The organism is Adhaeretor mobilis (assembly GCF_007741515.1).
Lineage (GTDB): Bacteria > Planctomycetota > Planctomycetia > Pirellulales > Lacipirellulaceae > Adhaeretor > Adhaeretor mobilis.
On sequence record NZ_CP036263.1, the window covers coordinates 4,931,071 to 4,988,741 of the forward strand.

The 57,671-nt window shown below is 56.0% G+C and carries 48 protein-coding genes and 1 tRNA gene (2 of these 49 only partly in view); 30 read left to right on the forward strand and 19 right to left on the reverse strand.

Annotated features, from left to right (window positions below; genetic code table 11):
* A protein-coding gene (locus HG15A2_RS19480; protein ID WP_145062469.1) for a hypothetical protein crosses the window boundary here: on the reverse strand, positions 1-2,279 show its 5' portion. The gene continues 22 nt to the left of window position 1, outside the view; 2,279 of the gene's 2,301 nt are visible here — the first part of the coding sequence; it begins with the start codon at positions 2,277-2,279; its stop codon lies off the left edge, out of view.
* Positions 2,276-2,611, reverse strand: coding sequence for a MazG nucleotide pyrophosphohydrolase domain-containing protein (locus tag HG15A2_RS19485; RefSeq protein ID WP_145062471.1), 336 nt, complete (start codon positions 2,609-2,611; stop codon positions 2,276-2,278). The genes HG15A2_RS19480 and HG15A2_RS19485 overlap by 4 nt, the downstream gene beginning before the upstream one ends.
* 122 nt (positions 2,612-2,733) lie before the next feature.
* Here HG15A2_RS19485 and HG15A2_RS19490 point away from each other — a divergent pair, with 122 nt between their 5' ends.
* From HG15A2_RS19490 to HG15A2_RS19505, 4 genes are all read left to right on the forward strand, one after another.
* On the forward strand, positions 2,734-3,096 hold the full coding sequence (locus HG15A2_RS19490; protein WP_145062473.1) for a Rieske (2Fe-2S) protein: 363 nt from the start codon (positions 2,734-2,736) through the stop codon (positions 3,094-3,096).
* A 171-nt stretch (positions 3,097-3,267) separates the two neighbouring features.
* Positions 3,268-4,359, forward strand: a complete 1,092-nt coding sequence (locus tag HG15A2_RS19495) for an acyl-CoA dehydrogenase family protein (protein ID WP_145062475.1) — start codon at positions 3,268-3,270, stop codon at positions 4,357-4,359.
* Positions 4,360-4,537: 178 nt separating this feature from the next.
* Positions 4,538-5,212, forward strand: coding sequence for an adenylyl-sulfate kinase (gene cysC / locus HG15A2_RS19500; RefSeq protein ID WP_218932109.1), 675 nt, complete (start codon positions 4,538-4,540; stop codon positions 5,210-5,212).
* Between the two features lie 170 nt (positions 5,213-5,382).
* The gene (locus tag HG15A2_RS19505; protein WP_145062478.1) at positions 5,383-5,817 is read left to right on the forward strand and encodes a hypothetical protein; all 435 of its coding nucleotides are present in this window, start codon (positions 5,383-5,385) and stop codon (positions 5,815-5,817) included.
* Positions 5,818-5,869: 52 nt separating this feature from the next.
* On the opposite strand, the gene lpxK is transcribed toward HG15A2_RS19505, so the two are convergent.
* Positions 5,870-6,940 (reverse strand): tetraacyldisaccharide 4'-kinase, encoded by a 1,071-nt coding sequence (gene lpxK / locus HG15A2_RS19510; RefSeq protein WP_218932110.1) that lies wholly within the window; start codon positions 6,938-6,940, stop codon positions 5,870-5,872.
* 246 nt (positions 6,941-7,186) lie between these two features.
* Here lpxK and HG15A2_RS19515 point away from each other — a divergent pair, with 246 nt between their 5' ends.
* From HG15A2_RS19515 to HG15A2_RS19535, 5 genes are all read left to right on the forward strand, one after another.
* A complete protein-coding gene (locus tag HG15A2_RS19515; RefSeq protein ID WP_145062479.1) occupies positions 7,187-10,756 on the forward strand; it encodes a phage holin family protein in 3,570 nt (1,189 codons plus the stop codon).
* A gap of 150 nt (positions 10,757-10,906) precedes the next feature.
* A complete protein-coding gene (gene nadB, locus HG15A2_RS19520; RefSeq protein ID WP_145062481.1) occupies positions 10,907-12,511 on the forward strand; it encodes an L-aspartate oxidase in 1,605 nt (534 codons plus the stop codon).
* A 365-nt stretch (positions 12,512-12,876) separates the two neighbouring features.
* The gene (locus tag HG15A2_RS19525; RefSeq protein WP_391483903.1) at positions 12,877-13,674 is read left to right on the forward strand and encodes an ABC transporter ATP-binding protein; all 798 of its coding nucleotides are present in this window, start codon (positions 12,877-12,879) and stop codon (positions 13,672-13,674) included.
* Positions 13,675-13,733: 59 nt separating this feature from the next.
* Positions 13,734-16,481, forward strand: coding sequence for a Gldg family protein (locus tag HG15A2_RS19530; protein ID WP_145062483.1), 2,748 nt, complete (start codon positions 13,734-13,736; stop codon positions 16,479-16,481).
* 194 nt (positions 16,482-16,675) lie between these two features.
* Complete coding sequence (locus tag HG15A2_RS19535) at positions 16,676-18,469, forward strand: DUF4340 domain-containing protein (RefSeq protein WP_145062485.1); 1,794 nt, start codon at positions 16,676-16,678, stop codon at positions 18,467-18,469.
* 85 nt (positions 18,470-18,554) lie between these two features.
* Here HG15A2_RS19535 and HG15A2_RS19540 read toward each other — a convergent pair whose 3' ends face one another.
* The 4 genes from HG15A2_RS19540 to HG15A2_RS19555 form a co-directional block, all read right to left on the reverse strand.
* Positions 18,555-18,875, reverse strand: a complete 321-nt coding sequence (locus HG15A2_RS19540) for a DUF971 domain-containing protein (protein WP_145062487.1) — start codon at positions 18,873-18,875, stop codon at positions 18,555-18,557.
* Between the two features lie 102 nt (positions 18,876-18,977).
* Positions 18,978-20,309 carry a phenylacetate--CoA ligase family protein gene (locus tag HG15A2_RS19545; RefSeq protein WP_145062489.1) on the reverse strand — a complete coding sequence of 444 codons (1,332 nt, stop codon included), beginning with the start codon at positions 20,307-20,309 and terminating at the stop codon, positions 18,978-18,980.
* A gap of 158 nt (positions 20,310-20,467) precedes the next feature.
* Entirely contained in the window at positions 20,468-21,703 is a 1,236-nt protein-coding gene (locus tag HG15A2_RS19550; RefSeq protein WP_145062491.1) for an outer membrane protein assembly factor BamB family protein, read from the reverse strand.
* A 151-nt stretch (positions 21,704-21,854) separates the two neighbouring features.
* Positions 21,855-23,699, reverse strand: a complete 1,845-nt coding sequence (locus HG15A2_RS19555) for a sigma 54-interacting transcriptional regulator (protein ID WP_145062493.1) — start codon at positions 23,697-23,699, stop codon at positions 21,855-21,857.
* Positions 23,700-23,966: 267 nt separating this feature from the next.
* Here HG15A2_RS19555 and HG15A2_RS19560 point away from each other — a divergent pair.
* Both HG15A2_RS19560 and HG15A2_RS19565 read left to right on the forward strand, forming a co-directional pair.
* Positions 23,967-24,041: transfer RNA gene (locus tag HG15A2_RS19560), tRNA-Pro, on the forward strand.
* Between the two features lie 415 nt (positions 24,042-24,456).
* Positions 24,457-25,428, forward strand: coding sequence for a protein-tyrosine phosphatase family protein (locus HG15A2_RS19565; protein WP_218932111.1), 972 nt, complete (start codon positions 24,457-24,459; stop codon positions 25,426-25,428).
* 1 nt (position 25,429) lies between these two features.
* Here HG15A2_RS19565 and HG15A2_RS19570 read toward each other — a convergent pair whose 3' ends face one another.
* A complete protein-coding gene (locus HG15A2_RS19570) occupies positions 25,430-26,920 on the reverse strand; it encodes an OprO/OprP family phosphate-selective porin (RefSeq protein ID WP_246117795.1) in 1,491 nt (496 codons plus the stop codon).
* A 215-nt stretch (positions 26,921-27,135) separates the two neighbouring features.
* Positions 27,136-27,417 (reverse strand): hypothetical protein, encoded by a 282-nt coding sequence (locus HG15A2_RS19575; RefSeq protein ID WP_145062496.1) that lies wholly within the window; start codon positions 27,415-27,417, stop codon positions 27,136-27,138.
* A 338-nt stretch (positions 27,418-27,755) separates the two neighbouring features.
* On the opposite strand from HG15A2_RS19575, the gene HG15A2_RS19580 reads away from it, so the two are divergent.
* The 8 genes from HG15A2_RS19580 to HG15A2_RS24875 all read left to right on the forward strand — a co-directional run bounded on the left by HG15A2_RS19580 (position 27,756) and on the right by HG15A2_RS24875 (position 32,747).
* On the forward strand, positions 27,756-27,971 hold the full coding sequence (locus HG15A2_RS19580) for a hypothetical protein (protein ID WP_145062498.1): 216 nt from the start codon (positions 27,756-27,758) through the stop codon (positions 27,969-27,971).
* A 102-nt stretch (positions 27,972-28,073) separates the two neighbouring features.
* Complete coding sequence (locus HG15A2_RS19585; protein ID WP_246117796.1) at positions 28,074-29,336, forward strand: RNA polymerase sigma factor; 1,263 nt, start codon at positions 28,074-28,076, stop codon at positions 29,334-29,336.
* A gap of 111 nt (positions 29,337-29,447) precedes the next feature.
* Positions 29,448-29,846, forward strand: coding sequence for a YciI family protein (locus HG15A2_RS19590; protein WP_145062500.1), 399 nt, complete (start codon positions 29,448-29,450; stop codon positions 29,844-29,846).
* Between the two features lie 25 nt (positions 29,847-29,871).
* Positions 29,872-30,345: a DUF1579 domain-containing protein gene (locus HG15A2_RS19595; RefSeq protein WP_145062502.1), complete on the forward strand. Its 474-nt coding sequence runs from the start codon at positions 29,872-29,874 to the stop codon at positions 30,343-30,345.
* A gap of 28 nt (positions 30,346-30,373) precedes the next feature.
* Entirely contained in the window at positions 30,374-31,219 is an 846-nt protein-coding gene (locus tag HG15A2_RS19600; protein WP_145062504.1) for a YciI family protein, read from the forward strand.
* A 70-nt stretch (positions 31,220-31,289) separates the two neighbouring features.
* Complete coding sequence (locus HG15A2_RS19605) at positions 31,290-31,667, forward strand: YciI family protein (protein WP_145062506.1); 378 nt, start codon at positions 31,290-31,292, stop codon at positions 31,665-31,667.
* Entirely contained in the window at positions 31,660-32,292 is a 633-nt protein-coding gene (locus tag HG15A2_RS19610) for a YdeI/OmpD-associated family protein (RefSeq protein WP_145062508.1), read from the forward strand. The genes HG15A2_RS19605 and HG15A2_RS19610 overlap by 8 nt, the downstream gene beginning before the upstream one ends.
* A 323-nt stretch (positions 32,293-32,615) precedes the next feature.
* On the forward strand, positions 32,616-32,747 hold the full coding sequence (locus HG15A2_RS24875) for a hypothetical protein (protein ID WP_261342137.1): 132 nt from the start codon (positions 32,616-32,618) through the stop codon (positions 32,745-32,747).
* A gap of 71 nt (positions 32,748-32,818) precedes the next feature.
* Here the strand turns inward: HG15A2_RS24875 and HG15A2_RS19615 are convergent, their stop codons facing one another.
* From HG15A2_RS19615 to HG15A2_RS19655, 9 genes are all read right to left on the reverse strand, one after another.
* Positions 32,819-33,742 carry a DUF1559 domain-containing protein gene (locus tag HG15A2_RS19615; RefSeq protein ID WP_145062510.1) on the reverse strand — a complete coding sequence of 308 codons (924 nt, stop codon included), beginning with the start codon at positions 33,740-33,742 and terminating at the stop codon, positions 32,819-32,821.
* A 146-nt stretch (positions 33,743-33,888) separates the two neighbouring features.
* The gene (locus tag HG15A2_RS19620; protein WP_145062512.1) at positions 33,889-34,314 is read right to left on the reverse strand and encodes a hypothetical protein; all 426 of its coding nucleotides are present in this window, start codon (positions 34,312-34,314) and stop codon (positions 33,889-33,891) included.
* Positions 34,311-34,880, reverse strand: coding sequence for a PulJ/GspJ family protein (locus tag HG15A2_RS19625; RefSeq protein ID WP_145062514.1), 570 nt, complete (start codon positions 34,878-34,880; stop codon positions 34,311-34,313). Before HG15A2_RS19625 ends, HG15A2_RS19620 begins: the two co-directional genes overlap by 4 nt.
* Positions 34,877-35,362 (reverse strand): type IV pilus modification PilV family protein, encoded by a 486-nt coding sequence (locus HG15A2_RS19630; protein ID WP_145062516.1) that lies wholly within the window; start codon positions 35,360-35,362, stop codon positions 34,877-34,879. The genes HG15A2_RS19625 and HG15A2_RS19630 overlap by 4 nt, the downstream gene beginning before the upstream one ends.
* A gap of 4 nt (positions 35,363-35,366) precedes the next feature.
* Complete coding sequence (locus HG15A2_RS19635; protein ID WP_145062518.1) at positions 35,367-36,482, reverse strand: type II secretion system F family protein; 1,116 nt, start codon at positions 36,480-36,482, stop codon at positions 35,367-35,369.
* 40 nt (positions 36,483-36,522) lie between these two features.
* A complete protein-coding gene (locus HG15A2_RS19640) occupies positions 36,523-37,788 on the reverse strand; it encodes a type II secretion system F family protein (protein ID WP_145062520.1) in 1,266 nt (421 codons plus the stop codon).
* Between the two features lie 20 nt (positions 37,789-37,808).
* On the reverse strand, positions 37,809-38,843 hold the full coding sequence (locus HG15A2_RS19645; RefSeq protein WP_145062521.1) for a type II secretion system F family protein: 1,035 nt from the start codon (positions 38,841-38,843) through the stop codon (positions 37,809-37,811).
* A 376-nt stretch (positions 38,844-39,219) separates the two neighbouring features.
* The gene (locus tag HG15A2_RS19650; RefSeq protein WP_145062523.1) at positions 39,220-39,666 is read right to left on the reverse strand and encodes a hypothetical protein; all 447 of its coding nucleotides are present in this window, start codon (positions 39,664-39,666) and stop codon (positions 39,220-39,222) included.
* The gene (locus HG15A2_RS19655) at positions 39,659-40,252 is read right to left on the reverse strand and encodes an RNA polymerase sigma factor (protein WP_145062525.1); all 594 of its coding nucleotides are present in this window, start codon (positions 40,250-40,252) and stop codon (positions 39,659-39,661) included. Before HG15A2_RS19655 ends, HG15A2_RS19650 begins: the two co-directional genes overlap by 8 nt.
* Before the next feature lie 483 nt (positions 40,253-40,735).
* Between HG15A2_RS19655 and HG15A2_RS19660 the strand changes: the two genes are divergently transcribed.
* The 11 genes from HG15A2_RS19660 (at position 40,736) to HG15A2_RS19710 (ending at position 57,339) form a co-directional block, all read left to right on the forward strand.
* Positions 40,736-41,356, forward strand: a complete 621-nt coding sequence (locus tag HG15A2_RS19660; protein ID WP_145062527.1) for a sigma-70 family RNA polymerase sigma factor — start codon at positions 40,736-40,738, stop codon at positions 41,354-41,356.
* Entirely contained in the window at positions 41,353-43,140 is a 1,788-nt protein-coding gene (locus HG15A2_RS19665) for a FecR domain-containing protein (protein ID WP_218932112.1), read from the forward strand. Before HG15A2_RS19660 ends, HG15A2_RS19665 begins: the two co-directional genes overlap by 4 nt.
* A gap of 115 nt (positions 43,141-43,255) precedes the next feature.
* Positions 43,256-44,233, forward strand: coding sequence for a PEP-CTERM sorting domain-containing protein (locus tag HG15A2_RS19670; protein WP_145062531.1), 978 nt, complete (start codon positions 43,256-43,258; stop codon positions 44,231-44,233).
* 135 nt (positions 44,234-44,368) lie between these two features.
* On the forward strand, positions 44,369-45,457 hold the full coding sequence (locus HG15A2_RS24685; RefSeq protein WP_246117797.1) for a DUF1559 family PulG-like putative transporter: 1,089 nt from the start codon (positions 44,369-44,371) through the stop codon (positions 45,455-45,457).
* Positions 45,458-45,527: 70 nt separating this feature from the next.
* Positions 45,528-45,992: a carboxypeptidase-like regulatory domain-containing protein gene (locus HG15A2_RS19680; protein ID WP_145062533.1), complete on the forward strand. Its 465-nt coding sequence runs from the start codon at positions 45,528-45,530 to the stop codon at positions 45,990-45,992.
* A gap of 120 nt (positions 45,993-46,112) precedes the next feature.
* Entirely contained in the window at positions 46,113-49,385 is a 3,273-nt protein-coding gene (locus HG15A2_RS19685; protein ID WP_218932113.1) for a PEP-CTERM sorting domain-containing protein, read from the forward strand.
* Between the two features lie 55 nt (positions 49,386-49,440).
* Positions 49,441-50,937, forward strand: a complete 1,497-nt coding sequence (locus HG15A2_RS19690) for a PEP-CTERM sorting domain-containing protein (RefSeq protein ID WP_145062537.1) — start codon at positions 49,441-49,443, stop codon at positions 50,935-50,937.
* Positions 50,938-51,034: 97 nt separating this feature from the next.
* Positions 51,035-53,035 (forward strand): glycoside hydrolase family 13 protein, encoded by a 2,001-nt coding sequence (locus HG15A2_RS19695; RefSeq protein WP_218932114.1) that lies wholly within the window; start codon positions 51,035-51,037, stop codon positions 53,033-53,035.
* A 19-nt stretch (positions 53,036-53,054) separates the two neighbouring features.
* Positions 53,055-55,358, forward strand: a complete 2,304-nt coding sequence (locus HG15A2_RS19700) for an extracellular solute-binding protein (protein WP_145062539.1) — start codon at positions 53,055-53,057, stop codon at positions 55,356-55,358.
* A complete protein-coding gene (locus HG15A2_RS19705) occupies positions 55,351-56,184 on the forward strand; it encodes a sugar ABC transporter permease (protein ID WP_145062540.1) in 834 nt (277 codons plus the stop codon). Before HG15A2_RS19700 ends, HG15A2_RS19705 begins: the two co-directional genes overlap by 8 nt.
* Positions 56,185-56,241: 57 nt before the next feature.
* Positions 56,242-57,339 carry an ABC transporter ATP-binding protein gene (locus tag HG15A2_RS19710; protein WP_145062542.1) on the forward strand — a complete coding sequence of 366 codons (1,098 nt, stop codon included), beginning with the start codon at positions 56,242-56,244 and terminating at the stop codon, positions 57,337-57,339.
* Between the two features lie 147 nt (positions 57,340-57,486).
* Here HG15A2_RS19710 and HG15A2_RS19715 read toward each other — a convergent pair whose 3' ends face one another.
* Positions 57,487-57,671: the end of a hypothetical protein gene (locus HG15A2_RS19715; RefSeq protein WP_145062544.1), read on the reverse strand. It continues 262 nt past the right edge of the window; 185 of the gene's 447 nt are visible here — the last part of the coding sequence; its start codon lies beyond the right edge, outside the window; it ends in the stop codon at positions 57,487-57,489.

Below are 57,671 nucleotides of genomic sequence, written 5' to 3' on the forward strand. Positions count from 1 at the left end.
TTTTTTAATGGAATCACAAATCGGTAGTAAATCCAACGGCGGTCTTGGTCGCTGGCGAGGGGTTGGGCGGTTTCAGCATTGTCGCCATCCATCCACTGGCTGCCTTCGTCGTCCTTGGCTCGCGCGAGCAGAATGGCTTGCTGGCCGTCTAGCAGGTGGCTTAGCTCGATAAAATGTTGGTAACGGTTCACTGTGGGTGCGTAGGCACTGCCGCCGGCCGCTTCGTAGAACATCATCACTTTGAGCGTGCGCACGACGTCCTCATTCCACTGCACGTATGGCACTGAGCCATCAGCCGTGACGTTATACACGGTGTCCTCGCCAGCGGCAGCGTTGGTTAGCATGGTTTTGATCGAGCGGGGTTGAATCGCGGAGTCGATCTTCGCACTCGCGCCATTGCCGATTGGTTTTAGGCGATAGGCCCAATTACTATGTAGAAGTAGGCAGTCGGTAAAATTGATGCCGGAGGTATTTTCGATGCGGCCACTCACGATGCCGTCGTCATCGACGTTGAGCCGCGCGTCGATTGCGTCGTCAAGCTGCCCAGTCCAGCGCGCAGTGATAGTTTTGGTCGACCACTCCTGCACGGGTAAGCCGTTCATCATGTTGAGTTGCGGAGAGATCGCGTAGCCGCGGTCGAACATCGTAGTCTGCCCTACTCCGCCCTGCATGCCGCCGAGTCCAGTGCCGGGCATGCCAAGCCAAGCGGTCAGCGGCACTGAGTTCGAAGACTTTGGATTTGAAGACCCTGCGGTGGTGGCGACGTCCTGGCCGCCGAAGCGTGGCTGCAGCGAGAGCTGGTAACTCTTCGCGCGCGGGCTGAAGAAGTTAGTCCATACGGTGCCACGGGCGTTGCCGGTGGACATATCGACGTCAACGATTTCCACCTGGTTCACGCGCAGCTGATCGCCCTTAAGATAGTAGGCCAGCCAGTACGCACCGAGGGAAACCAATACCACGATTAGTGGGAAGGTGATCCAGGTGAGCTCCATGCGTTTGAGCACACGCTTTACGAAGAAGTAGTCGCCCGGGCCAATCAGACCGATGTAAATGAGTACGAGTAGCGCCACGATCCCAAAGGGAACCGGCGTAACGCCTTCAAACTTTGCCCCCAGTGCATTGCTCAACTGATTGATAAGATCAGGCGTGCCGCTGTAATTGTAGGCGTTGGCGTCCTGTTGTTTGTCTGTTTCGACGACGGGCCAGTCGAGCGCGGTGCGCAGGAGCTCGGTGCGGCCCGACCAATCGGCCAGAGGAGCCTGATCGGGATCGAGTCCGATGAAAGTGATTTCGCCCAGCCCTACACGCGTGCGAACCGCCAGTGGCAGGTCTGTCGAGGAGTTGCCCGCAGAAGCAAGGATCTCGCCTGTGACGATATCAAACTGCGGGATTCGCAAATCGATACGTCCTCGATTGATGGAATCCTCAACGCTGGCCAATCGTTGGATCTTTGCTGAGTCGCGCAACGGTACCATGCCGACAAACTCGCCGGGGGCAAACGCTTCGAGCGGTCCGTCCGGGCCGAGTAGCTCTTCAGCCTCGGAGCCGCAGAACAGGACAAGGCTGCCGCCCAGTTCGACCCAGCGCTTCAGTGCCATCACCCTTGGTGAGTTGGCTCGCAGGGCTCGGTAGACGCTCGGATCGGCAGAAGAAAGGACAACGGCGCTGACCCCCTCGTAGCCTTGCCAGTCGAGCGGCAAACTCGCGAGCCCATCGACTCGTACCAATCGCGTTGCCGTATTTTCGAATTCGTTGTTCTGGGTACGTACCAACGCGCCTAAGCCAACCGGCTTGCCGAGCGCAACGACCAGTCGGTTGGTAGACGCCAATCCATGGCGAATGACTCCGGGGCTGCTTTCGTAGCCGCTCTCAAATTTACGTGTCGCCAGTGACCTGCCTTCAACGGAAATGAGTGAGACCTTCACCCCGGCGCTACTTTGACCTGGGCGAACCATCAGGCGTGCCTTGGTAGCAGTGCCGGGGAGAATGGCGACCATTCGCTCCGGCGGCGACACGTAGGTAACCGGCACGCCGTCTGAGTCGGGCATCGTGACACTTACCAGGCCGGTTGCTTTTTCAGAGCCGCCCTGAAGGGTCACTTCCAGCTGGGTCCAACAACCGACTTTGTAGGTGCCGTCGAAGCCAAGGCGGATGTTGGTAATTCTTGTCTTGTTGGAGTCTTGGGCTGTGGATTGCGGAATCGCCAAGCCGGTAAGTACAACGGCACACGTAAATGCGAAGCGAAGGCGAGTAGCGGAATGTCTGTTCGGTGCGATCACGGTTTCTCCGCGTCGTCGCAGGAGCAGGCGAGTCGGCCGCAGCCGGGGCAGCCTTTACCATACTTGTCAGTAACTGCAGCGGAGAGATCCACCTCGGCTACATTGGCGATCGTAGTAAGCCAAGCCAGCACATCGGCGAACTCGGCGGCCAAGTTCTCGGATGGCCCCGCTTCGGGCGTGCCTTCGCGGAGCGCGGAGGCCAGCTCGCCGATTTCTTCCATCAACCACATAAACGTGCCATCGATGCCGCGGGCTACGTCTTTCTCGTGGTACATGCCACGGATAAGTTGCTGAAAATCGCGTAGAGAGATTTCGGTGGTTGTGTCGGTCATGGCGAGGAGTCGTTTGTAGGGTCCGCTATGCGGACCGGCTGTGCGGACCGTTAGGGGGATGGTCCGCTACCTCTAGAATAGTCGCGTTCAGGGCGTGCGACCAGTGTGCTAAACTGGCTTGCATGAGCGACGATTTTGTAACGGTGACGAAGACGGACGCCTTACCACCGGGCGAGGGGGGCACCTTTCATGTGGGCGAACGCCTAGTGGCGGTGTTTAATTTGAAGGGTGAGTTCTTCGCAATCGACGACCTATGCCCCCACATGGGAGCCTCGCTGGGGGCAGGCCAATTGGATGAGGAGGGTTGCGTCATGTGCCCCTGGCACGCCTGGTCGTTCAACGTGTGCGATGGACGCTGGCTCGATAATCCGCGACTGAAAATCGATCGGTTCGAAGTGCGCGTGTCAGGTGACGAAGTGCAAGTGCGGGTTGTGCCGATTGCGAAAGATGCGAGTGAGGACGATCTCCTTGAGGGCGAGGCGTAGCTTATTGCGCCTCGGTTCTCCTCATTGAAGGAGGGCATCCGTTGGGGCGGGACCGGTCGGTTTTCATCGTTGCTTCATGAAGTCGGTGGTTCATTTCATAGCTGCCGCTGCCCCTGCTGGCTATTTGTGGTTAGAATGTGATGCACATCAAGTTGACCTTCCCAATCACCTATGCCCACCAAAATCACCACTCCCGACGACCCGGCTCTTGCCGAACTCTGCGAGCGTCTTGCTGCGCTGTCCAGCGAGCTCGACCTCTCAGGCCGGTGGCCGGCCGAGCAGCTTCGGCTTTGTGGCGAGTACGGCGTGTTCGAGTGGTTTGTCGGCGAGGAGTACGGCGGACAGGCCTGGGATCCGTTGATGAGCACTCGCGGGTACTTGGCCCTCAGTGCGGCGTGCCTGACCACTACGTTTATTCTCACGCAACGCACAGGGGCTTGTCGGCGTATTGATACCTCAGCGAACGAATCGCTAAAGCCAGAACTTTTGCCGGCGCTCGCGCGCGGGGATTCCTTCGCAACCGTGGGTGTCTCGCATCTTACAACCAGTGGGCGTCATTTGAAGACGCCGTTGTTGCGGGCCGAACGCACCGAGGACGGTTTCGTGCTCAATGGCATGAGCCCCTGGGTCACTGGCGGGCCGCATGCGGAGCATATCGTTATCGGCGCGCAAGTGGTTGAGAGAGAAGCGACATGCGATGAGCAAATACTGATCGTGCTGCCGACGGACTTGCCGGGCGTGACCTGCCCACCGCATACGCAACTCGTGGGGCTCACTGCCAGCCATACGGGACAAGTGAAGCTCGACAACGTGATCGTCGACGATCGCTATCTGCTAGCCGGGCCAGTGGCGAAAGTCATGACTCAAGGCACGGGCGGTACTACGGGCGGTTTGCAAACTTCGACGCTTGCACTCGGGTTATCGCGGGCAGCCTTGGATTTCATTCGTGGTGAATCCGATAAGCGAGAAGAACTGTTCACTCCCTCGGATGCGCTCGAGCGGGACTGGGAGCAAACTCGCGCCGCTCTACTCTCCGCTATCGAGGGGGCACCTACCTGCTCCAGCGAGCAGCTCCGCACCAACGTCAACAGCCTCGTCTTGCGTAGTACCCAAGCAGCACTGGCCGCCGCCAAGGGCGCAGGCTACGTGGCCGGCCATCCGGTGGGGCGCTGGTGCCGCGAGGCGCTTTTCTTCCTGGTCTGGAGCTGCCCGCAGCCAGTGGTTTCTGCAAACCTGTGCGAACTGGCGGGCATCAGCGAGTAGTTTCCCCTGCCTCGTTCCCACGCTCCTGCGTGGGAATGCAATTTCAGCCGCTCTGTGGCAAAGACGCTCAAGCTTGAATCGAGTAAACTGTCCCTCACCTATCCAACCATGCTACAAGCTTCAACGACGCTAGAGCATGAGGACGAGATTAACTACTGCCCACTGCATACAGCCCACTATGAGTAAAGAAGATCCTATTGTTGTCTGGCACGAGTCGTCCGTTTCGCGTGAGCAGCGCGAGAAGCTCAACGCACATCGGGGCTGCGTGGTGTGGTTCACCGGGCTCTCCGGTAGCGGGAAGAGCACGGTGGCCAACGCAGTCGATCGGCTACTGTTCGAGCGAGGCGTTCGCACCTACGTTCTCGATGGCGACAACGTGCGTCACGGGCTGAACGCCACTCCGGCGATGCTGACTGAGCAGTTTGACGAAGCCTTCGGCCAGCGATTCGGCCTGGGGTTCGGCCAGCAGGACCGCGAAGAGAACATTCGCCGCGTGGGTGCCGTCGCCCGGCTCATGGCAGACGCGGGGCTAGTTACTCTTACTGCGTTTGTGAGTCCCTATCGCAAGGATCGCGATTCCGTACGCGCGACAGTGAACGCAGCGACTGCGGCCGGCAATGACTTTGTCGAGGTGTTTGTTGATACGCCGCTGGAGGTTTGCGAATCTCGCGATCCGAAGGGACTTTACAAGAAGGCGCGGGCTGGTGAGATCAAGAATTTCACCGGCATTGACGCTCCTTACGAAGCGCCCAACGAAGCAGAAATTACCCTCGATGGTGGAACTGGTACCCCAGAAGAGTTAGCCAAACAGGTAGTGGAGCACCTTGTAGCACTCGGTAAGATCACGGCATAGCTAGCAGTGCAAGCGGGAGTTTTTGCGTCTGGTGAAATCGGGGTTTGAACAAGTTCCAGTTGACGCAGTTGAGCAAATGAGAATAACTTAACTTATCGGCGGCAAGGCTAAGTTTCATCTCGCCAAACTGCCGCGAGGTGTCCCTGGGGAGGGATTCAAGGAGGTCCACCATGGCCAGCAGTTTGTTACGCAAGGAAGGCAAACAAGCCGATTTGGAAGCTTCAGAGTTTCCCAGCGGTGCCCTGCAAAAATCGGAGTCGCTCGACGACGAGACCCGCGCAGCTTACCTGCTGGACAGGGGATCTGAAACGTACCCGATTAGGCATCTTTATGCCCCCGCAGTACGGCTGAAAACTCTAATGCGAGTCGCCACAAAAGAGTCTGCGCTCCGCAAAAGCATGGCTGAGGAAATCGCCATGAAAATTGCCTCCCGCATCCCGGGTTCCATTCATGACTTCATGATCCGCTTCGACGAGAAAAACCACTACGTCCTCGAAGGGTGGTGCATGAGCTATCATGCGAAGCAAGTCGCCCAACACGAGGCGATGCTACTGGCAGGGCATAGCCAAGTGGTGAACGACATTGTCGTACGGCGGCCACGGTAGGTCTGACAGGAAGGTTGGCGCGGCGAAACCGCAAGCGATTCTTACGCTCGCTCTATGCCTCTTCGCGTTTGATGTTCTTTGCGATCCTTGCGAGCAAGTCCACCAATTCGTTTTCTCCGGCGAGAAACTTGAGCTCGACGCCCAGCGCTCGCAACGGCGTTTGCCCAATTTCATCTACACGCAACTTCACCAAGTCTTTGCGAGTGCATAGCAACAAGTCCGCAGAGTGCTCACTTGTTAGCCTCTCAAGATGCTCGACATCCTCGCGTGTGTAGTCGTGATGATCGGGCAGCTCGTGCCAACCGACTGGCTCGCAACCCAATTCTGCAAGCGTGTGGCGAAAGCCGGCCGGGTTGCCAATGCCGCAAAACGCAACAACGCGGCGCTGGCTCAAATCGCCCACGGGCTCAACCCCTTGGGTAGCGCTGAGCAAAGCGGCCGGTTGGTGAACGACTTCGCACCATAAGGAATCGGGCGAAAGATTAGCGGCGCGCTCGCGTATCGCAGCTCTTTGATGCTCGTCCAACATGTCGGCCCGGCTGAGCACTACCACTTGCGCCCGCTGCAAGCCATTCACTGATTCACGCAGCGTGCCGCGGGGAAGTTGATGGTCGTAACCAAACGGTTCGCTAGCGTCGAGCAATACAATGTCCAGATCGCGCGCTAGGCGCCGGTGTTGGAACCCATCGTCGAGCAGCAACAATTGACTGGTCAGTTCTTCAACCGCTATAGCAGCCGAAGCAACACGATCAGGATTTTGTAAGTGCGGTACATCGGGCAACGCCAGTTCGAGTTCGAGGGCTTCGTCATTCTTACTGCCCTGCTCTGCCCCGTAGCCGCGACTGAGAATCGCTACACGCACATCGCGCTTTCGCAACTGTCGCGCCGTCCACTCCACCAGCGGCGTCTTCCCAGTGCCGCCTACGGTGAGATTCCCTACGCATATCACCGGGACTTCGGCACGGTGTATTTCTTTCTTTCCCGTATCGAATCGATGATTCCGCCAGCGTGTTGCCGCACTATAGCCGAACTCTCCAACGCGCAATCCGACTCGCAGAAGCGCCGCCACCAGCCCGCGCCGACGGCCACTCACAAGATCGCGAAAATCACTCGGGGAGATCAAGTTGGGCTCGCAATGAGAAGATTTAGAGAGCGGGAGGGTGTGCAAAATGCGAATTGTCGGGGAAATAGCCCTGTCGGAACAGTCCTGTCTGTAGGAAAAGGGAACTCCGAGGGGCTGACGAGCGTCCAACACGCGTATAATAGCATGGAGCTCGAAACAAGCTGCCTGCTATCCGACGGCTTCCGCTTGCCTGCCTCGGTAGTATTGTAGATTCCCTTTCCACTTTCGCATTTTGCTTTTCAAAATATGCCTACCGTTGCTTCACCACCGAGTGCAGATGAGCAGTCCCGCGTGAGCCTTCCGGCTCAGCATCAGGAGTTTATTGATAAGCAGGTCCAGAAAACCCGTCGCGGGCTGAAAATCGTGGACCTGACTGCGGGCCTTATCACTTTGGTGATCGGCGTGCTGCTGTTTCTGCTCACCGCAGCGATCATCGACCACTGGATCGTGCCGGGCGGGCTGGGGACGATTGGGCGTTCGCTGCTATTTGGCGGTTTTTTGGCGGGCATCGCTTGGCACGTTTGGCGTTCGTTTTTGCCGCTGTTGCGACCGATCAATCCAATTTATGCCGCACAGACCATTGAAACAAACAGCCCCTCGCTCAAAAACAACCTGCTGAATCTGTTGTTGTTTCGTGGCCGCAAACAACCGATGGCCGCGCAAGTGTACCAGGCGATCCAAAAGCAAACAGCAGATCGCCTTAGCGAATCGCCCATGGCGAGCGTGATCGATCGCTCGGCGGTCATCAAACTTGGGTACGCACTAGTCGCCGTCGTCGCGCTGTGCGCTCTGTATCGCGTGTTCTCGCCAAAAGACCCAACCGCCACGATGGGTCGCGTGCTCGCCCCTTGGGCAGACATTGCGGCGCCAAGTCGTGTAAAGATCAACGACATCAGCCCCGGCGACGCAAGCGTCGCCCGTGGCGAACGGCTCGACATCTCGGCCGCGATTCTTGGCATGGCCGACAACGAACCGGTTGAACTGCATTACTCATCACTCGACCAGCAAATTGTGGATTCGCGATTGCTGATGAACCGGCAGGGAGAAACCGATTACTACGCGGTCACACTGCCACCCAAACGCGGCGGTGTTTCCGGACGCGTTACCGCCAACGGCATCGGTCAGGACCTCAAGTACTGGATCACTGCCGGCGACGCTCGCAGCCTCGAACATCGCATCACGGTCTATTCGCGGCCTACCATTGTTGTCACTGGCGTACGATACGAGTACCCATCCTACACGGGCTACCCCACGCAAACGTCAACCGACACGGGCGACGTGCGCGCGGTCGAGGGCACACGCGTCACTCTTTCTGCGGTGTCAAACCTCCCACTCAAGTCCGCGCACATCGATTTTGCCGCCGATGGTCGCCGCGATCTTTCGATGAAGGTAGACGGCGATCGGGCGACTGCCACATTTACGCTCAAGCTACAGCAGGATCGCCGCACACCGCAGCATAAGAGCTACGCACTACGCATGGTCACTACGAGTGATCGGCAGAATGTAGACCCGGCAAAGTACACAATCGAAGTCACACCCGACTATGCCCCTGAAATACGTATCCTTTCACCCGAGGAACCTGAAATCGAAGTTCGCTCCGACGAGACGGTGCGCATTGAAGTGGAAGCTCGGGATCCGGACTTTGCCGTGCAGCAGGTCGAGTTGGTCGGATTGGAAGGCGAACGAGAAATCGCACTCGGTCGATTGCTGGAGGAGGACTTCCCCGGCAAGTTCAACGGCGGTTTGCCCTTTACCCCAGAAGAAGCAGGCTTGCAGCCGGGTGACGTACTAGAGTACTGGGCCACCGCGCACGACAATCGCCGACCGGAAGCCAACCTGGGCGTCAGCGCGCATCGTCGCATGAAAATTGTCGGCCCGGCGGAACGTCCGAATATTCCCGACCAAGAGCAGCAACCCAACGTGAACCAAGAAGGCGGCCAGGGTGAGCAAGGCGAGGGAGGTGGCGAAGCGGGTGAAGCCGGGCAACAAGGTGGTGGTGGCGAAGGTGGTGAGGCGGGGGAAAACGACCCCAACGCCGAAGGCGAAGGGCAACCGGGCGAAGGTGGCGAGGGAGACAATCAGGACGCCCAAGCCGGTGAAGGGGGACAAGGCGGTGAAGGTGGTGGGCAGAATCCCGATCAGCAAAACGCCATGAACGACCAGGGCACGAATCAAGAAAACGGCCAAGGAGGCGGACAACAGAATCAGCAAGGGGACTCTCAAGACCCACAACAGCAGAACCAGCCCAACGACGCCGGCGATAACGGCCAGCAAGACCAGCAGCCCGGCGACCAACAGAATCAACCGCAAGGTGGCCAGCCCGATGGCAAAGGCCAACAAGGCGGCGAGCAACAGGACCCCGTTGCTTCGGACGGTTCTGACGATGGCGAAGCCTTTGATCGAATTGCTGAGCACCTCGAAGAACAAAACGGCGAAGCGAGTCCTCAGCAGGAGAATGGAAATAGTGCTGAGCAGAACGATGACCCCAAGGCGCAGCAGACCCCTGGCGAGCAGTCACAAACGGGCGATTCGCAGAATAACCAGCCACAGGAAGAGGGCGAAGCTGGCGAAGGGGCTCAACCAGAAGAGGGTGGCGAGAACCAACCGGCGCAACCGCAGGGGAACCAAACAGGCGAAGCGCAGGAAGCGCCCGGCGAAGGGGGCAACCAGCCCGATGCGGCGCAGCCTAAGCCAGAAGGAGAAGGCGAGCAGCAGCAAGGCGAAGGTTCTGAAGGGCCGGATAGCAATCCCAATCGCAACCAGGGTGAATCCGGCGGCGGCGAAAATCCAGGCGAAGAACAAGGCACACCTCAGGCGAATCCCAAGAAACCTGAAGAAAAGGACGGCGAGTCCCAAGGCCACGAAGCCGACAGCGAAGAACCGGCCGAGTCGAAAGATAAGAAGGAATCAGACACTGAAGGTGGTCAGAGCGGCGACCGCAGCGGCGAGGGTCAAGAAGGTGCCGGACAACAGGCCGACGATGAAGGCAAAGGAGGTGCCGGCCAAAACACGGCAGCCGAAGAAGGCGCAAACGCTGCCAACGAACCGGGCGAAGGTGAAACCGGCCAGAAGCCGGGCGACGGCGCACCGGCCGATGGTGAGACCGGCGAGTCTTCAGAGGATCAGTCCGGCGACGGCAGCGAACAAGAAGATGGCCAAGGCGACCAGCCTGGCGGCGAAGCCGGCGAGGGCGAACAACCCGAGGCCGGTGAAGTACAGGACCCTCAGGCGAGCCAAGGCGAGTCTGGCAAAGCAGATCCAAGCCAGCAGCCGGGCGACAAGGATTCTCAACAGGAGCAGGGCGAAAGCACGGAGCCCAGCAAGGGCGACTCTGGCCAAACCGGGCAACCCAATGGTCAACCCAGCGGAGCTTCAGCAGGCGAAGGTTCTGACCACGGTGACACACCTCCTGATGGCGAGATTGAAGCGGGCGACAAAGCGAATCTCGATTACGCTAATAAGCAGACCGATTTGGTTCTCGAAAAGCTTGAAGACCAGCTCGCCAAGAAAGATGTCGATAAGGACTTGCTCGACAAACTCGGTTGGGACCAGCAGGAACTACGCAAGTTTGTAGATCGCTGGAAGAACTTGAAAGACCGCGCCGAGGGCAACGGCGAAGACGCAGGCGAGGCGGAAACCCAGTTGAACCAAGCCCTACGCAGCCTTGGGCTGAAGGGCAACGGGCCGCGTCGTTTCAAGTCGAGCGTCGATAAAGACAAACTCCGCGACTTAAACGAAGCCTATCGTAATCAAGCGCCGCTCAAGTACCGTGATCGCGTACGTGCCTATGTGAAGGGCGCTGCGAGCGAGAAGTAGGGTCCGCTGTGCGGACCAAGATTGAGATGGTAGGGTAATGCCGAGTGGAGCGAGGTATACCACGAAGAGACATCCGTATGCCTCGTTCCACTCGGCAGGACCCTTGCATCTTACCAGAGCAAAGCTGGTCCGCTCAGCGGACCCTACTTTATGACCATTCTCCCCCAGTATCTTGTCCCGTTTCATCCGAAACACATTCCTCATCATTTTGTCGATGTGCTCGTCGTAGGGGGCGGCATCGCTGGAATGCGGGCGACAATGGCGATTGATCCTTCCTTGTCGGCGCTAGTGGTCACGAAAGATCAACTTCGCGAATCGAACTCCAGCTACGCGCAAGGCGGCATCGCCGGAGTGCTAGCCCCGGAAGATAGATTTGAAGATCACATTGAGGATACGCTGGTCGCGGGAGCGAACCTTTGCAATCGCGATATCGTGGAAATGGTTGTGCGGGAGGCGCCGGGACACATTCGCCAGCTCATCGAGTGGGGCACCTCCTTCGATACCGAAGACGACGGCGAGCTGGTACTTGGCCGCGAAGGGGGCCACGGCGTGCGCCGCATTGCCCACGCCCTGGGAGATGCCACGGGCAAGGAGATCATGCGTGCCATGATTCGTCGCGCGCGGGAAGAGCTGGGGGCCCAAATCTGGCAGAATACATTCACGATTGATCTGCTGACGCATGAGAAACGCTGTGTGGGCGCGCTGGTTTGGAACCCGCATCACGGCAAAACCTTCGTCTGGGCGAAGCAGACCATTCTTTGCACTGGCGGCGTAGGCCAAGTGTATCGCGAAACGACCAATCCCACAGTTGCCACCGGTGACGGCCATGCAGCTGCTTTCCGCGCGGGTGCGATACTTCGCGACATGGAGTTCATGCAGTTCCACCCTACCGTGCTTTACATCGCGGGTAGTAGTCGCAGCTTAATCACCGAGGCCATCCGCGGCGAAGGGGCTTACCTTGTTGATCACAATGGCGAGCGATTCATGCCCGCTATCGATGAGCGGGCCGAGCTCGCACCGCGCGACATCGTCAGCCAAGCCATCGTGAATCACATGGAGAAGACACGCCAGCCGTGCGTCTATCTTGATCTGAGCCATCTCGATGCGAAGCAAGTGCTCAAACGCTTCCCTGGCATTGCCGCGAAGTGCATGGAATTTGGTATCGACATCACGACCGATCGCATCCCCGTACGGCCCGGTGCGCATTACATGATCGGTGGTGTGGAGGTCGACGACAACGGCGCCAGCAGCTTGCCCGGCTTATGGGCCGCCGGCGAGGTGACTAGCAGTGGGCTGCATGGAGCGAACCGGCTGGCCTCGAACAGCTTGCTCGAAGGTTTGGTCTATGGCGCGCGTGCAGGTGCTCATGCGTCAGAGGCAGCAATTGGCCAGCCTGATACCTTCCAAGCCATTCCGCTAGAGAACCCCACGGTCGACAAATTCTCACAGGCATTGGACTTCGAGGACGTCCGCAATTCACTCAAAAGCCTCATGTGGCGCTCCGTGGGTGTACGGAGGGACGGCAAGGATCTTGCCAAAGCGGCCGAGACCATCGCCGGCTGGCAACGCTATGTATTGCGCCAACAACTGCCCGATCCGCGCGGCTGGGAACTGCAAAACATGCTTACCGTGGCGGGCATCATGATCGAGGCGGCCCTGCGACGCACGGAATCCCGCGGCGTTCATTACCGCAGCGACTTTCCCGAACGTGACGACGAGACCTGGCGTCGTCACACGACTGATGTGCGCGTCTGAGTCCCAATATCTTGGATTTCTCTGCTGAGCTTGCTTCGCGCTAGTACGGATCGCAGGTCGATCCCGGCGACGAAATATTTTCTCGATTCTGGCGAACTCCCGCCCTCTGAACCGCGTAACTTGCGGGTATAGACAGCCTAATAGGGTCAGGTTAGGCTGCTAGGCTAACTTTTACACCCTTTAGCAGGCAACCAACGGCGGCACGCGTCTCGAACGCAACCTTCTGACAGATCAAGAGTTACGCTCTCCCTGACTGCAGTTGGCGCTGACTGTGACAGGCAGCGCTCTCTCGCGACGTTCTGATCGAAGGCTGGAAAGAGAAGTTGCCTGCCACTCTCGAAATGCGATCCCCCGAGAATAGCGAGATGACCACCCTTTCTGATTCAGCCAATTCCCAAGCTTCCCAAGACGGTTCGCCAGCGGACCAATCCGGCTCGCAGGCGATGATTGAGGCCCACGATCTTTCCAAGTTCTACGGCAATTTCGCGGCTACTCGGAACGTCTCCTTCTCCATCAAGCAGGGCGAAGTCGCCGCGTTTCTGGGGCCCAACGGTGCTGGCAAAAGTACCACGATGAAGTTGCTGACTGGCTATCTGGCGCCTTCAACGGGCTATGCGTCGATCGCCGGTCACAACATGGCCAGCGATCGAATTGCCGGGGCGAAGCACCTGGGCTACCTGCCAGAAAATGGCCCACTTTATCCCGACATGTCCGCCCACAGCCTGCTTACGTTTTTTGGCAACGCACGGGGAATCTCCGGGCGTCGCCTAGAAGAACGCATGGAGTCGGTCATCGGCACCTGCAATCTGGCCAGCGTTATCCGCAAACCGATTGGCAAGCTCTCTAAGGGTTTCCGTCAACGAGTTGGCATGGCGCAGGCACTGCTACACGATCCGGACGTGTTGATTCTCGACGAACCGACTGCCGGGCTCGATCCCAACCAAATTCGTGAAGTGCGGAAGATGATCCGAGAGTTGGGCGAGAAGAAAACGATCCTGTTGTCGACACATATTCTGCAAGAGGTACAGGCGATGTGCAATCGCGTGGTGTTCATCAACGAAGGCCGCATGGTTTTCGATGGAACGCCGGCAGAACTCACCCGACAACAGCCCGATCTCGACCACCGCTTCCACGAGCTTACCGGGGCGGAAGCGATTCTATAGCAAGATTTTTTGAAACAAACGACACCCTACCTGACAACATCTGAAACTGAAAATTTGCGATGAACTGGACCGTTCTTAAAGCCGTTTTTAAGCGTGACTTCGTTAGTTACTTTTCCAGCCCTACTGGCTACGTATTTATCTGCGTATTTGCCGTACTGAGCGGGTTGGCGACGTTTTGGTCACCCGAGTTCTTCACACGAAATCTGGCTAACCTTGACCAACTGAGTCATTGGCTGCCGTTCATCATGCTGGTATTTATTCCTGCGATTACGATGAGCATTTGGGCGGAAGAACGCCGACAAGGTACCGACGAGCTTTTGCTCACCGTACCCGCCCACGACATCGATATCGTCCTCGGCAAATACTTGGCCGGTGTGGCAATTTTTACCGTCTCGCTAGTGTTTTCAGCCGCCTCGATCCTGATTGTCTTCAAGTACGGCCTCGGCAACCCTGACGGGGGGCTCTATGTGAGCACATTCATTGGTTACTGGTTCATTGGCATCGCCATGATTGCCGTCGGCATGGTTGCTTCGTTTCTAACGGACAACCTGACGGTCGGATTTATTTTGGGAACGCTTTTCAATCTGCCGCTCGCAATTTTTGGCGTTGCAGATTGGGTGTTTAAGGACTTTCCCAGCTTGGCCCAAGGCCTGAGGAATTGGAGTGCCATCGAGCAGTTCAAAGATTTCGAGCGAGGCGTGCTGAGCATTGGTGGCGTGGTTTACTTCCTAAGCATTGCCGTGGTGATGATCTACCTGAGCATGGTACTCATTGGCCGCCGGCACTGGCGGGCGAGTGAAGAGAGCGCCGGCATGGCGGGGCACTTTTTCGTCCGCACCTTGGCGCTGGCCGCGGCAGCGATTGGCATCACGATGTTCGTGCAGGACCACAACTTCGCCCGTATCGACGCGACTAGCGAAAACCTCAACTCGCTCTCGCCGGATACGCGACGGCTTATTACCGAACTGCGCACCAACGACGACGTGCGCAACATTAAGATCGACGCCTATATAAGCAATGAGGTGCCCGATGAATATGCCACTACCAAGCGCACCTTGCTCACGACTCTCGAAGAACTTCGCGCACTGGGCGGCGGAAAGATTCGCGTCGTCGAGCACGCGATTCCTAACTTCGGCCCTGAGGCAGAGAAGGCCGAGAAAAACTTCGGCATTACCCCTCAAGAATACATGCCGCCTGAAGGTGGCGAGACAACCGACTTTTTCCTCGGTCTCGCGTTTACTTCCGGGCTGGACAAAGTAGTCGTGCCGTTTGTCAACACGGGGATTCCCGTCGAGTACGAACTCGTGCGATCGATCCTGACGGTTGCTCAACCACAGCGAAAAGTTCTCGGCGTGGTCAGCACGGGACTCGCATTCACGGAACTCGATCAACCTGCGGGCCAACGCTACGCATTGATCGACGAATTGGACAAACAGTACGAATTGAAGCCCGTCGACCCCACCAAGCCGATCGAAGACAAGTACGACGCATTACTAGCGATCCAACCTTCGATGATGGGTCCCCAGGAGATGGATAACTTTGTGGACGCGGTTCGCGAGGGCATCCCCACAGCAATTTTTGAAGACCCGTTCCCCTTCTTTTTTGCAGAGCAATCAGTCCCCGGCACAGGCGATCCCCGCATGTCTGCCTCGCCCATGGGAGGGATGTTTGGTGGCGGTGGGCAACCGATTCCCAAGGGAGACATCAACCAACTTTGGAATTTGTTACAGGTGCGTTTTGACCCGGCGAATATCGTGTGGCAGAACTATCGACCTGAGTACAGTGTATGGGGCTACCAAACCCCTGAATGGGTGTTCATTGACCGCGGCAACGGTGCCGCCGAGTCGTTCAATGACGAGCAGGACATCTCCTCCGGACTCAACCAAATCTTGTTGCTCTATCCGGGCTCGATTCGTGAGGATGAAGACCAAGGGGATGGGGCCGATCTCAAATTTTCGGCTCTCGCCACCACCGGGCACGACAATTCCGGTACCGTTGCGACACGCAGCAGGCAGCGAGCAAGCAACCGGGTAAGTCGTGGTGAAAAAACGGGGCCACCTAGTGCCAAGTCCTACATCGTAGCCGCTCAAGTCACGGGCAAGCCGGCGGAGAAGCAGGCAGTGCTCGAAGAGGAACTCACAGACGAGACCGACCCGGCTGATCGAGTTGAGTCGGAGAAGAAGACCGAAGAGAAAGAACTTAACGTTGTGATCGTTGCCGACATCGACTGGACGATTCCAAGCTTTTTTGACATTCGCGCCCAAGGCATGGAGAACTTTCTCCCCGCTACGCAAAATGTGACGCTGATGCTCAACATTCTCGATTCGCTGGCCGGGGACGATCGCTTCATCGCGATGCGGAAGCGCACCTTGCCGCTCAAGCGATTGGACGACATCGACAACGCCCGCATGGAATATCTCGTGCTCGCCGAGAAGGATCAAAAGAAATTCGATGAAGCGCTCGACGAAAAGCTGGCTGCTGCTGAGAAGGAATTTCGCGAGAAGATCGAGGCAATCCAAGACGCTAAGGGCCTGAGCTCGATGGAGAAAATGCAGCAACTCAGTCTAGTATCTCGTCGTGCCGAGTCGAAGTTTGAAGCCGAGAAAGCCGCCATCGACACGGAGCGAAGCCGCAATCAAAAGAAGACCAAGAACGACATGGACGAGGCTGTCGAATCCGTGCAGCTCAAGTACAAACTGTTCGGCCTGTTTATTCCGCTCATCCCGCCGTTGCTCCTGGCGACCGCGGTGTTCTTCCACCGCCGCGAGCAGGAACGCATCGGCGTGGTGAAGGAACGACTACGATAACGCTACTCCACTTAGAATTTGAACCACGAAGGGCACAAAGGACACTAAGAGAAAGAGTTGAGCTTGGTTTGCTCAGTTCTTGTTGAGAATAGCTTCTCTGCGAGTGTTCTCCTGAAATTACTTCGTAATCTTTGTGCCCTTCGTGGTAATCAGTTACTACTTTCATTTTTCAATAGACATAAACGATTGCTACCATGAGTGAATCTGCGAAAACGCTACTATTTCTTGCCATTGGGGTAGTTGCCATTGGGGCCGGCGTATGGGGCTCGCGTGTGGGGGAGGACTTCGACCCAGAGGAACTTGTCGGCGATGAACTCACCGCGGACTTTGATGTCGAAGAACCCAATCGCATGCGGCTTGTGCGATACGATTCCGCAACGGCTGAGGCCCGCGAATTCGAAGTAGCCGAAGCAGACGGCCTGTGGACCATTCCCTCCAAAGAAGGCTACCCAGCCGACGCCGCCGATCAAATGGCCGATGCCGCTACGGGGCTCGTCGGCTTGGAAGTGCTTCGCATTGCGGCGAGTACAGCCGAAGACCACGCGAAGTACGGCGTGGTCGACCCTAGTTCCTCTGGACTTGACGCGAACAGCGAAGGTATCGGCATACGCGTCAGCATGACCGGCAAGGATGATGAAAACCTGATTGACCTTATCGTGGGTGACGAAGTGAAAGGCACACCCGAGTTGCGCTACGTACGTCGTGCCAATCAAGATATTGTGTACGTTGTGGAACTCGATGCAGAGAGCCTCTCGACCGACTTCTCCGACTGGATCGAAGCGGACTTACTCAAGCTCAACGCGTTCGACATCGATCGCATCAACATGAACGACTACTCGATCGAACTGGGCCTCGTGATGACCCAGGGCGGATTGAGCCGCGACATCACTGGTGGCGATCGCCGCGAACAAATGATGTTCACTTACGACCGCGAAGATGCGAAGTGGGCCATTGAAGAGATCCGCGAATTCAATAAAGAGAAAGGTACTTTCAACAAGGTCGAGCTCACCGACGACAAACAACTCAACCAGGAAGCACTCAAGGAACTGGCCACTGCAATCGACGACCTGAAAATTGTCGATGTCGAACACAAGCCAGAAGGACTAGGCGTGTCGCTGACCGCTGGTGAGCTACTCCTGGAGAGCCAAGACGCCATCGAGAACTTGAAAGAACGTGGCTTCGCTCCGACTCGTTTGGAGGAGAACGGTCCCATCGAGATCCTCTCTAGCGAAGGTGAAGTGATCGTCACCATGAACGACGGAGTGGAATACCTCCTCCGCTTCGGCGGACTGCAAATGGGAGACGAAGCAGGAGCCAATAGCGAAGATGGCGAAGGCGTGAATCGTTACCTATTTATTACCGCCCGCGTGAATGAGGATGCCATCGAGCAGCCTGAGCTGGAAACACTTCCCGAATTACCCGCCGGTGCTGAGGAACCAGAGCAGGCGCCTGCGACAGAAGAAGAGTCAACGGAGACTGATGCTGAAGAGGAAGAAGAAGAAGAGGAGCAAGCGGAAGAAATGACTGGCGACAACTCCGCTGAAAATGTCACCGAAACAGCTGACTCCGATGCAGAAGTCGACTCCGAAGAAGCCGACCCCGAAGAGGTATCGCCCGACGCTCCCCCCGAAGCTGAAACCAAAGCGGCGGCTGAGACTGACACAGAAATGAGTGAGCCCGCGGCCAATGGCGAAGAGGTACTCGCAGAACTGTCCATTGAAGAAATCAAGGCTGAGCGGGAACGCATCAAACGCGACAACCAGCGCAAGCAAGGTGAATTCAATGAAAAAGTAAAGCAAGCAGAGCAGCGCGTTGCCGAACTGAACGAACGTTTTGGCGACTGGTACTACGTAATCGACAACAGCGTCTACCAGAAGATTCACCTGAGCCGCGATCAAGTGATCGTCGAAAAAGGCGATGAAGAAGAGAATACAGGCGGCGCACCTGCCAACCCGCTGCAAGGCTTGCCAAGTTTGCCCGGGCAGTAAGGTTGCCATCTAGCTTCATTCAGTGCTAGGCCCTTCGTTCAGTGGCAGGGCGTTCATGGTACGCCTCGCTCCACTCGACGGTACCCTACGCGAGTTCTTCGCCCAGCGCCCGTAGGAAGTCCAGCGTGAACAGCCCGGTATCATGGCCGTCGCTAAAGTGAATCGAGTACGCGTATCGTCCCATTGGATTCATTTGGGCAATTGCCAGCGGGCGAGTTTCTTCCGGAGCCAACACATTCAACTGCGTCGACGGCGGTGGCGGGGCTTTACGTTTCTCGTTGCAACTCGCACAAGGGCAACGCTCACGCAAAGTTCGCAGAGGATAGACGTGCTCGACATCGTCGCTCCATACGATCTGTAGATGCTGATCGTCCAGCAAAGTTAAAGTAGTAGGCTGTAGGGTCATGATGCTGCTCTTGGATTTCCTCTAGCAGAGTAGGCCGTATCTCGGAACGCAGTTACAGCGTTCCGAGATCGTTTGCCGCAACTGCTCGTTGCTTGTTAAGGCTTACGCCCCACGCTGATCAATGAATCGTCGCGCCTTGCCCTCAAATCTTGGCAAAGACATCGCTGGTGCCAATCGTACTTCGACTTTCAAGCCTAACCGCAAGCCTAGCTCTTCGGCAATACGCTGGGGGCTTTGCAGGCGGTCTTCGACTTCAACGATCAACTCGTCCATTTCCCCCCGTTTACGCACTGTCAGGCGATACTCGGTCACCTCTGGGAAGCTGCGGAGGATTTGCTCGACGGAACTGGGGAAAATGTTCACGCCTCGAATGACCATCATGTCGTCGGCTCGCCCGAGGACGCCCCCATCAAGGAATACAAACCGATTCGTGCCCGCCCCGAGCTCCGCTGAGGGGACTTCTTCGCTAGACAGCGACTCACTCGACCAGCGTGGGCGAACGAGGTCGCCTGTTCGATAACGCAGGATCGGCATTCCATAGCGGCCCAGTGAGGTGAGCACCAAATGAGCCAACTCACCCTCCGCGGCCGATCCTTCGTGTTCGACAGAATAGAATTCGGCGAGGAATTCGCTTTCCAACACGTAGAGTCCCTTGCCTGCCGGATCACCATAGCCCCAGGGGCCAACTTCGCTCGCGCCACTGTGGTCGGTGACGCGCGCCTGCCAAGCGGTTTCGATGCGCGACCGCACACTCTCTACGGAGCCACCCGGCTCACCCGCCACGATGATTCTCTCGACAGCAAACTTCCCGAGGTTAATTTTGTGCTCTTCAGCCACCTCAACCAAGTGCAGTGCATAAGTCGGCGTGCAAAGCAAAACGGTAGTAGCCGTGCGCTGCATGAGATCCAGCCGCGCGAGAGTGTTCATGCCGCCACCGGGCACTACTAAAGTTCCGCGGGCGACCAACGCATCGCGCGCGCTCCAGAAACCAATGAAGGGCCCAAAGGAAAAAGCGAGCATCACTCGATCTGCCGAAGTCACTTCCGCAGCATCAAGCACGTACTGCCAACAATCCATCCACCACTGCCAATCTTCCTCCGTGTCGAACACGCCCAGCGGCTTACCGTGCGTTCCGGAAGTTTGGTGAAAACGCACATACTGATCGATGGGCCAGGTGAGGTTCGCCGGCGTGGCGAGTGCCCCGCCCTCAGTATGAGGCGCGCGAGAGAGCTCGTCCTTGACGGTCATCGGTAGTTCGGCCAATTGCTCAAAACTGCGCAGAGGCAACGCTAATCCAGCAAGCTTTTCTGCATAGAAGCTATTGGTTGGTAAGATGGTCGCGAGCAGTTCATTCACACGCGTGAGCTGATACGCCTGGAGCGCCTCGCGATCGAGTGCTTCACTTCGCCGGCGGTGTTCAAAGGAGCCACGCATAGAGCAATGCTTAGAAAATGGTCTGGAAAATCTGCAAAGGACTCGTTAGCCGCTAACTTTGTCAGCGCTCGGCCTATCTAGAGAACCAGCGCCAACCAAGGTCGGCGGCTAAATTTCTCCTGGCTTGTTTGGGTACCGCGTCCGGCTCAACACAATGGCTACCCATCCGAGGGCAAGCAAAACAGTTTCGCGCCGGCGCGAAGATACATCTTACCTTGATATACTGCCGGTGTGGAGTTAGTCGCTTCGCCCAGTTCCGTACGGCCCAGAAGTTCGAACTTCTCACCGGCACTGATAGCCACAACTGTGCCTTCTGTGGAAATACAATAAATCTTATCGCCCACCACAATCGGTGAACCGAAATAGTTTCCGCCCACACGCTCTACCCAGAGGCTCTTCCCGGTGTCGATATCGAAACAATTCACCTTGCCGCGATCGTGCCACAAATACATTCTATTTTCGACCACCACGGGCGTCGGCACGTAGGGAATGTTGCGAGTAAACACTTCGGGCTTGCCGGGATTGTCTCCATCGGGTGGAATCGTCACGGCTACAAGTGCCTTGCCATTTCCCCCACCACCGCACTGGCCGTAGACACGCGTCCCAACAAGCAGTGGCGAACTTACCGTGCGCGCCGGAAAAACCTTGGGCATCTCCCACAGCAAGTCACCGGACGCGACGTCAATCGCTTGCATGCCGCCTTCCATACTGTTGGAAACGACTGCCTGCACTGCCCTACCCTCTTTGGTAGTCTTGAGCACACAGGGAGTCGAGTACGTCGCTTTGCCGGCAGGCCGCTCGACCTTCCAGCGAAGCTCGCCCGTCGTTGCTTCGAGTCCCGCCAAGAAACCGCCACTCGGCGTATCGCATTGAATGCAAACCGTATCTCCAACGACAACAGGTGATATACCAAACCCGTGAACGCCGGCATATTCGCCCAGATTGCGATTCCATACAAACTCACCAGCGTGAGTTGTTGCGATAACCCGCAACTGACCTGCTTCGCCGAGACAGAAGTAGACGTGTTGCTCGTCAGCAGCCGGCGTGCAGGAAGCAAAACTATTCGCAGCATGCATGGGATACGAGCCTGCTTGAGCTTCGTACCCCCAGCGTTTGACTCCATCGCTTGCACCGTAGCATAGAAGCGAAACATCACCCTCCTGCTGGCCTCCACACGTTACATAAATGGAATCGCCCCAGCCAATGGGTGACCCGTGCCCCGCGCCTGGTAAATCGTCTTGCCAAGCGTAGTCGTCCTCCTTCCACTGGGCAGGAAACGCTACTTCCTCTGCAACTCCTGAGCCATTGGGGCCACGAAAGCGTGACCATTCCTGGGCGTCCGCGTTCGAAAACGAGAGTGCCAATAAGAAGAGGCAAGATGCTATGGTTTTCATACAGGTGCTTTCGAGATCCAGTACATCAATATTATGACGTAGGGTATTACCGAGGAATTAGGCACACCATGTCCCTGTTCATGGTATGCCTCGTTCCTCGGCAATACCCTACACTAGCAGTGGTCTTTGTGTCCTTCGTCGTTCAAGATCATCAACGTTCGATATTGTACGATTCCACCTTGCGATACAGCGTCGCTCGCCCAATGCCCAACAGTTTGGCGGCTTCGGGGATGTTGTCATTTGTGCGTTTGAGCGCCTCGACAATCAGTCTCTTTTCCCATGCTTCAATTTCTAGTGTTTCAAGAACCGGTTCACCGCTGTCCCGTAGGCCCAGATCTGTAGGCAGAATCTCTTCTCCCTCGGCTAGTACCACAGCACTATCCATCACATTGCGCAACTGGCGCACATTGCCTGGCCAGTGATAGTCGACCAGCTTCGCTCGGGCCGCTTTGCTGAGCGTCAGACCTGGCCGGCCACGTTCCACCCGATAGTGATCGAGAAAGAAATCGATCAACAGCGCCACATCATCGCCGCGCTCTCGCAACGGCGGCACCTGGAGCTCAAAGATGCTGAGGCGGTAGTAGAGGTCTTCGCGAAATTTCTTCTCCCGAACAAATGACTGCAAATCCCGGTTGGTCGCTGCGACCAGACGCACATCGACAGTCACCTCGTGTGTTGCACCTACCGGCAGGAACGGATGTCCTTCGAGAATGCGCAGTAGCTTCGCTTGCCCCTCCAATGGTAACTCGCCGACTTCATCCAGGAACAGCGTGCCAAGATTCGCCTGTTGAAAATAGCCGATGTGGTCACGATCTGCGCCAGTAAATGCTCCCTGCTTGTGCCCGAATAGGTGGCTTTCGATCAAATCTGCGGGAATGGCTGCACAGTTTACGGACACCAATGGCTGCTCGGCTCGGGGACTGAGCCGATGGATCGCCCGTGCTACTAATTCCTTGCCCGCCCCGCTTTCCCCACGAATCAACACTCCACCCGGCGCCTTTGCCACGCGATCAATCTTCCGCTTCAGGGCTTGCATCGGCTTGCTATCGCCAATCAGATCCCCATAGCCTGGCGAGGCAGCGACCAGTCGTTCGTGCTCAGTCTGCAAGCTACGATTCGCATGTGCGCGCACCAGTGCGATGGTTAACAGGTTGGCAACCGCGATGATAAAATCGAAGTCCGACTGACGAAAACGCCCGTCTTCCAAATAGACATGCAACGCTCCGAGCGTCGCACGCTCGCCATCGTCACCTTTGCGCACCAAGGGGGCACAAACGGCATCAGCGTAGGGTGAATCCTCCGAGTCGTTTTTTTCCGAAGGTTGATTCGCAACCCAAATCGCGTGCCCCTGCTGCAACACCAACTCGGTCAGGCTCTCACTCAGCTTTAGACGATCCGCCTTTTCTTGAGGATACACCAACTGCGGACGCAAATTCCCCTCGTCATCGACCCACAAGAACGCGACGACGGCTGCTTTCGTGCGTTCCTCCAAAAGACCAAGTGCGATACGCACGGCACTATCAGGATCTTCTCGCCCCAGCAGTTGAATGCTCAACTGGTAGAGCAGTACTAACTCCTGAGCTTGTTCCGGTGTGGGCAATGCGGCAAGAACTTCTTCGTTGCTCTGCTGGACGGCGATCGGCATGTCTTGCACGATCGTTTGCACGAGTAGCGGGTCGGTCGTCTCTGCGGTCGGAGGGTCATCCGAAAGGTGAAACGAAAACTCGTTCGAGCCCACGTGCAGGTGGTGAGTGTCGGCAAGGGTCGCCTCGTGCACCTTCTGGCCGTTAACGGCAATGCCGTTGCGGCTTTTCTGATCGACAATTTCCCAACCCGAGTCGGACAGGTGGATGATGGCATGCACCCGCGAACACTTCGGATCGAGCAGAGTCACATGGCAATCGCTACCGCGACCGATCAACGTCTCACGCGTCGGGTCCAACGAAAAGTTCGTACCCGATCGCTTGCCAGTAAGTAGTGTTAGATAAGCGTACAACGCAACTGCATCCCGAGGGCTGTGTTAGCAGAGAGGCTCTATGGTACTGGATGCGAAGCCCATTGAAAACGATCCCCTGCTCTAATAGCCGGCGAGCTACGCCTCGACCGGAAGCCAACCCAGGATCGGGATCGAAGACAACGAGGCTCGCACTACCTACTCCACACTACCTTTCCCTTGCCTTCTTGCGCCTTTATACTTTTAGAAGTGCGGGACTCCCAGAAACGCGAATCGCTCAGCGAACCAATCACGCGGGGAGCCCCATGACGGGCTGTAGCTCAGCTTGGCTAGAGCGCTGCGTTCGGGACGCAGAGGTCGGAGGTTCAAATCCTCTCAGCCCGACTGTACAAACAAGCAGGTAATTTTCGCTGACCACATGTCAGATCTCTCTGCACAAATGCAAAGAAGAATGCAGAGTTCCGATTATCCAGTAACGTACCCTTGGACTGGAAAAAACGGACAATGCAAATCCCACAACTGTGGAAGAGTTTTGGGAGCTGCATTTGCCAAGTCTGTGCCTGTCAATTTCAAAGTATCGAAGTTGAAAGCCTTCCACCGTCGACAGAGCTATTGGATTCGCTACGCTCAAAGTCGAATTGATCGAGGCAGGAAGCTCGATATTTGCCAGATTCCCGGCCTCATCCGCGACGCGAAATCCATCGACTATTAGTCAAATACAATGTAAGATGCGTGCCTTCGCTCCCGGCTTCAATCTTGCGATGGCTACAGCATGTACAAGAGTATTGTTTTGTTGTTGATGGCTGCTCTATCAATTGGATGCTCTCCAGAAACGGTTTTACAACAAGCCGAAGATACTCCACCGCGCCCAGCGGGTGATATAACTACTGCAGATGCAGGGCACCCCCATAAGATTGCAACAAAGCACCTACCTAATCCAGTCCAAGTTCATCCGAAGGTGATTTCCGGCGGCTTGCCAGAGGGTGACAGAGCGTTTCAGGAACTCCAAGACTTGGGCGTCAAGACAGTTATCAGCGTCGATGGTGCAAGGCCCGATGTGGCGATCGCTAAGAAATATGGACTTCGATACGTTCACCTACCACACGGGTACGATGGTGTGCCAGAAAATCGCATCAAAGAATTGGCCAAGGCAGTCCGTGATTTGGACGGACCAGTATACATTCATTGCCACCATGGAAAACACCGCAGTCCGGCTGCGGCCAGCGTGGCCTGTGTCGCGGCTGGGTTGATACCACAAGTAGATGGTTTGTCAGTTCTTAAAATCGCAGGCACTAGCCCGAACTATCGTGGGCTGTATGAATCTGCCCGCACGACAACACCTTTTGAGGACGCCTTGTTGGATGAACTCGACGTAGAGTTTCGAGAGTCGATGGAAGTGCCACCGATGGCCGAAGCGATGGTGGCGTTGGAGCACACGCACGACCACCTCAAGGCGATTGCTGCTGCCGGGTGGCGTTCCCCCGGTGATCATCCCGACCTGGACCCGGCCCACGAAGCATTGCTCTTCCGAGAACACTTCACTGAGCTACTTAGAACGGACTACGTGCAGCAGAAGTCGGAAGAGTTTCAGCAACTTATGCGGGGCTCTGAGGAAGCTGCACAGAAGTTGGAGGACACCCTACGCCAATGGCAACCAACGGAATCTCGGCCTGCTCCACCACCCGCCTTGGAACAAATATTCACCAGCATTACAGCCGACTGCAAGACGTGTCATCAAAAGTTTCGCGACGTTCCACTTAGTGAGAAGTAGTTCAGAACTCCGCTTGGAATTGAGTGCGAAATAAGACGCCACTGTCGCCTACGAGTATGTCGCTGGTTGTGTTCTGTTCTGGGCTACCATCCAAAGCCGTTACGTCGAAAGACACTTTCACAGCTGGCGATTCAAGTGGATACCAATTCAATCCTGCGGCGTATTCGGTGCGCTCGCCAAATAACCCACTCACCTGTGAGTAACGAACGTTCCAGTCGAGTCGCTGTGGGACTATGAAACGCCCGCCTTCGACGTAGAATCCTCGTTGGAATAGATCATTGACAGACAGTGCCCCGTCTCCGCGAATGTCTTCGATCCACCGCAAAAAAAGTTCCGTATTGACACTCCAACCACGCCATTTCATAGCCGCATCGACGCCATAAAAGTAGATGTCGAATTCCGATACGGCAACTCCGGCGGTTAGGGCGCCCGTTTGGGTCAATCTTGTACCGTCCGTAAGCCGTATGAAGTCGGTTTCATCAAGTGGTACGCCTACGGCGTCTGCGGCTTGCGACGAGTACACAAACGAGTGGCCGAACCGGACAAGGGGGTCGCTAGTACATTCGAAGTCTACGATTTGGCCGCCAAAGTCTCCGAACGGATCAAAGTAGTTTGTGGAAGCGAACGCAAAGCGATTGTCGGTCGTTGAATTAGGCAGGTTGGCGGTTCGGTATCCGTTACCCGCCATAATCTCATAGTGTCCCGTGTTCCCAATTTTGCCAATGCCAAACAGACCGATCGTCCGATCAGGGCGAAAGAAATCGCAGGCCATCGGTCGGTCGATAAATCGGGTCCGACGTGCTCCCAGTAGCCATTGTCGGCTTGCGACGACTTTCCGCTTACCCATTTGAATCAGAAATCGGTCACTACACTCCCATGCCCACCAGTAATCGAAAAAATCAACTGTGTGGCCCCCGTCAGTGTCGCCGTCAAGCTGCAAGAAATAGGTTAGTCTTGGGTCTTGTGCATACCCTGAAAAAATCAAACGTGCGCGTTCAATGTCGAAAGCGTTTCGGTTGCGTATCGGGCGAGTTACGCCGGCATTGTCTGTCCAACTGTCTGCGTCACGGCTAAAGGCATGGTGGCGAAACTGAATCCATCCATTGACCTTCAACTCAAGCGGATGCTTTTCCGAGTCGAAGGGTCGCAGCACAAACCCCTTATCGTGGTCCGTGTAGTATCGCAGTGTGCGGAAGTCTGGGGATGACCCCGCGTCGCATAATGGTTCGCATGAATCTTCTACCACCACGGGCAAACGGCGGATGGTAGACGCGACGCCGCAGAAAGGTTCGTCTTTACTAGCAGATTCGTAGACCGACGCTTGGCGTTCTACTTGGTCGCGTAGTTCGCTGATTTCAGCCGCTTGTTTATCTAGTAACGACTTGAGTTCTGCTGTCGTGGGGTTGGCGAAAACGTCTTGCGAGCAGACAGCCCCCAGGAGCAAACAAGTACTCGCAAGGACTGAGAATATCCGATTAGAAACACGTAGCATCTTGCCACTCCGAGCCTTGCAAATCCTTCGCTGGGCCATCGGAGTCTTGCAGACAGACTTTGGTTCCACCGTCGTGGTACACCGACGGCAAGATACATCGGCACTTGCACTGGTCGTTGTTTAGGTTTTTACAGAAATACGGGCAGTTCGGGGGAAGGAACTCTTGCTTGCTCTTGTCCTACCCCAGGGAAACGGTTCTAGCCGACAATCTCGTTTCACGAAGCTGGAGCCACAACAAAATCCACACTCTCACGTTTTTCTTCCAAAGACAACATGGTAGATCGTAGATCGGGGTAGCTTCGCGTGTCACACCACTGGACATGGTTGTAGTTAGAGCGGTGCTGGGGTCGTTCGCCGCTGCCACTGCCGGCGAACACTGTAATCTCGGCAGGTCCTTTATAGCGGTCCTCCAACCAACGTTGTAACAATTGCTCTTGATCGCCCAGCGAGCGAATATCTTGCTTGCCCTCACCAGGGCTACTAACTCGGCAGATCATGATTACCTGCAAGGTGGGGCCATGCTTGGGGGCCAGGGGGGGCGTCGAGAAACATCATGTCTATATCTCCTTCGTGACTGTGGTTGGAAATACCACCCATCAAGTATGCATTGGCAGAGGCTCGACGCTCGACGGGGTTAGCCGTCCAGCGGCTTACAGGCGTAGAAGTCCTCGAACGTAAACCGGACAGTTTTCGCGAGGATTGGGCCTAAAACGCGAGTGCTCATCAAGTCGTTAGGAAACGTGAATCGTCAGTCGGCCCGACTTAAAATCAAAACAGCAGTCTGGTTCAAGTCGTAACCGCGGAGACATGTGATTCGTAACCATCGCGCCAAGGAATGATGGAACACATTGCCGTTTCGCGGTCTCGCACAATCGACTGGACGCGGACGTTGGAGGGAGATGCGTTGTGGCAACCTTCGCCTGATTCGATTGCTCAGATCACGCCGAATGCCTTATCGGCATTGCACACGCTGGCCAAACACGACTTTCTTCATGCCGGGCAGATCGCTGCCGTGCGAAGTTCGTTAAATATGAAGCCAGCGTTCTTCTAGGGAGCGACGTCGATTGCCGAAAACGATTGTCGCCGAAAACCTACCGCTTTCACGTTTGGATTTGTCCTGCAAGAATTAGCTGCAAGGGAGAAAGCAGGTATCGTGCAGGACTTCAGCGCAATCATTAACGAATTATTTCGATCGGAATCTCGCCGTGTGCTGGCGACACTAATTCGTGCGCTGGGCGATTTCAATTTGGCGGAAGACGCAATGCAGGAAGCGTTTGCAGCGGCTTCTGCGGATTGGGAATCAAATGGCATTCCCGACGATCCCGTTGCATGGCTGATTTCTGCAGGCAGATTTCGGGCAATTGACCTGATTCGCAGAGAAGCCCAGTTTCGGGAATTGCTGCCGGGTATTGTTTCGCGAGTCGAAGAGATTACATCGCGCAACATGGTCGTCGCGGGACGTGAGATCGAAGACGATCAATTGCGACTGATCTTCACTTGTTGTCATCCTGCGATCGATCCGAGGATTCAGGTGCCGCTCACTCTGAGGGAGGTTTGCGGGCTGTCTACGGAGGAGATCGCCGACGCATTCCTGACAGCTCCCGCCACGATGGCTCAGCGGATTGTGCGGGGAAAAGCTAAGATTCGCAGTGCCGGAATCCCGTATGTCATCCCTTCTCGCGACGAACTTCCGGATCGAATCGACGCTGTGCTGTCGGTCATCTATCTCGTTTACAACGAAGGTTATTCCGCGTCAATGGGCAGTCAACTGCTGCGCGTCGAGCTTTCGAGCGAAGCCATTCGCCTTGGTCGGCTTCTAGTGAAACTGCTTCCGGATCCCGAAGTCATGGGTTTGCTTGCGCTGATGTTGCTGCACGAGTCTCGGCGTGATGCACGCGTTGATAAAACGGGAGACATCGTCCTGCTCGAACAACAGGATCGCTCAACCTGGAACTACCAATTCATCGAAGAAGGACAACGGCTGGTTCAGCAGTCGCTGGCTTCGCGACGCATCGGTGCCTACACATTGCAGGCCGCAATATCGGCTGTTCATGCGGACGCAACAGTTGCCTCAGAGACCGACTGGCATCAGATCGTCGCTCTGTACGACGTGCTGTTCCAGATTGACACATCGCCAGTGGTCGAGTTGAACCGGGCGGTTGCTGTCGCGATGCGTGACACACCGACAGCGGGACTGCAGTTGATCAACGGGATACTCGATCGAGGCGAATTAACCGACTACTACCTGACTCATTCGGCTCGCGGCGAGTTGTTGCGGCGAAGCGGCGATTTGGTGGGGGCGAAGGTTGCATTCGAACGAGCGTTTGAGCTTGCCAAGCAGGACTCGGAACGACGTTTTCTTGCGAAACGCCTGAAATCCCTTGTGAATCACAGGGAAGAACGTGACAAGAATTAATTTCGTGGAATTTTTGGACAGCATGTCGATTCTCGCCGTCCCCGTTCGACTACTGATGAAATGAGAGGCGCTGACCCTGCCTTGGCAACCAATCACTGTGGAGAGCTCAATATGAAATTCATCTGTCTTGGGTACGCTGACCACTCAAAGTTTGCAGCAATGAGCGAGCAGGAGATGCAAAGCGTCATGGAAGAGTGCATGGCGTACGATGACGTTCTGCGGCAGGGCGGGCATTTTGCTGGTGGCAATGCGCTAGAGGACGCGGCGAAGGCAGTCACGCTTCGCTTTCGCGATGGCAACATTCAGGCTACCGACGGGCCCTACGCGGAGACCAAAGAACAAATCGGTGGCATCCTGATTCTCGAAGCGGACAACATGGAACACGCCGTCGAACTCATGTCGAAGCACCCGGGCGTCCGCATCGGACCGTTCGAGATTCGTCCCACCGATGAAACAATCGATAAGATGGTTGCCCAGCGCGATGCTGCGTTCATGGAAAGGAAGAGCTGAGATTCACCAGCAGGAGGAATAACCGATGTTTGCGAAACCGCAGAAAGAGCACGAATGGCTGCATCAACTGGTTGGACGTTGGAAGGTCCATCATGACTGCGAAATGCCCGACGGAACCAAGTCCACAACAGAAGGCACGATGAATTGTCGATCGCTTGGCGGAATGTGGTTGATTTGCGAAAGCACGGGTGAGTCACCTGAAGGCGAAGCTTGGTCATCCATCATGACACTTGGGTTTGATCCGACGAAGGGGCATTACGTGGGCACGTTCGTCGGGTCGATGATGCCAAACATCTGGAAATATAAAGGTAAACTCGACGCATACGGTAAGCGGCTGCCGCTGAATTCGTTCGGGCCACAGTTCGACGGAGGTGGAACGTGCAACTATCGGGACACGATCGACATCTTGGACGCCGACACGTGGCTGTTCGGCAGCGAAATGCAGAACGAAGATGGATCGTGGGTACAATTCATGCATGGGAAACATACTCGCAGTTGAACCAATTCTAAATGAAAGAGAGACAAAAATGAGAGTCATGGTCATGGTCAAGGCGACCAAGAGCTCCGAAGCCGGTGAAATGCCGAGTGAAGAACTGCTGTCACGGATGGGTAAGTTCAACGAGGAACTCGTAGCCGCTGGAATTATGAAATCCGGCGAGGGCCTCAAGCCAAGCTCCAATGGCGTGCGCGTTCATTTTTCCGGAACCAACCGGACTGCAACAGACGGTCCTTTTGCGGAAACGAAGGAACTCGTGGCCGGTTACTGGTTGTGGGAAGTGAAGTCAATGGACGAGGCAGTTGAGTGGGTCAAACGCTGTCCGAATCCGATGCTGGAAGATTCAGATATTGATATCCGCCCACTTTTCGAAATAGAAGATTTCGCGGAGAGCGACCCCACGGGCGAACAAGCGTCGCAAGAGGAGGATCTGCGACGCGCAGTAGCGTTACATCAATCGACGACGCAGCCCTATCTCTTCTTCGCCGGTCGGTGCGACGAAGCTCTCGCATTCTACGAGCAGGCAATCGGAGCACAGATTCTCATGAAAATGCGATTCAGCGAAAGCCCTGAACCGCTTCCCGAGGGCGTGCTGCAATCCGGCTTTGGAGATAAGGTCATGCACGCATCATTCAAAGTTGGGAAGATGAACTTGATGGCGTCTGACGGATGTAATGACGCAACAAAATTCGAAGGCTTTCGGCTGGCGTTGACGGTCGAAAACGAATCCGCCTGCGATTTGGCATTCAATGCACTCGCAGAAGACGGAACAATTGACATGCCATTGGAAGCCACCTTCTGGTCACCACGATACGGTCAGGTTACGGACAAATTCGGAGTCGGCTGGATGGTAATGGTCACGGGCGAGCAACCATAGTGGTTTGTTACAGCCTTGTATCAGCGGAGTGGAATTTGACTGCTAATTGTAAAGAAGAGTACAGATCCTCATGAAATACATGCTCTTAATCTACAGTGACGAAAGCTGTTGGACAGAAGAATCACGCAAAGCATGCATGATCGACTCGATGGAGATCGCGAAAGAGTTGGAGGCCAATGGGAAATGGCTCGACTCCGCGCCGCTCCATTCGGTTACAACGGCGACAGCTGTTCGTGTCCGCAACGGCAATCGCCAGATTACCGATGGCCCGTTCGCTGAGACCACAGAGCAACTCGGAGGGTACTACATCATCGACGTTGATAATCTGGATGAAGCCATTGCAATCGCTGGTCGGCTGCCGCCTGCCACGAAGGGAACGGTTGAGATTCGGCCTCTGTTTCCCTTGCCGGAAATATGGGAAGAAAGAGCCCGGAAAAGCGATGCGTGAAAAACCCAACGACGTTGATCAGTATCTGGACATCGGTTGCGGACGGTGTAAGTTCGGTGGGACCCCGAACTGCAAAGTGAATTCTTGGACCGACGAGCTCACGTTGCTTCGAAGCATCTTGCTGCAGTCTGACCTTACCGAAGAAATCAAATGGAGTGTCCCGTGTTACACGTACGAAGGCCGAAACGTCCTGACGCTCAGTGCGCTGAAAGAGAGTGCGGTCATTTCATTCTTCCGCGGCGCCGAATTGGCAGACTCTGAGGACATCCTGGAGAAGCCGGGGGAGAATTCTCGTTTTGCTCGATACATCCGGTTCACCGATACGAAACAGATCAAGTCGCTGAAGGATGTGCTTCTAGACTACATTCGACTTGCCATCCAAGTAGAGAAAACCGGCTCGAAACCAAAAGCCATTGAAGAGGTAGAGAAACAACATCCCGCCGAACTGACTGAGATGTTCGAGTCAATTCCAAAGTTTGCGAAAGCGTTTTTAGCACTGACTCCCGGACGTCAGCGCGGCTACCTCATTCACTTCTCATCAGCGAAGCAATCAAAGACAAGAATCGCACGCATCAGGAAGTGCATGCCGAAAATCTTCGAGGGCAAGGGCTGGAACGAACGATAATGCGGAAGGTACGAGACCATACGCCGAGTACTCCACCTTGCCCAACCGTTTCAACACCTGCGTGTCGCGAGCCCTGCTGACACCCATTTGCCGGGCCAATAGGACTTGAATCTGTTGACCGTTCCGCTCCGAATTTCGAGACCGATGCGAGTTGGATGGAGTAAGGGTGAGATTGTGCGAAGTTGGACAAATTTCTATGACGATCTGCTTCGTGCAATCGCATCGGTGTTTCGACCGCTGGACGAAATCTTCACGGTAAACCTAACTCATGTAAACGAATTACGCCATTACAACCGCATTGTGGCTGAATACTTCGAATTGCGATGTTTGCAGTTCAACGACGCCACGACGAAAAAGTCTTAACCGTGGCTTGTCGCCACGACTCGACGCAGAACGTCGCTGGTGGTCCAGCCGACGCCACTTTTCGTGGTATCGTCGACTACCTCAGCCCGTAGGATCGAATATGACCAACTGATCCCTGAAACACTTTTGAACCGTTAGGGTGGCGAACCATTCTAGCGAAGCCTCAATAGCTGGCTTTCAATAACTTGCCATCCGCCCGATTGCCCAATTGTTGCAGGACTTGCGGTTCGATGTCTTCCTGGACAAAGCGACTCGAACCATCGGCAAAAGCAAATTGTGCGCCGCCCGGGTGTGCACTACCAAAGCCACCGGTCACCAGCGGGCCCATCGGCGGGAGGGGATCCTCTCCCTTTTGATCACGCTTCCACCGGCGAGATTTCCGGAGGAAGTCGTTCTCGTCGAACCGTGAAGCATTTCTTAAGGTAGCCCGCGTACCGCTGACCCAACCGAGCTCGTCTTCATCCGCGCGGTACTCGCCGAAAAGAAGTGTCTGCGAACTACCATCGAGAATGTCCGTGTAGCGGAGCTTGCTATTCAGGAACAGTAGCCCGTTATTGTCGGCTGCGATGGGCTCTTCTCGACTATGGTAGTTGCCGGCGTAAGTTGTGCGTGCCGCAGTTCCCGCTTCGTTGATTTCCGCCCCTGGGAAAGAGGGGCATATGAACAAATCAACCGTCAACGCACGCACTTCGCTGTTCTCCTTGGCATATGCACCTGCCGATTGATCGAAGTGCCGGTAGGCATTGCTCATCTCCACGTAGGGAAGAATTTGCACAAGCCAACTCACGTGTTGGCCTTCAGGTTCACTGCGGATCGGCCCCTCAGGATTAATCGAGCCCGCGGGCAGGTGCTCGGTGGCGAATTCATAATTGTGCACCGCTAGGGCGAGTTGCGAGACGTTGTTCAAGCAGGAGCAACGCCGCGCCGCCTCGCGCGCCGCTTGCACCGCCGGTAAGAGCAGCCCCACCAGTACGCCGATGATCGCGATCACGACCAATAGTTCGACGAGGGTAAAGCCGCGGCGCCTTGTGCAGTGCTGCGATGTTCTTGGACGAACGGGATTTTGACGGGAGGGGTTGGTAGGCATGTGGAATCTCCTTGAGTTTAGGTTTGCTTAGATGTCATTCCGAAGGGAGTCGAGCGAGCGAAGAATCGCGATTGAACCTTGGGTTGAGCGGATTTCTCGGTCGCTGTCGCTCGGTCGAAATGACATGATGTTGGACTCTTGCTTCTTTACGGTTCGTTAGTTGCTTCGGGCTCAGTTGAAAACCTATACGAACGCTTAATAGTACGAGTCGCGACCGAAAGCCGCGCCGTTACTTGAACTTCGCGCACCGTGCTTTCGTCGCCTATCGATTTGGCGGCATCGCCGATGGCAATCTCAACTTGTGCGGCATCCAGGCTGGGGATCGTGCCGGCGGGGAGTTCCCAGGTCTCGCCGCGATAGTCGGCTGAGCTTTGTAGTTGTTGCCAGGCACGTTGGATACCGGCGGCTAACAGCAGCTCGGTCTGTCGTACTTGGTGCTGCGTGCGCAATGCTCGTCGCGTGTCCAGCGCGGTACGCACGGATGTCGTGACTATTGAAGTAGCGATCGCCAAGCACACCAGCACTCCGATGAGTATGGAACCCGCTCGGCTTGTTCTCGAACGTGCGATCATGGCGACCCTCCTGTCGTTGTGTCGTTGCCCAGAAACCGACCGAGAACCGCTTCAACATGGAGTCGCACCTGTGGCGGAACGCCGACCAAGTGCGTTTCCTTGAGGAGAGTCAACACAGCGCGTGCCGGTTCGGCCAGCTCGGTGAATTGCACTTGGTAGTCTTGCGGGAAGGCGTACAGATCGTGGTAGGCCTGATTCTGCTGCGTCTTAGCATCCATACGTTGTTGCAAGCGAATCAAACCGGCCGGCTGCACTTGGTAGGTGATGGGACCTTGCCCGGGCACTTCGAGCTGCAAGGTTGGTGCTTGCTTTGATGCGAGTTGAGTCTGCTGGACAATGAACGTGATGCTCGTAGCTTGGTGAACATCGCTACGGAATTGCCGTGAAAGTCGCAGTGCTGTGCGCTCGACCTGAGATTGAGTGCGAGTGCCCGACTCGACGCGCATCGTACGGCTAACCATATTGATAGCCAAACCGAGCAGCACGCTGCCCACGGAGATCGAAATCAACAATTCCACGAGCGTGAATCCCCGGGAGCGATGACGGCGATGCCTAGTTACTTTCATGGCGTGCCCTCGTCTGTTTTCACCTCGGTATTCGGTTCAGCTTCGCTCGCGGTCTTTGGGAGCGGATCGACCCAACCGACTAGCGACACGGGGGAACTCTTGCCGAGACGATCCCAAGCTAACTGCATGAGAAGCCGCGTGCCGTATTCATCGGAGAGCAGCTCAACGGAAAGTTTGGGATTGGGCAACGCGGCCTCGATTTGTTCTGAGGGCTTAATCTCTTGGATTGCCGTGGCGAGGTTCGCCTGGTCCAGGGTCGTGAGACGGTCGAGTTGATTGGAAAGCTCATCAAGGGCAAGGCGATAGTGGCGTGAGTCTTGCCACAGGCGACCCGTGCGTACCGTGAGAGAACCGACCACCGACAGGGCCACCACCAGCAACGTGGCAGCGACAAGCAACTCGGTAAGCGTAAAACCAGCGCGGTCTGGTGCCTTGCCTTGGGCAGAGGTCCGTCCTTTTCGCTTTGTGTTAAATCGGTTCATCTGGTTAACCCAGCATTTCAATTAGTTGGTACAGGGGAGTCATCGTGGCGAGGGCAACAAACAGCACAGCCGCAGCCATGAGCAGAACGACGCAGGGCAGTAGCGCGTCGAGATAGGCATCCAGGCGTTGCGCTACACGGCTTTCCTTCCAGTCGGCCAAGTGCCGGAGGGTCCAAACGGTCGAATCGGTTGTTGTGGTATGCTGCAAGGCGCGAGATTCGGCGGGCGAGAGCAGTCGCGCTGTCGCGAGACTTTGCCACAGGTTGGCTCCCTGTTCCACTTCGTTGCGCACGAACAGCAATCGCTGCCGCACCCAAGAGTCGTAGTGATAGCGGGCTAAGGTCGATAGCGTGCCTGGCAACGGCCGTCCCGCTTGGTGCGCAATCGCCAGTAGGTTCAGCAGGCTACCAGAGCGAAGCTGCCTGATCGGTTTGAAGAGTCTCGTTACAACATGACGCCGAAAAAAACGTCTTGGCCATTTCGCTCGCGTAAGCCAAACTCCCAGCAGCAGGACCACGATCAGTAGCGGGGTGAGTTGAATCGCTAAATTTGCAATGCGATTGAGAAGGTGAAACGACTCTGTGCCTTCCAAATAAAAGTCTCGTAAGATGGCATGGAATTGGGGGAATATCTTGACCACCAAAAAAGACAGCACCAGTAGGAGAAACACTCCGAGCAGCGTCATGTAGGCGCCGATCTGCCTGAGTCGATGGCCAACCTGACGAATCGTTTGATCAGATTGGTCGGTCAATCCGTCGAAGACTTCTGCAATGGTTCCCGATTGCATGCCAAAACGCACGGCGAGCGACTGTTCGTCAGAAAGTGTGCCGGGGGTTTGCTCCAGCGCATCGGGTAAGGGAGTTCCCGTGTTCAAGCGTTGCGCAAGGCGATAGAGTCGCCGCCGATAGCGGCCCCGATGTTCCTTGGCAAAACTTTCCACCAGCGGCGCAAGTTCCAGGCGCTCGGCGAGGCCCGCCGACAGAATCCGTAGTAGCCCCTGCTGCTTGGAAGCAAGCGTATCGGCCGGCCACCAGGGCGTGCTGGTCCAACGCGACCAGGGCCACGCGGGAAGATCAGAACGCCCAAAGAAGCGTGCAAAGGTAGGAAACAACTCACTCAAAACGAAAGCCTTTCATGTTCTCTAGCTAACTCTTCTCTCACTAATCAATCAAACCGTTAATCAAGCTCACCAACGGCATGAACAATGCGATCACAACGAAACCGACGACCAGTCCTACCGCAATCACTGCAAAATGGGCCAAGTAGCCACTCGACCAACTCTGCCGGTCGCGAACGCGCGTGGAATAAAGTTTGGCCAACTGCCGCAGCAGCCGGATGCTCGGTCCGCTGTGCTTGCTGGGTTGCAGAGCATGGACCAACGAGGTGGGTAAACGTCGTGCCGCGACAGACTCCTGGAAATTAAGTTCCTGGCGCATCCGCTGTGCTTGCTCGACCTCTTCTGCGAGTTTCCAAGCTGTTCGCCGCGTTGTGATTAATTCGACACCGTTGCTCGCCAAGCGTAGTGCCGCCGGCAGTGTGAGCCCTGCGTTGAGAGATTCGGCCACCAGCCGCGATAGGCGTCCCATCGATGCAACTTGCAAGGAACTACCCATCGTGAGCGCGTTGCCCAAACGTCCCGGGGGGCCGCCCTTGCGCACCGCGCGAAACACGCTATGAATCCCAAGCGAGAGTGCGAGAATCGTCAGCGAGAAAGCGACCGGATGATCGAGAGTGAAACGCGATATGGCCACCAACAGTCGAGTGATCGTTGGAAGTTGTATTTCGAAGTCGTTGTACATACTGTCAAAGACCGGGACGATGGAGACGCTCATGAAGATGAGCACGAGCAGCGCGCCCAAGCAAACAAGCGCCGGATAGAGTAGTGCTCGAATCCACTGCGAGCTGTTTTTATTCTCACGCAGAGCTTCGCCAAACATGGCGCTTAAATCTAAAACACTGCCTAAAGATTGCTGAGCATTGCCTCCCTGTCCGAGTAGCAACAACCACGGAGTGTCGGGATCTTTCGGATCACAGATCTCCTCGGCAGTGGCGCCGGATTCTAGTCGAGCAACGAGACGGCTCAGCTTGCGGCGCGAACTCCCTGGCGGTAATTCCTCTGCAAAGGCAGCGAGCGCCGGCACGAGCTGCTCGCGCTGCTCAAGCACTTGGGAAACTCGCTGAACGAGAGGCTGCTGCTCTTGCGATAGTTTATTGACGAGCGGCACCTCCAGGGATGGGGCACTTGCCGCCAGCTCGATGGCTGTTGACTCGACCACGATTTTTTCCAGCGATGTTACCTGCCTACCCTGAGCTTCGAGTTGCGCGGCCGCATCGGCAGCGCTATCGGCGGTGATTTGGCCGCGTTCCACGGAGCCCCCTTCATTTGGGCCCTCTGTATTCAGTGCTTCGTAAATGAATTCAGGCATGACGTTGTGGAAAGGACGGCTCAAAAATTAGGAAAAGTCGTGCGAGCGGCGAGGCCCTCAAGCAGTTGGGAAAACGGGCCGAACAGACACAGGCCATAGGCGAGCACTATGAGGCCCCCTACTGTGACACCTATGGCAGTCGGTAGCACCACCCGCCACGTTGCCGCGCGGTGTTGCGCGCGGCTGCGATAAGTCATTTCTGCGAAGAGCAATATCTCTGGCAACGATTGCTCGCCCAAATCACCGGTGAGCGCCCACCTCAACAGGGGCGGCAACGGGCGCAGGTGCTGGGAATCCGCAGGCAGGGTGTTCTCTTGCGCGTGCGATCTCGACAGCGCGTGTGCCGCGGCAATCAACGTCTGATCCTCCGTCACGGCCGCGGCCACGGGTAAGCTCTCGGACATCGACAAGCCGTTCTCGAGGAGCAGCCCTAGTTGATGCGCAAAGTTCGCATGCAGGGTGTCAGCTTGGTAGCGCCGTGAGCCGGGCACCAGTCGCTGCCAATTCCCTCGCCCACATCGCCACAGCAACACGCCGACGAACATAAGCAGCGGAACGCCGATCGCCCAAATTGGTAGGCTCGTGCGTAGAAACATGAGCACTTGGGTATACCAACCGGGCGTCTGGCCAACTTGCACGTACATATTTTCGACCGTCGGTGCATACACCAGGCACAACACGATCAGGCCCAAGTAAGCGAGCCCAAGAATGATTAGTGGAGAGATCAACGAGCGCGTAAGCGTGCCGCGAAGCTTTCCCTCTGCGGTGGCTGTACGGCTTAAGGCGTCAAGCGTTGCAGAGAGCCGATTGCTCCGTAGCCCCGCTTCCAAAGCACTGCGGTAAACAGGCGGGAGTTCCCCGTTCTCTGTCGTTGCCGCGATTAACGATTGCCCTAAATCCGATCGCAGCGTGAGACTGCGATCGATCCGGCTTAACTCCTCTGCGACGACATCTTCGTTGTCCTGAGGGGCAAGCTGCGAAGGAATACCCACCTCAGCCAGCGCCGCCAGCTCGTCGTTAAGTGCCAACACATCTTGGAGAGTGATTTCGGACATACCTTAGAAGCAAGAGAATTTCGTAACAAACCAGAAACGAGATGTGACCAGCCCTGATGAGGCGAGGGACGGCGCGACTATCCCATTGATGCGCGGAATCGAGGGATCTGTCTAAAGAAATGGTTTTTTAAGTTTTACCGCGAAGCGGTTTCTTCTTTCAGCCCAGGGTTGCGGCGCCAGCCTCTACCCTGGGACGAGAGATAATTTTGATCATTTACGCGTCACACGCGCTCTGATGCAGCCAGGACGGAACCCCTGCGGGGTACGTGACTTTGCACTTCGAAAACCAGGGTAGGCCACTGCGTGACCAACCCTGGGCTGAAAGTCGCAACGCCGTTGGTGTACACGAATCCCAATACGGTTCCGAAGCCGGCAATCACTTTAATGGTTTCGATCCAGCCTGCGGAAGTCGTGAAGCTTGTTCGCGACGAAGATCGGAGAACACTTCGAAGAGCGCCCAGGGGGCATCGACACTGCCCTTAACCACCTTGTGGGTGGCTCGGCGGTGGAGTTCCTCGCTATCGGCCGAGGCAACTTTGGGGAACGCAGCGGCAAGGTAACCGGGCAGTCCCATGATGATTGCCAACAGAACGGCAAACGACAAGCTGCCTAGTGAACGATTCAGACGCTGCATCCGGCGAGCATCCCGTGCTGCCTCGATAACTCTCGGTCGCAGGTCCTCGGTCGGTTGGGCATAGCTGGCGGCGGCACGCACGATCGACTCCAACTGTGCGAAATCAGATGGCGGTTCGCTCGAATTGCTCTTGCTTAAATCCCCATTGAACAAGTCAGGACTAAACGGATTATGGTTGAAGCTAGGCACGCGGCACCGTCCTCTCTGTGCCGTTGGCCCTTTCGGGTCGGTCCACAGGGTCGAGCTTCTGCTGAAGCTTAGCCATCGCGTAGCGATAGCGACTGGCTGCGGTGTCGGGCGGGACTTCGAGGACTTCGGCGATCTGGGCAAACGTCATGTCCTCCCAAATCTTCAGCACAACGACTTCGGACTGCTTGGTGGGAAGAGTACGCAACGCACTCCACACGGCCCGATAGTTCTCTTCCGTTTCTAGCTCGTCGACCGAGCGATGCGTCGATAGATCGATCAGACTGCCCGCGAAGATCAACCGCTTCTGCCGGCGGGCAATGAGCAACGACTCATTGCGAACCATGCGTAACAAGTAAGGCCACGGCTGATCTGTCCGGCAAAATTTCCTCAGATTTCGCGCAACCAGAACCAGAGTCGCCTGCACGGCATCTTCCGCGTCGTGCTGGTTCCGCGTGATCGTTGTGGCATAGCGCACCAGTCGCTGAGAAGTGAGATCAAACAGCCCGCTGAGCGCAGACACACCACTCTGGGTGAGACGTTCGACGCAGACCGTCAACTTTTCAGGAAAAGTGGGGAGCTGATCCATACCCCTTAACGATGCGCGTTCCGGGGGAGTTTGTCTACAATTCCCGATATTTTCCCTGAAGGACGTACATGCCATGCAGTCAGTGCTCACACCTCACTTCAATAGCAGCAGTTAGCAGACATTCCTGCGTCCTTCGGGCCTGCCGCCGCCCGTGAGGCGTGGGCCGTCGCAGGTCAAGCCAACTTCCATAGAGATAGGGTATGACGACCTCCGGTGGTAGCTAGATATTCAGGGTATGCAGGTTCGAACTCGCAGTGCAATCCAATTACTGGCCGTATTTCGCCACAAGTCACATGCCAGTAACTACTTAGGGTCCCCCCGGGTGGCTATGTCGCCTTCTTTATCCGTTTTTTCGGAAATTCAGGATACCAATTTCCCCCTCGGCGCGCCTTACTAGGGTGTGGCTTTTAGCGGAGACCTATCGAGAGATACTGACCTGCCGGCCGCCTTCACTTCAGGCCGGGCCTTCACTTGAGATAGCGGATGAGTGCCGAGTTCCAGAACGAGCCAGGTGGCGAACGAGGAAGCAATGGCTCTGCCCATTCTGCGCAAAGCATGCCTAAACAGAATACCGCTGAGCAAGACAAGCACCGAGACGCGTTCGCGAGGCTCTTTGCGAAGCACGATCGCTGGTTGTTTGCTTATTTGGTAACACTGCTGTCCAGCCCGGCAGATGCAGAAGAAGTATTTCAGGAGATCAGTGTGGTGATCTGGCGGAATTATGAGCGGTTTGAGCTGGGTACGGACTTTGTGAAGTGGGCAAGCGTGATTGCTCACAACCAGGTCCGCAAGTTTCGCCGTCAGGGTCGCCGGCGAGGATTTCAACTGAGTGATGCGACGTTGGATTTGATGGCCCAAGAGACAACTCGCCGGGCAGATCTTTTTGAATTTCGTCGCGAAGCGCTCCGCCACTGCATAGAGCAACTACCTGAGAATGACCAGCAACTAGTCCAACTTTGCTACAGCGACGACGGCGGTAATTTCAAGACCGTCGCGGAGAGCATCGGCCGACCCGTGAATACCGTTTACAAAGCCTTGAATCGCATCCGTCGTGTCTTGCACGAATGTATCGACAGGAAGATTGCGCAGGAAGGCCTGCTATGACTCGCCCCAGTTACACTAAATTCAACTACTCGAAGCCGCGCATGCTGACACTCCTGGGCGAGCTTTGCAACGATACGCTTACTGATGCCAACACGAACCAGATCGCGCATTGGTTGGAAACCGAGCCGCAAGCCCGAATCATCTACGCCAACTACATGGCGATGCACGCCGAGCTTTATAGCGAGCCGGCGTTACTTAGCACTCCAACTTCTCTCGTTAATTTGGATCAGCCCGCAGGCGCTAGAGTGAAGAAGTCGCCATTTCGCGGTTGGCATTTACGGGGCTGGCACCTGGCTTTGGCCGCATCGTTGGCGGCAGTGGCACTAACTGTGGGGGCCTGGCTAGTTCGCGACGGTAGCAACCTAAGCAGTGGACCGGCTATGGCAGATGCTAACGACGCATCTCCAGGCTTACCTGTTGCACAAATCACTGGCACGCACAATTGCTTGTGGAAAGACAATAGGCAGTCCGTTGGTTATGGCGAGCAGCTTGCAGCGGGCCGTCGTTTGGAATTGGCCGAGGGATTGGCGGAGATCACCTTCAACGATGGCGCTACCATTTTGCTAGAAGGCCCCGCTTCGTTCGTGGTCAGCGGACCTGCCACTGCTGAACTCGATGCCGGTCGCCTTGCAGCGGTGGTACCCAGTCGTGCAAGTTCGTTCCGTGTATCGACCCAAACGCTTGACTTGCTAGACGCCGGCACGGAATTTGGGCTGCACGCCCTCGACTCAGGCGCTTCTGAGGTTCATGTATTTAACGGCATCGTAAGGGCCGACGTACTCGACGCGAGGGGGCGGCCACGCGAGCGATTGCAGCTCAACGCCACCGAAGCGGTACGCATCAATCCTGTCTCAACAACGGTTATGGAGTTTCCTGCGGATGACGGCAAGTTCATTCGCAGCTTGGCCTCTTCAACAGGTCCGCACGATGGACTGCTCGCCTACGAAGGGTTTACGTATCCGGCCGGTCCGCTGACCGCTCAGAATGGCGGCTTCGGGTGGGCGGGGCCTTGGTTCAGCATTGCTGCCGACAAGGTCAAAGGCCGCGATACCAATAGCGTCGCCAAGGGAAGCCTCGCCGTCGAAGGCATCGTTCCCCTGGGTAATCGCGCCGCACTAACCGGTCACGAGAATCGCATTCGTCGAAGCTTGGCAACCTCTGTCGGGGGGGGCTTTGATGCCGCCGGACTCGTCGAAAACCAGGATGGCGTGCGGCTGATTGGGCGGGATGGCAAGCAGGTTTTTCTGAGCTTCGTACAGAGAGTTTCCAAAACCGAAGACGAATTCTATGGCCTGGAGTTGCATCGGGGTGACGGAAACGCCAATCGCGTTCTCTGCCTGGGCCACGGTGACGAGGGTGCGGGTTACTGTGCGACATCGAACTTCAACATCTATCGAGCGGAAAACGCGGTTCCACTAGGGACTGAAGACACTACAGCCCACCTGTTTGTAGTTAAAATATCCTACGGCACGGATAATCGTGACACCTTGGAGGTGTTCCGCGACCCACGACCGCTGCATGAAGAATCGCGACTGCAGCCCGTGGCGAAGTTGCGCGGGAACTTCGCTTTCGATCGCGTGAGCTTGGCAAACTTCCACGGAGAGAAAATTCACGAAGTAGATGAACTGCGAGTGGGTACCAATTACGCAGCAGTCACGAAGCGTTGGGGCGGTAATCGAGGGCGACTGATTCGTCGGGTGGCGAACCGTCAGTTCACTTATCCAAGCCTAAAAGAAACAAAACACGGCTTGTCACTCGTAGTGGCGAGCCACGGATGGAATTGAGAAGAAGGCATGTATTGAATTCGGAGGGACGTTGTTTTGGGCACAGCACATTGAACTCTGTGACTGAGACCACACATTTTTTCTTTCTTAGGGGTTAGTCCCCGGAGGTAGCATCATGAAGTTTATTGGAAGTTTACTGGCCGTAGCACTGCTAGCGATGCCGGCTTTCGCGCAGCCGCTTGTGGATGGTACGCGTGACGCCAGCTACGGCGCGGCGCTAGCCGTTCAGACTGTGCAGACTCAGTTTGGCGACAACACCGACCCTGCCGGCTTTAGCAATGAAGGCGAACTCGACGCGGGTTATGCCACGATCAGCGGTGGCAGGCTCTACGTCATGCTCACTGGCAACATTGGGCAAAACTTTAACAAAGTGAGCGTGTTTATCGATTCAGTAGCGGGCGGTGAGAATGTGCTCAATGGCGCTCTCGCCTACGACTTCGGGGACGTGTCGCAAAACTTTGGCGGCTTGACCTTCGATACCGGTTTTGAAGCGGACTATCACCTGTTCGGTCGTTGGAATGGCGGCCCGTTCGAGTTGGATATCGTCGATCGCGCTGCAAGTACTGCGGGCAACGAATTCGGCAACTTTGGCGCAGCATCAGTTGTTGCTGGCGCTGTTCAGAGCGGAACCATCTCCGCGGGCGGTACCGCAACAACCAATGCTGATGGCGGAGGGTTCTTAACCCAAGATGTCGATTTTGGTTTCAACAACACCAACATCCTCGGTGTTACGGGCGGAACGGCTGCTTCTGACCCAGTTGCAGCTGCTGCGGTTCTGACTGGATTGGAATTCTCGATTGATCTTGCGGACCTGGGTAGCCCAGGGGTCGGTGATGAAATCAAGATCCACGCCGCCTACGGCAATGGCGACAACAACTACCATTCCAATCAGATCCTCGGTGGCCTACCTGCCCCTCAGGGCAACCTAGGCAGCGATGGAAGCGGGAACGGCACTGGGAATCTGGCTGGAATTGATTTCAACCAGTACGGTGGAGATCAGTTCTTTACCATTACGGTTGTGCCCGAACCGACCTCGATGCTCCTCTTCGGCCTCGGCTTAGTAGGACTCGGCTTAGGACGTCGTCGCAGCTAGTTGGCGGTGCGGAGAGTTGTACAGAAAGATTGACGAACCTGGCAATCCGCCCCGTCGCACAACTGTGCGACGGGCGGGGAGTCGGTTTACTTTTCAAGCGAGCCAAGACCTTGGTTCCAAATCAACGGAAGAATTATGAATCGTCAGAACAGAACAAATCCCAGGGCAAGACAACTTCGCGGCTTCACCCTCGTGGAACTGCTCGTGGTGATCGCAATCATTGGCGTCCTGGTAGGCTTGCTCTTGCCCGCGGTGCAAGCCGCCCGCGAAGCGGCCCGGCGGATGAGCTGTGGGAATAACTTAAAACAGCTGGGGCTGGCTTGTTTGACGTTCGAGAGCTCCAACGGGCACTTGCCGGTAAGCATCATGCGCTATCCTGAAGATCAGTCCTACGAAGGTGGATCTTCGCCTGTTTGGGTTGGTCCGCCAGGTGGTAAAATGGCTGCCGACAACGGGGGCCCCGGTTACAGCGGCAAGGGTTGGATTGTCGATGTGCTGCCGCAGATGGAACAGCAAGCTGCGTATGACCGAATCATCGAGGCTTGCAAGCTGAGGCCAGGCAAGCAGTTCGCTGCTTTAGCGACCGCTGGTCGAGGAATGGGCGATGCTGCGATACGCGACATTGTAAGTACACAACAACCCTTCTTAACCTGCCCCTCGGACGGCTCGGCTGTGGCTTCTGACAAGCAGTACTGGTGGGGAAGCTGGCCCACCGGCGCTGGCATCCTGGTGGGGACGACTTCCTACAAAGGTGTTATCGGGGATTCGATTATCTCCGGAACGGCCAATGGACAGGACACAATCTTCATTGACTCCGGTTCCACACCCGATTGCCACAACACGGTCGACTGCAATGGACTGATCTGGAGGAATACGTCTTACGATCCTGTCGAACTACGTCAGATCTCTGACGGACAAAGCAATACTTTCATGGTGGGTGAAGGGGTCGTCTCTCAAGACTTTCATTCGGCAGCTTTTTTCGCCGATGGAGACTGGGCAACCTGTGGAATACCGCTGAACTTCTTTATCTTAGACCTCTCTGAAGAGGAGATAAAGTCGTCGCATTGGCACGAGACCCGTGGCTTCAAGAGCCTACACCCGGGCGGTTCTCAATTTGTACTGGCCGATGGATCGATGCATTTCGTGGCCGAGGGTATCGACACGCAAACTTATCGTGGACTAGCCACGCGCAATGGTGAAGAGGTTGTTTCCCTAAACAACTAGATGACGAGACAACTAGCAGGTCAAACAACGAGTAAGCCTAGTAAGCACAGACATTTAGCAGGGTTTTCGAATGACAAGTAAGCGTTGGTTTCGAGAGGTCCTGACCGTTGCGCTAGTTGCAGTCACCGTGGGCTGTGGTGGTGTCTACGATTCAACGATCAGCGGCAAAGTATCGCTCGACAATCAAGCGCTTTCCCGTGGTGCCATTACCTTTCAACCGATCACATCAGGTCCCCCCTCAACGGGGCGAATCAAAAGCGACGGGAGCTATCGAATAAGAACCGGCAGTGAAATCGGACTACCTCCGGGGGAATACAAAGTAACCATCCGTGCGAACGAGGCTCCAGCGAATGCCGTCAGCAAAGATGGCGGACCGCCACCAATAGGAAAACGCATCACACCCGTCTGGTACGACCGTGCGAGCACCACTCCACTGTCGTTTCAAGTCCAACCAGGACCCAATACTTACGACATTGAACTTTCCGAAAAACCACCCGAAGGCTGGGTCGATCCAGCCAAGAAACGTCGGCGTTAGAAAGCAAGCAAAGAAACCTCTTCCATGCATGACACTCAAGCACCAGCACGAAACAGACCGCGCATTGCCTGCTGGGCTTTGGCGCTGTCCTGCGCGGCTTGGGTAGCTGCAACGAGCGGAATGCAGCCTGCATCCGCACAAGATGCTTCGGCTCCTGCGATGCTGCAAATTTTTGAAGCTCGTTGGGAGACCGTTGAGAACCGCATGGCCGATATTTTTGACATCGGCTACGGTCGCCTCTGGATACCTCCGACCAGTCGTGCCGATTCAGGTGACCAATCGGTGGGCTACGACGTCTACGACCGCTTCGACCTGGGCACGGGCCGTCGCCCAACTGCCTATGGTTCGAAGGTGTCGCTCCAACGCATGATTGAAGATGCCCACGACGCGAGTGTCGATGTCTATGCCGACTTGATTCTCAATCATGCCGGCTTCAGCGACCTCTCCAACTTCGATAACTATGGCACCCCAAACGATCCGTCCGACGATGTGACTTTTGCGGAAGCGGGCGGATACCCGGGCCTGGCAATCACACTACCTGGAGATATTGATGGCGATTTTCACAGCTCCTTTGAAACGGGCGATCTGAATGGTCGTTTGGCCGGACTCGTGGATATTGCTCAAGAGAAGAATCACCAGTTCATTCGCAATCCCGTCGCCGTGGGCGATCCTAATAATATTCCTGCTGGTACGGCTGCCGCTTTCGGTCGCATTGCCAACTTGCCCGACGCGAATAACGCCCGTTTCTATCCGGACCAAGACCTCGGTGGCACACAATTCGACGTCGACCCCGGTCCAGGCGAATTCCTTGTCACGCGTTACGACTTCAACCGGGTTAACCCACTAGCCGGCGATGCGGTTGTCGAGACGGCCGAGCAACTCTTGATGCGCCATGCACAATGGATGATTCAAGAAGTGGGCCTCGATGGTTTCCGCTTAGATGCGGTCAAGCATATGCCAACCAACACGCTCACGCTGCTGGATCAGGCTGTCTACAAGGTGAACGACCGGTTGCAGCACGATGGGAGCTACAAGCCCGTGTTCTCTTTTGGTGAAGTACTGGATGGCAACACGGGCACGCTGCAGAATTACATCAACTCCAATTTGCCCAACCCCTCAGCCATCCCGGCCGACAACTTCGAAGTGCGCGGCAATCGCGATGTGCTCGATTTCCCCCTCTTTTTTGCTATGCGTAGCAATCTCACCAGCAATGGTTTGGGAAACAACTGGCACAACATTCGTAACGCAAGCCAGGACCTCAACGACGACGGGCTGCACAACGGCAGCCAGGGCGTGTCATTTGTCGACAGTCACGACAATCTGGGAGGCGGTTTCCCCTTCCTCAAGAATGTCGCTTACGCCTACACCCTCATGCGACCGGGCAACGCGCTGGTTTATACCAATGCGAAAGAATTTGGCAGTGGACGAGATTTCCCAAATACTGGTAAGGTCGATGCGCTGGGCGGCGTTTTCGGCGAGACGATCACCAAGCTGGTTGAAATTCGCAACACGCATGGCCGCGGAGATTTCCGCGAACGCTGGCTCGACGACGGGTTCAATCCCGATGGTTTTTCCAATGTTTACATCTACGAGCGTTCCAACTCTGCGATCGTCGGGTTGAACAGTCGCAACGACGACTTTGTAGAAACGCGGAACGGTGTGCAGACTGATTTTGCGCCCGGCACGGTGCTGGTTGAGCTCACCGGTAATGCCGCCGACTCGACAGTCGATCCGGGGGGAGCGATTCCCGATACCCTTCGTGTGAACGACAACGGGGGTGGCATTGGCGTTATCGACATGAGCATTCCCAGCAACGGTTCGCACGGACGCGGCTACGTGATCTACGGGCTGGCGACTCCCCAGGGGTCGCTTTCGTTAAGCAACGTCTCGTCCACGATGCAGGGGGCGACCCCCACGGTGGCAACCAACGGAACCGCACGACTGGCGGATATCGATGTCATCACCTCAGACACGTTCGAATTGCAACTCAACACAACCGCCGTGACCTTGCCCGCGCCCCCCGGGGAAGCAACTCCCTATCGAGACTTTGATGCCGACGGCGACAACGCACTTTTCAAGTTTGACGAAGGCCAAGACCTCAACGGCAACTCAGGAATCGACCACACGACTCCCGGATCCGTGGTGTACGGATTTGAATTTTTCACGGATACGCGCATCCCCGGTTATATCGACGATGGCAGCGGTGGGAACTCAGGCTCGGGCAGTGGAACCTACACTCAGACAATTGATGCGACGCAACTGGCTGAGGGGCGGCACTATGTAACCACCCGTGCTTTCCGTCACCGCGACGACGGTCCAGCTGTGTTCACCGACTTCAAGAAAACCATCTATATCGATCGGTTGCCCGCCGATAGTGCGGTCGTAAGTTTCCAGCCGTATGAGAGTAACCCCGCAGCGGTGGAGGATCGCGACCTGATCGTGCGGAACCCAGATGGTACGGCCAACAATATGCATATCTTCCTGGATAAAGCAGCCGCTTTGTCGGACGCACAAATCCTGGCACTCGCACAAGGCTCGTCGAACAACGGGCAAGCTGGGCAATACGATCGCGACGCGTGGGTCTCTGGCTTTGAGAACGTACCATTCGGCAACCATGTGGCAACGGTGGTTACCTACGAGGCGACCGGAAATGTTGGGATTCAGCGCCATGTGGGACTGTTCGTCGATGCGGGAATTGGCGCTGGCTTCGGTGATCTGGACGCCGACGGCGTTTATGAGAACAGCGATCTGTCGGGCACGACAAATGGCTCGTTTGAGGCGGTGCTCTATTCGCAAGACACCCAGTTCAACCCAGCAGCGGATGTCGATGGCGATGGTCGCGTCACGAATCTTGATTTGTTCCTCCTCGGCGACGAGCTGATCGAGGGAGGGGCCGGCTTTCTCACCCAGCAAGCTTTCGATGGCGTGCTGGTCCGCCGCGGCGATGTGAACAACTCGGGTACCACCGATGGCAACGACGTGGCTGAGCTCCATGCTGGCTTTGGCGGCACCGCTTGGATCGACGACTTGAATGCTGATGGCAGCGTTGACATCGACGATGTGGCGACGCTTGTCGACGATTTGGTCGGCACCAGCCGCGGGGATTTTGATTTGGATCGTGATGTTGACGGCGGAGACTTTCTCGCTTGGCAACTGGGAATCGGCGGCAATCGTTTCGACCAGGGAGATGCCAACCTCGACGGCGTCGTCGATGCAACCGACCTCGGCATTTGGCAAGCTGAGTACGGCTTCATCGCCGCAGGATTCGGATCTGCGATAGCCGCATCCTCAGCGATACCCGAACCGTCGTCACTCGTGCTCGTCAGCCTCGGCTTGCTAGTCGTTTGTAGCAGTCGCAAGAAGTCAGTTCGCCACAACCAATTTATGCAGTAACCAACCAACCTAGTAACCAATTCACTCAGTTCTTGTTTATTTGAGAGGGACAAAAATGACACGCAAACTAAAATCAGTGAGTGTTCTCGCAGGGCTGTTGTGCCTGAGCTTAACGCTCACCGCCGAGGCACAAATCATCGTGGATGGCACGGCCGATGCTAATTACGGCCCCGCGCTATCAACACAAAACACCAATACCGAGTTTGGCAACGCCGACTCGGGTGATCCGCTGAACCCAGGCGGTGGATCGGAGATCAACCAGGTATTCGCAACCGTTAGCAATGGCCGGCTTTACGTTTCGATTACTGGCAACTTGGAAGCGAATTTCAACAAGCTGGATGTTTTTCTCGATGTCAATGCTGGTTCAGGTCAAAACACGATCGATGGCTCGACGCTTCCTACCGACGTCGATCACTTTTGCTGTGGTGGCGAAAATTCTTCGACAAACGCCTTGCAAAACATTGAAGGATTGCATTTTGACACCGCTTTCAAAGCAGACCATTACCTCACATTTGCTAACGGCTTCGAAACGGTCCGCCCCGGTGAGAATGAGTTGAAATTCTATGCTCTCACCTCGCACTATTCCGACCTCAATGGAGGTGTCAACGGTCGTCGTGGGGCCTTAGGAATGCAACTCGCCCAGAACGGGCTGCCCCAAGTCCTGCGCGGCACGACGGGTGACTTCGATACCGATGGCAATGTGGATGGCGGTGAGTTTCTCACTTGGCAACAGAACAACGGCGGCACTGAGCTCACGCGTGCTGCTGGTGATGCCACTGGCGAAGGAACTGTCGACGCGGCTGACCTGGATGTTTTTCAAGCTACCTATGGCTTCGATGTGGCGACTTCGAGCTTCGATTCCTACTACTTCGCTCCGCAGAACCCTAGCGCTGACAACTCCAACGCTCTTTTAGGTCCGACACTGCCCAATTTGGCACAAGGCCAGTTGATCGATAAGAACTACGCACTCTCGCCCACCGGCGGGGAAGGAACCGACGACGAAGGCACGAATCTAATCACACGCGAGCTAGAGTTCGTGCTGCCAGTTGCCGCCAGCGATCCTACAAATGCCTTCAACCATCGCGATATGGAAAATATTGTTGATCTGGAAATGGCGATCAACAACAGTAACACGGCAGGGGTGAATGGCGACTCTGGTAACACGGGCGAACCTGGCGATCCTCCTCCTTATGAGACTCCTACCGCAGGAGACCCAGGAAACGTAGTCACCGGCATCGAGTTCTCCATTCCTCTTTCTGAAATTGGCAATCCCACTGGCGACATTCGTATCGCAGCATTTGTCAATAGCGGCGATCACAACTACGCATCTAACCAATTCGCCGGAGACGGTATCCTCAGAGGGAATCTCGGCGGTGATGGCGTGGGTGGGTCCATTGGCGATCTGCTCGGAGTAGATCTCAGCGCGATCGCTGGCGACCAGTTCGTCACCGTGAGCCAAGCAGTGCCAATCGCCTCAGCAGTTCCAGAACCAAGCAGCTTGGTTCTGTGCTTGCTGGCCGGTTGCAGTGGGTTAATTCGCCGCAAACGTTAAAGGTCGTTTTCATGCGAGGGGCTGCGTTCATTTGCTCAAATGCGAGGGCAGACGCGGCCCCTCTTTCTCTATCAAGTTAGCTCTTGGGGCGGTGGTTGTGGCTGGAAATATTGACTTTGCTCAGGGACGGCTAACTCGCATCCCCTCAGCGCTAACGCTGGCTGCAAGCTTAGTACTGGTACTGCCGGTCGGTTGCAGCCCTAATCAAGGGCCACGCACCGAGCAAGCCTCTGCGGAGCTTGAGTCAGTAAAGACGAGTGAAGTCGCAGCCGCGAATCGCGATGAGGCGGCTATCCCTTCGCCCGCTTGGCCAGAGGTGAAGGGAAATGCGACCGTCCCGGAGTGGGCCGTGGATGCGGTGTTCTATCAGGTGTTCCCGGAACGCTTCCGCAATGGCGATAGCTCCAACGATCCCACGCGCGAGTCGCTAGAGTTTCCTGATACCGTCGCAGAGAACTGGGCCATCACACCTTGGACGGGCGACTGGTACGCGCGAGCTGATTGGGAACAAGCCGACGGTGACAATTTCTATGAGCACGGTGTTTTCAATCGACGCTACGGCGGAGACTTGCAGGGCATTCTCGATGGGCTGGACTACCTGCAATCGCTCGGCGTGAACACGCTGTATCTAAATCCTGTATTTTACGCTCGCTCGTTGCACAAGTACGACGGCGCTTCGATGCACCACATCGATCCCTACTTTGGCCCCGATCCGGCGGGCGATTTCGCTCTAATGGCTAAAGAAACAAGCGCTCCCGAGACGTGGCAATGGACGGCGGCAGACAAGTTGTTTCTCAAGCTTATTGCCGATCTGCACCAGCGCGAAATGCGGATCATCATTGACGGCGTGTTCAATCATACAGGGCGCGACTTTTTCGCTTTTGCGGATCTGATGAAGAACCAAAAGAAATCGCCCTACAAAGAGTGGTATATCGTCTCGACTTTCGACGATCCCGAGACGCCAGGCGATGAGTTCAAGTACAAAGGTTGGTGGGGCGTACACACGCTGCCCGAGTTCACCGACATTCATCAGGGTGCCGATCTTCACCCGGGCCCGAAGCAGTATGTCATGGACATTACCAGCCGCTGGATGGATCCCAACGGCGATGGCGACCCGAGTGACGGCATCGATGGCTGGCGATTGGATGTGGCGAACGAAGTACCCATTGCCTTCTGGAAGGATTGGAACGCACATGTGAGGCAGCTCAACGGAGCGGCTTATACCGTCGCCGAGCATTGGGAGGACGCGGCTCAGTTCCTAGCAGAAGGCGGGTTTTCCGCTACGATGAATTACCATGCCTTTGCATTCCCAGTGAAGGGATTTTTGATCGACGGGCAACTCTCGGCTCATGATTTCGCCCGCGAGCTAACGCTCCGCCGCCAAGACTTCCCGCCAGCGACGTCGTTTGTGCTGCAAAACTTGATCGACTCGCACGACACCAACCGCCTGGCGTCGATGATTGTGAATCGCCCTGACTATGAAAAAGCACAACCTTACTTGCAGCCTCACAAATTTGACTACGATGTCAGCGAACGTGTCTCGCCACGTTACTGGAAAGAGTGCAATGTCCAGGCACCCAATGCCGAGGAGCGAAAGATTCAGCGGCTCGTCGTGCTCATGCAGATGACCTACGTTGGCGCTCCGATGATCTATTACGGCGACGAAGCCGGTATGTGGGGTGCCGACGATCCGTGTGATCGTATGCCGATGGTTTGGCAAGACATGACGTTCGAGGACCAGTCGCATGATCCACTCAATCGCCAGCGCACTCCCGATCCCGTGAGCTTCGCTCAAGGGCTATTCGACTTCTACCAGCAGGCGATTTCGCTTCGCAGCGAGCTTCCCGTGTTACGCCGCGGCTCGATAGCGAAAGTGCTAACCGACGACGATGCGCAAGTCTATGTGTTTCAGCGGAAGCTGGGTGATCGCCAAGTGATCATAGCGATCAATCGCGGTGCAGAAGCATTTACAGTTACATTGCCCGAGGTGAGTGAGTCGAAGTGGGAGGTAAAACTGACGACTGGCTTTGAAGGGGACGAGTCCCCGCAGAAAGAATTCACCCTGCCGGCCCACGAAGGCGTGGTCCTCTATCGCTAAGGCGTTACTCCCCCTCAATATGCTCGACGCCACTCGCGAACTTCCCGCCAACCTGTATCGCCGAAAGCCGGCCTGGCGTCTTCTTGCCATAATCGGTCTCTTAATCACGCTCTCAGGCTGCAGCAAGCAGGATGACCGTCACGTGATCCAGCTTTGGCACCAAATGGTCGTCAACGAACGCCTGTTTCTCAATGAACTCGTAACCGAATACGAAAAGCAGCATCCCGAGATCGATGTTCGGCTCGTGTTCAAAGACACAGAAGAACTCCGCAGCAGCTTTCAAGCTGCCGCTCTCGCGGGCGTGGGCCCAGCGATTGTTTATGGGCCGAGTGATGTGCTGGGCGCATATCACACAATGGGAATCATCGCTGATATGACTCCTTGGTTGGATGAGAACGCGCGTGCGAAATTCAAACCGGGCGGGCTCACCTACCTTCCTGCCAAAGACGGTCCTCAACGCGATGATTCTCAAAATAGGGATCTCGTGCAGGTGTCGGATCGCTTTGGCAATCATTTGGCACTAGTCTACAATCGCAAGTTTGTAGAGACTCCTCCGCAGACTGTCGAAGAACTGATTGAGATCGGCCGCCGCAACACGCTCGACGAGGACGGCAACGGACGCAACGAGCGCTACGGATTGGTTTGGAACTACGAAGAGCCCTATTTTGCTGTACCGTTCATCACAGGCTCGGGTGGCTGGCTGTTTGCCAATGAGGAGAACACCGAGCCGGATCTGGATACTCCGCAGATGGTGGCGGCTCTGCAGTTGATCGACGATCTCCAACGTGTCCACGGAATCGTTCCTCGCGGCTGCGACTATGAGACGGCCGACTCGCTCTTCAAATCGGGCAATGCCGCTATGATCATCAATGGCGATTGGAGTTGGGGGGACTACCTTGCTTTGGAGCGTATCGATGCTGCCATCGCTCCACTGCCAATCGTCACGGAAACGGGACAGCCCATGGGACCGATGATCTCCCCCAAGGGATACTCGCTAAATAAGAATGCGACGCCTGCCCAGCGCGATGCTGCGATGCAACTAATCACCTACCTCACAAGCGAATCTTCGCAGCGACGTGCCCTGCACTCGCTTCGTATTCTGCCCTCTCGCACTGCGCTGTACGACGATCCCCTGCTCACGCAAGATCCCACGCTCAAAGCATCGCGAGAACAGTTTGAACAAGGGCACCTAATGCCTTCCGGCTCAGAGATGCGTGCCGTGTGGGATGCCATGCGGCCACCCTACCAAGCTGTGCTGGGAGGAGCAATCTCCGCGAAAGACGCCGCCGCCGCCATGCAAGCTAATGCCGAGCAGGCCATCTCCTTGCTGCAGCGCGACGACCAGGAGATCGGCGGAAGTTGGTTGTGGGCAGCTCTGGCAAGTGCGACCACGCTGGGATTGTTGTTCTGGCAACGTCGCGGACTGGCAACTTTGCTGCCCGACATGCGCCGCCAACCGTTGGCCTACTTGCTTGTTGGCCCGGCCATTGTGCTGATCTTCCTGACCGTTGTGTTTCCCTTTTTCTACAATCTGCTGCTCTCCTTCTCGAACATGTCGCTCACACATTTTCAAGATTGGGGATTCGCTGGTTCACAAAACTACATCGACGTGCTTGGCGACGGCCAGTTCTACGCGGTTCTGCTGAAGACCATCATCTGGACGATTGTAAATGTCGTGTTCCATGTTGGCATTGGCATACTGCTGGCTGTAGCACTGAACGGACCGATTCGAGGCAAGGCGATTTACCGCGTGTTGTTGATTCTCCCTTGGGCAGTGCCGGCTTACATTACGGCACTCACTTGGCGCAGCATGTTTCATTTGGAGTATGGAGCGGTGAACTTGCTGGGCAATCAGTTGTTCGGCATACCGCCGGTCAACTGGCTTGGCGAAGCAACCAACGCGTTCATCGCCTGCATTATCGCAAATGTATGGCTCGGGTTTCCTTTCATGATGGTCATTGCCTTGGGCGGACTACAAGGAATCCCACAAGACATGTACGAAGCCGCGCGAATCGATCGCGCATCGCGTTGGCAACAATTCCGTCATATTACGCTCCCGTTGCTCAAGCCGGTCCTCGCTCCGGCGGCCACGCTCGGCGCTATTTGGACATTCAACAACTTAAACGTCGTCTGGCTCGTGTCCAATGGTGGCGCTCCTTCTAACAAGACACACATCCTCGTGTCCTACGTATACAAGGAAGTTTTCAATCTGTACCGCTATGGCTACGGTGCGGCGCTCTCCATGATTGTCTTCGTCATCCTGCTCGCCTTCTGCCTGGTCTTCCTGCATCGAGCAAAAGCCACGGAGAACGTATATGGTTAGCGAACCCAAACGCATCACGTTCTTGCGGCATGCCGTGCTCTTGTTGTTCGTGGCGATCAGCGTCTACCCGGCGCTCAATGTGCTATCGATCTCCCTGCGCCCCGGCGATCAACTCAAAACGACCGATCTTTCGATCATCCCGGACAACTGGACGTTCGATTCCTACATCGCGTTGTTCACGGAGCAACCATTCCTGCGTTGGCTAGCAAACTCGCTGTTGGTTTCCTTCGCGGTAACCGTCACCGGCGTGGCGCTCGCTGCAATGGGAGGATACGCGCTTAGTCGATTTCGTTTCGTGGGGCGGCAAGCCCTAATGCTCTCGATCCTCACGACGCAGATGTTTCCCGCCACAATGCTCCTGCTGCCTTTGTACATTCTGGTGGCCAAGCTGAACCTGATGAATACTTTCCTGGGCTTGCTTGTGTTTTATGTCTCCACTGCCCTGCCCTTCTGCGTGTGGCAAATGAAAGGGTTTTACGACACGATCTCGCCTTCGCTGGAAGAGGCGGCCCGAGTGGACGGTTGCTCGCGAATGGTCGCCTTTCGCCGGGTCATCTTGCCACTGGCGGCGCCCGGCTTGGTGATCACGGCCTTGTTCAGCTTTATGACCGCCTGGAGCGAGTACATCGTTGCCGCCCAGGTCTTGCAAGATCGCGACATGTTCACTCTCCCGTTGGGTGTGAAGAGTTTTCAAGCCAGTATGTCTACCCAGTGGGGGCTCTACGCAGCGGCCGCCATTTTGGTTAGCGTGCCGGTGGTCATCGTTTTTATTGTGCTTAGCAAATACCTGGTATCCGGCATGACTGTCGGAGCTGTCAAAGAGTAGTCCCTTCGCTTTCGTTTCCCTTTCAAGAGTTCTCCTTTCAGAATAAGTATAACTGTCGTGGCAACTGTCAGCTTTCGCAATGTGAACAAGGTCTATCCCGATGGATTTCACGCCGTTCATGATTTGAATTTAGAAGTGAAAGAGGGAGAGTTCCTTGTGCTGGTCGGGCCCTCAGGGTGCGGAAAAAGCACCACGCTGCGCATGCTCGCCGGGCTGGAGGAGATTTCCTCCGGTGAGATCGCCATTGAAGATCGCGTAGTGAACGCCATCGAGCCGGGTGATCGCGACATCGCCATGGTCTTCCAAAACTACGCGCTCTACCCGCACATGTCGGTTCGCGAGAACTTGGCCTTCGGCCTAAAAATGCGCCGCACGCCAAAGCAGGAGATCGCCGAGCGCACCGCCGAAGTGGCGAGTACTTTGGGAATTGAGTCGCTGTTGGATCGCCGACCGCGCGAGCTCTCCGGCGGGCAACGGCAGCGTGTGGCACTCGGGCGGGCAATCGTGCGGCAACCGAAGGTATTCCTGTTTGACGAGCCGCTCTCCAATCTCGATGCCAAACTGCGCGTGCAAATGCGTGCCGAGATTGCATCATTGCACCATCGTTTAAAGACCACCATGGTGTACGTAACGCACGACCAAGTGGAAGCGATGACTCTCGGCGAGCGCATCGTCATCATGAACCACGGACGCATTCAACAAGCTGCCGCTCCACTGGAGCTCTATCGCCGCCCGGCAAACCGTTTCGTCGCGGGTTTCATCGGCAGTCCGCCTATGAACTTCCTGCGAGGGACTCTCAAAGACAGTATGTTTCAGAGCGAGGGCATGTCGATCCAACTTGCCAACGTTTCCAACGAAGCCTTGTCGCACGAGGGGAACGTGTGGCTAGGTTTCCGCGCGGAGGACCTCGTCTTGAATAGCGATGGGCCCAGCCTGCCTGAAGTTGAGTTAGAAGTCGTGGAACAAATGGGGCACGAGTCGATTGGCTACTTCACGCTCCTGGGCGAGCGACATTCGATTCGTCTTCCCGCCACCAGCGAAGTCAACCCAGGCAGCCGCATCGTGCCGCGACTTCGCCCTGCGGGTTGGCACTTATTTGCTGATGACGAAGAAGGTTGCCGCTTTGCCCGCGAAAATGAGACAGCGCAGGTTTGAAATCTGCCTCGTTGAGGAACGCTGCCTGGCAATATACTCAGTCGCAATGCGCCAACGGAGTCCCCGATTCAGGCAGCGTTATTCAGCATCAACGTCTCGCCTCAATCGTACCAACTGCGATGGAGCGGATGGTCGTTTCTCAATCGCTTAGCGCCGCCGCCTGGTCTGTTTTGGCTTCTCCAGGTCGAAATTGAGATCGTCGCGGTCGCCAGAGATCTCGGCCTTGAGAGTTGTACGGTCGTTGTAGATGGAGGGAATGTATTGTTCAGGCACGTCGACTAATTCGCTACTGCCTTCGTCAGCCGGAACTCTCTTGCCGCTGGGGCGGTTGG

Bases quoted from the DNA above. Each gene is read 5' to 3' on its own strand.
- HG15A2_RS19485 (WP_145062471.1), bottom strand. From the start codon at position 2,611: ATGACCGACACAACCACCGAAATCTCTCTACGCGATTTTCAGCAACTT.
- HG15A2_RS19490 (WP_145062473.1), top strand. From the start codon at position 2,734: ATGAGCGACGATTTTGTAACGGTGACGAAGACGGACGCCTTACCACCG.
- HG15A2_RS19495 (WP_145062475.1), top strand. From the start codon at position 3,268: ATGCCCACCAAAATCACCACTCCCGACGACCCGGCTCTTGCCGAACTC.
- cysC (WP_218932109.1), top strand. From the start codon at position 4,538: ATGAGTAAAGAAGATCCTATTGTTGTCTGGCACGAGTCGTCCGTTTCG.
- HG15A2_RS19505 (WP_145062478.1), top strand. From the start codon at position 5,383: ATGGCCAGCAGTTTGTTACGCAAGGAAGGCAAACAAGCCGATTTGGAA.
- HG15A2_RS19515 (WP_145062479.1), top strand. From the start codon at position 7,187: ATGCCTACCGTTGCTTCACCACCGAGTGCAGATGAGCAGTCCCGCGTG.
- nadB (WP_145062481.1), top strand. From the start codon at position 10,907: ATGACCATTCTCCCCCAGTATCTTGTCCCGTTTCATCCGAAACACATT.
- HG15A2_RS19525 (WP_391483903.1), top strand. From the start codon at position 12,877: ATGACCACCCTTTCTGATTCAGCCAATTCCCAAGCTTCCCAAGACGGT.
- HG15A2_RS19530 (WP_145062483.1), top strand. From the start codon at position 13,734: ATGAACTGGACCGTTCTTAAAGCCGTTTTTAAGCGTGACTTCGTTAGT.
- HG15A2_RS19535 (WP_145062485.1), top strand. From the start codon at position 16,676: ATGAGTGAATCTGCGAAAACGCTACTATTTCTTGCCATTGGGGTAGTT.
- HG15A2_RS19540 (WP_145062487.1), bottom strand. From the start codon at position 18,875: ATGACCCTACAGCCTACTACTTTAACTTTGCTGGACGATCAGCATCTA.
- HG15A2_RS19545 (WP_145062489.1), bottom strand. From the start codon at position 20,309: ATGCGTGGCTCCTTTGAACACCGCCGGCGAAGTGAAGCACTCGATCGC.
- HG15A2_RS19550 (WP_145062491.1), bottom strand. From the start codon at position 21,703: ATGAAAACCATAGCATCTTGCCTCTTCTTATTGGCACTCTCGTTTTCG.
- HG15A2_RS19565 (WP_218932111.1), top strand. From the start codon at position 24,457: ATGGCTGCTCTATCAATTGGATGCTCTCCAGAAACGGTTTTACAACAA.
- HG15A2_RS19570 (WP_246117795.1), bottom strand. From the start codon at position 26,920: ATGCTACGTGTTTCTAATCGGATATTCTCAGTCCTTGCGAGTACTTGT.
- HG15A2_RS19575 (WP_145062496.1), bottom strand. From the start codon at position 27,417: ATGATCTGCCGAGTTAGTAGCCCTGGTGAGGGCAAGCAAGATATTCGC.
- HG15A2_RS19580 (WP_145062498.1), top strand. From the start codon at position 27,756: ATGATGGAACACATTGCCGTTTCGCGGTCTCGCACAATCGACTGGACG.
- HG15A2_RS19590 (WP_145062500.1), top strand. From the start codon at position 29,448: ATGAAATTCATCTGTCTTGGGTACGCTGACCACTCAAAGTTTGCAGCA.
- HG15A2_RS19595 (WP_145062502.1), top strand. From the start codon at position 29,872: ATGTTTGCGAAACCGCAGAAAGAGCACGAATGGCTGCATCAACTGGTT.
- HG15A2_RS19600 (WP_145062504.1), top strand. From the start codon at position 30,374: ATGAGAGTCATGGTCATGGTCAAGGCGACCAAGAGCTCCGAAGCCGGT.
- HG15A2_RS19605 (WP_145062506.1), top strand. From the start codon at position 31,290: ATGAAATACATGCTCTTAATCTACAGTGACGAAAGCTGTTGGACAGAA.
- HG15A2_RS19610 (WP_145062508.1), top strand. From the start codon at position 31,660: ATGCGTGAAAAACCCAACGACGTTGATCAGTATCTGGACATCGGTTGC.
- HG15A2_RS24875 (WP_261342137.1), top strand. From the start codon at position 32,616: ATGTTTGCAGTTCAACGACGCCACGACGAAAAAGTCTTAACCGTGGCT.
- HG15A2_RS19615 (WP_145062510.1), bottom strand. From the start codon at position 33,742: ATGCCTACCAACCCCTCCCGTCAAAATCCCGTTCGTCCAAGAACATCG.
- HG15A2_RS19620 (WP_145062512.1), bottom strand. From the start codon at position 34,314: ATGATCGCACGTTCGAGAACAAGCCGAGCGGGTTCCATACTCATCGGA.
- HG15A2_RS19625 (WP_145062514.1), bottom strand. From the start codon at position 34,880: ATGAAAGTAACTAGGCATCGCCGTCATCGCTCCCGGGGATTCACGCTC.
- HG15A2_RS19630 (WP_145062516.1), bottom strand. From the start codon at position 35,362: ATGAACCGATTTAACACAAAGCGAAAAGGACGGACCTCTGCCCAAGGC.
- HG15A2_RS19640 (WP_145062520.1), bottom strand. From the start codon at position 37,788: ATGCCTGAATTCATTTACGAAGCACTGAATACAGAGGGCCCAAATGAA.
- HG15A2_RS19645 (WP_145062521.1), bottom strand. From the start codon at position 38,843: ATGTCCGAAATCACTCTCCAAGATGTGTTGGCACTTAACGACGAGCTG.
- HG15A2_RS19655 (WP_145062525.1), bottom strand. From the start codon at position 40,252: ATGGATCAGCTCCCCACTTTTCCTGAAAAGTTGACGGTCTGCGTCGAA.
- HG15A2_RS19660 (WP_145062527.1), top strand. From the start codon at position 40,736: ATGAGTGCCGAGTTCCAGAACGAGCCAGGTGGCGAACGAGGAAGCAAT.
- HG15A2_RS19665 (WP_218932112.1), top strand. From the start codon at position 41,353: ATGACTCGCCCCAGTTACACTAAATTCAACTACTCGAAGCCGCGCATG.
- HG15A2_RS19670 (WP_145062531.1), top strand. From the start codon at position 43,256: ATGAAGTTTATTGGAAGTTTACTGGCCGTAGCACTGCTAGCGATGCCG.
- HG15A2_RS24685 (WP_246117797.1), top strand. From the start codon at position 44,369: ATGAATCGTCAGAACAGAACAAATCCCAGGGCAAGACAACTTCGCGGC.
- HG15A2_RS19680 (WP_145062533.1), top strand. From the start codon at position 45,528: ATGACAAGTAAGCGTTGGTTTCGAGAGGTCCTGACCGTTGCGCTAGTT.
- HG15A2_RS19685 (WP_218932113.1), top strand. From the start codon at position 46,113: ATGCAGCCTGCATCCGCACAAGATGCTTCGGCTCCTGCGATGCTGCAA.
- HG15A2_RS19690 (WP_145062537.1), top strand. From the start codon at position 49,441: ATGACACGCAAACTAAAATCAGTGAGTGTTCTCGCAGGGCTGTTGTGC.
- HG15A2_RS19700 (WP_145062539.1), top strand. From the start codon at position 53,055: ATGCTCGACGCCACTCGCGAACTTCCCGCCAACCTGTATCGCCGAAAG.
- HG15A2_RS19705 (WP_145062540.1), top strand. From the start codon at position 55,351: ATGGTTAGCGAACCCAAACGCATCACGTTCTTGCGGCATGCCGTGCTC.